Origin of the sequence: Massilia sp. DWR3-1-1, from assembly GCF_049898325.1 — a bacterium.
In the GTDB taxonomy this organism is placed as follows: Bacteria; Pseudomonadota; Gammaproteobacteria; order Burkholderiales; family Burkholderiaceae_D; genus JAFCUW01.
Window position 1 is genome coordinate 1 of sequence record NZ_JAFCXL010000029.1, and the last position, 44,862, is coordinate 44,862.

The window sequence follows — 44,862 nt, forward strand, 5'->3', positions numbered from 1 at the left end:
CGCCCCGCGCCGGGGCTGATTCATCACTCCGACCGCGGCAGCCAATATTGCGCTCACGACTATCAAAAACTGGTGAAGCAATTTGGCATGACAGCGTCCATGTCACGCCGAGGAAACTGCTTCGACAATGCGCCGATGGAGAGCTTCTGGGGTAGCCTGAAAAACGAGCTCGTCCATCATCAACGGTACGCCACCAGGGCCAATGCGCGAGCAGCCATACAGGAATATATCGAAAGCTTTTACAACCGCCAGCGGCGCCACTCGCGCCTCGGCAATATTGCGCCCGCGTTGTTCGCTGAAAAATTTAGAGAACAACGACAGGCGGCCTGAGACAAGAGTGTCCGCTATTGACAGTACACCTCAGGTATCGGCAACCGCGCCGCACGCGCTGCTGCTTACCGCAACTTCATCAACAGTTTGCTCGCCGACGACGGTTTCAGCACCATCGCAGTCGACTTACCGCGTGCCAACCTGGACTCCTGATGTATTGTAATAGTAATACGAAACAGCAACATCATTGGCACGGGCAGCACTGCTGCTCAGTACTGCGGTCGAGGCAAGGATTGAAATAACGGTCTTTTCATATGCATTCTTCTATTGTTTAAATCGATTGAACGCCGATAGTTCCGCGAGGCCAATCGGCAATGAATAGCCGACATCGACCACGCAAAGGCGGATGCGATGTAGTAGTTCGATGTTCGGCCAAATCCAGGTTAGCCGTGCGGGCCATTGAGCACTTCGGGATCCGTGTCGATCTGGTTCGGCTCTCCACGGTGCTGTGCCGTTTGGACGATGACGACGCTAAAGCTATTGGTTGAATCGCGCGGGCCGCCAGCATCGGCGATAGTAAACTGGATCGGGCTAATAATGACGAGGTCACTAAATGGCGGCGCGAAGGTGATCGCCCCGAATGTCCATTCGGGGGTGTCAAGCGTGAATTCAAGAATGCCCGATCCGGGAAGCACAGCCGGCGTCGGGTCGTAGTTCGCGCTGAAGACACCGTCTTGTTCAGTGATGGTGACCGTGACTGGAACAATGGTTGGATTGCTATTGCTCATGGTGTGCCTTTAATGTGAGGGTGATTCGCCAGGTAAGTGACGAAATGAGGTTCTTGGTACTTCATGCTTTCCAGCTGTTTCAGTTGCGTGGAAATCTGTGCGCCATATCCTGCGCAGATGCTGGCCTGTACCCAGGGCACCAATACCGTGTAATCTCCCGCGCGTGGATTGGCAGGTTCAAGTACATCTCGTGCTTTTCGGCACAGTTCACGTCCAGCGTTGACGTCGGAGATTAGTTCAGCCTTGATCAACAAAGCCTCAGCGTAGGCCTTCGCGATCGCTTGATCGGCAGGCATTTTTGCGTTGAGCGCTTCGAGTGTGTGTAATCCTGGTGCAAGGATTTGCGTAGCGCTGGCGAACTGGCCACTGCGCACTTTCATTTCTGCCTGGCGCACCCTGGCGGCCGCAGCGAGGCGTGCCAACTTTGGTTTGGCAGGTTCTCGCTCGGCCGATTTATCCAGTTGCTCCTGCAAGTCGGTCCAGCCGGCGGATGTTGCCCCGCTGTCGTCGGACACGCCAAAACGCATGACTTCGATTGTTTGCAAACGCGTGAGCAGATCGACATTGCTGGCATCGCGATTGACGATGGTGCGCAGTAACGTGGCTGCATGCGCGTAGTCGTCGCGCGCAAGCATGCGCAGTCCCAGTGCCTCGTTCATTTCTCCCTGGTGCGAGAGGGCGAATCCGTAGCGCTGCGTCCAGCCGGCATTCGCCGGCGACGCTTCATGCAGTTTGCGCATTATCCCGACCTCCCGCTGATACAGCTCCCTTGCCGCGTCCAGCTTGCCCAGCTTGGCCTGCGCGCTGGCTTGCCAGGAAAGGCTGTTGGCGAGGTCGGCCGCCAGCTTGTCGTTGTTCGGCGCTTGCGCCAGCAAGGTCGTCTTTAGGGCGACCGAGCGGGCGAATTCTTCGACGGCCAAGGCGGTCTGGCCGTCACCGAGGGCGGCGCTGCCGACGCTGCTGTGGGCATACGATTGCTCGATGACGCCGTCCATATCGTCAGGGGCGGCAGCGGCCTGGCGATCAGCGAATTGGCGGTATTGCGTAAAATAGCGCAGCGCCACCGTCCAGTCGCTGCGGTCGAAATGCAGCTGCCCCAGCCAGAAGGCATTGGCGCCGGCGCTCTTGAGCAGGGCGGCGTCGTGCGGCGATGCCGCCAGCTGGCGCTGGAGGATGTCGCGGCCCAGCAGCAGGGCCGATTCGGCGCCGGCGGCATCGCCGCGTGCCATTTTTACTTCCGACAGCACCTGCAGGGCCTTGGCGCGCTGGGCCAGGGCGGCGCCGCTCGCTTCGTGGCGGCCGTCGGCCAGGTAGACCAGCGCGCGGTTGCTGACGCTGTCGAGCAGGTCGAGCCGGCCCAGCGGGCGCAGGCGCTCGACGAAGTCGCCCAGCATGAAGCTCATCAGACCTTCGGCCTCGTTGCGGTGCTGCTCCGCTTCGCGCTGGGCGCTGCGGGCGAACACGCTCAGGGCCAGCGCCAGCAGCGCCAGCGCCGACATCACGGAAAAAATTACCACGCGCACCGTTTCGCCCCGGCGCACCCGGCGCAGCGAAGCGTCGATGTAGGCGCCGGTCAGCGGTTCCAGGCCCAGCGCGCTGTCCTGCCGCAACAGCTTGGCCTGGTTCGCCTGCAAGCCCCGCGGCAGCAGCAAATCGCGGCTGCGGCCGTGCTTGTCCCAGCGCGCCGCGCTGGCGGCGATGCGGGTGCGCACCTGCAGGCTCTGGCGATGGCTGTCGACCCAGGCCACCACCCGTGGCCAGCGCCGCAGCAAGGCCTCGTGGGCCAGGCCGAACACCGCCGTGCCCGCGTGCAGGCTGCTGGTGACCAGCCGGGCATCGACCAGCGCCTTGACCAGGTCTTCGGCGGGCGCGCTGGCCAGCGCCGACCAGGGCGCCGGCCGCGCCGTCACCGCCAGTTCGTCTTCCGCCACCTGCACCAGCAGCGACAAGACGTGGGGCAGGGCGGCGATCTGGCCGGCGCCCAGGCCCGTCAGCACCTGCTCGGCGCGGGCGCCGATAGCGCCGTCGATGCCGCCCAACTGCTGGTAGACGGCAAAGCTGAGGGTATTGTCGTCGGTGCGCTGGCGGTACAGCTCCTCCAGGCAATATTGCAAAAGAGGCAGGGCGTCGGGGCGGTCGCGCGCCGCCGCGCACAATTCGTCATCGAGGGCGGCGCCATCGATTGCCCTGGTGCCGAAGCGCAGGCCGGCCGCGCGTGCGGGCTGGCGCACCATCTGGGCGATTTCGGCGCCGCTGGGCGCGGCCACGTCGACGTGGCCGCCGTTGGCCTTGAGCGCCATCAGGGCGCCGATGCTGGCCAGGTGGGGATAAAAATCGTTGCGGCAGGCGAGCAGCACCAGCACCGCGCCACTGGCGGCCAGGCGATCGAGCATGTCGACGAAGCCGGCGCGCTCGCGCTCGCCGATGTCAGCGTCGCGCAGCAGCGCTTCGAAGCGGTCGATGAACAGGGCGGTGCGGGTGCCGCTGGCCTGGGCCACTTCCAGCAGGCGGGCGATCACGGCATCGACATCGGCCACCAGGCGCGCGCCGAGGCTGGCCGCGCTGTCGTGCTCGAACAGGGGCGCGCCGTCGGCGCCCTCGGCGTCGAGCAGGACGCTGCCCAGCGCACCGTAGAGGTCGGTCTCGGCCAGGTCGGCGCAATCGACATACAGGTTGTTGCCAATTCTCAGGTTGATCGGCGCCGTACCGTCGATCAGCCCGGCCAGCACGCCCGCGCGGATCAGCGAGGTCTTGCCGGAACCGGACGGGCCCAGCACCAGGACCATGGCCCGTCCGGCATGCATCTGTGCGTCAATCGCCCGCAGCACGGCATTGCTGGCATCGGCGCGGCCGAAAAACACGGCGCTGTGACGCTCCTCGAAAGCGGCCAGTCCGCGGAATGGAGTTTCATTAAGCCAACTTGCTTCGGGGGCATCATTGCTCCGTTGCAAGTCCGCCACGGTCCGATATCCCCGCTTGCGGATCGTTTCGATATAACGCGGCGCGCTGCTGGAGTCGCCCAGTACCTTGCGCAACTGGGCAATGGTTTTGTGGACGGGATTGTCGCCGCCAATGTTGCTGCCCCAGCAGGCCGTCAGCAGTTGCTCAGTAGTAACTACGGCGCCCGCGTGCGCCGTCAGCGTCACCAGTACATCCATCGCGCGCGGTTCCATCTGGCGCTGCTCGGCGCCATCGTGGATCGAATTGGTGGCGGGATCGACCAGCCAATCGCCGAAGCGGAAGGCGGAAATGCTCATGATCTCACTGTTCTCATCGCGTTATTCATTTCTTTATTTCAATGTTGCTCAGTGTAGCTGATGATATTTGCCCCACACAACTTTTATTTTTGGCATCTATTTGCAAATTTTCGAGAAAATTTATTTATTAAATTCAATGGCTTAGCGGCCGGAAGGTTTCCGGAAGGTCAGAATAGTCTTAAGTGCCTACAGTTCGACCCATTCCACAGAATGACGAGGGTCAATCGGCCCCCGGTTTTGTGTGCACTTGCGGAGCAGCCATGATGATGTCCACCGAACAACTCGCACCGACCACCGGCGCCAGCGAGGTGCGGGTTGCTTTGACGAAAGTTTTGCTCAGTGCGGACTTTGGCCGGGCCCAGAGAATGCGCGAACTGTTGCGCTTCCTGGTCGAGCAAAAATTGTCAGGATCACAACGCGAGACCCACGAATACGCGGTCGGCATCGAAGTCTTCAAGCGCAATCCGGCCACCTACAACACCTGCACCGACCCCATCGTCCGGGTCCAGGTGGGGCGCCTGCGCGAGCGTTTGCGCGTCTATTACAGCGGCGCCGGGTGCGAGGACCCGATCCGGTTTGCCATTCCGATTGGAAGTTACATGCCGGAGATCACCCTGATGGCCCCTCCCTCGCGCGCCGCCGTGCCGTCCCTGCCGCTCCCGCTGCCGCCGGTGAGCGGCATCGCCCGCCACTACCTGCTGGCCCATTGCGCGCTGATGTATTTCGACGGCGACGTCTACGGCGACGCGTTTGCCCGCGGCCTCAACGAGGAACTGGTGCACCAGTTGTACTGCGCCTTCGGCGCCACCATCGTGCCGCACACGGCGGCGCGCAGCGCGGCCAGCGTCAGCCATCGCCTGGAAGGCAGCGTGCGGATCGACGGCCAGATGGTCCGACTGGCCTTGCGCCTGGTCGACAATGCCGCCGGTACCGTGGTGTGGTCACAACAGTTCGACCTTGCCGGTCCCCTGTCGATCGACCTGCAGGAGCAGTTGGCGGCCGTGGCCTGCGCCGCGCTCAACCTGTATTTTGCCCACGGCTGAGCGGCCATGACGACCTCCGCGCCCCATGTCGCAGCACGCCCGCCAGCTGCGGCAGCCGTGCCCCCGGCCAGCACCACACTGGCGCAAACGCCCGTCGTACTGACCTTGCACCACCACGGCGACGCGGGTGCGGCCAGCCAGGTGGTGTTATTCAAGAAAAATTCCGCCGCCGGGGCGGACGACGCCGTGCTGGCGTGGAAGGTGATCCGGATTTGCGCCGGCCAGCACGCCCGCGTGGTGCTGCCGTTTTCCCAGCAAATCGGGGTGTTCGATCCGTGCGGCGCCCACGCCGGCCTGCACGATGCCTTCGCCGGCGACATGTTCGACGTGGCCGCCGGCGCCGGCACGCCCTTGCTGGCGCGCTCGGTGGTGGCGGCGGGGCCGAATATGGTGGGCGTGCGCAATGCCACCGCCGCCGGCCTGCTCGAGGTGGTGCTGTACAAGGATGGCCGTCCCCTGTGCCGGTGCGGCGCGGTGGCGCCGGCGACGACGGCGGTATTTGAGGTGTTGCCTTATTTGCATGTGGCAGTCTGCCCCGGCATCACCGAGGGCGCCATCGTCGATGCGCACGCCGTGGCGGGTGCAACACGGATCAGCCTGCTGGGCTTGAAAAGCGCCGACCTGGTGCTCACGGGCAACGCCGGCCACAGCCAGTTCCAGTTGTTCAATCAGCGCTTCAGCTAAGGACAGCAGCTACGACCTATATATATATACATATATGTCGTGACTGCGGCCCGCTTGCTCAGGCCGCGTCGCGGCGCGCCGTGCAGTTGCCGGCCGTCGCGGCGGGCTCTGCCAGCGTGGCACCCACCAGCGCCGCCTGCGGGGTCAGCGAAGCGAGCCACAGTTTGCCGCGGGCGGTGACGGTTTTATGGACGCCATGGAGGAAGCCGCTCGAGGTCAGCCAGCGCTCGACGCCGCTGGCCATCGGCGGCGCCAGGCCGTCGACGGCGTGCTCGAGGGCTGCGATGCATTCGGCCTGGAACAGCGCGCGCGCACCGGTCCTGGTCAGTTGCAAAGCCCCTGAACCTTGCCGACTGACCAGGTGAAGGTCGAACATCATTTTCGGTGCATCGGTGAGCACTTGCGGGACGAGTCCGCCTTCGTTATCGAGTTTGCGCAGCAGCGCCACGGTTTCCTGATTCAGTCTCATCGGTCTCATATAGAAGAGGCCAGCGTGCGGGTGGCTGGAATGGCCTTATTTTACTTGGCGCACTCGCTGGCGGGCGCCGCGATTCCAATTGTGCAGGCCGGCCCCACCCGGGCCAGCGCGATTAAATTTTTTGCATAAATTTTAAGTTTGCGTAACGATCATGTGGTTATAGGACTACACGCACTAAGCCGGTGCGCCGATTCAAGGGGGCAAGTTGGCGCGACATAATGGCGCATCGAATTTATTTACAGCGATCATCATGTCCACAACCTGCCTCGATGTGCCTTCCATGACCCTCCCTGCCAATGGCGGCGCGCTGCCGTCCGCGGCCGTGCCAGCGCTGCCGGTGCGTGACCTGTACGTGGCCTTGCGCGAGCGTCCCGCGTTGGCGCGGGCCGACGGTGCCGCCTGGCTGCACGGGCAGATCGCCGCCGCGCGCGCGCTGGGCGAGCATGTGCCCGCCGATCTGAGCGATCTCGACGAGACGATCGCGCAGCATACGCAGCAGGTGGGCCTGTCCTACCGGACCTATCTGGGCGAGCGCAAGGCCGGCGCGCCGCGGCGCTATTTCCCCACCCGTTCGCATGCCCTGCATTTCCTGAAGGCGGTCGGCCCGACCAAACTGGTCGACGGCGCCTGGTTGTACGGCATCCTGGCGCACTGGAACGATCCCCGTTTTCTGGGCCTGATCCGCACCTACCTGGAAGAACTGGGCGATGGCGTGCCGGCCAAGAATCATGTGGCGCTGTTCCAGAAGCTGCTCAAGACCCACGCGATCGACGACTGGCAGGGGCTCGACGACAGCCACTTTGTGCAAGGCGCCATCCAGCTGGCGCTGGCGCACAATGCGGAGGCGTTCTTGCCGGAAATTATCGGCTTCAATCTCGGTTACGAACAATTGCCGCTGCACCTGCTCATCTGTGCCTACGAGCTCAACGAGCTGGGCATCGACCCCATGTACTTTACCTTGCACGTCACCATCGACAACGCCGATTGCGGCCATGCACGCAAGGCGGCGCAAGCGGTGCGCGACTTGTTGCCGCAACTGGGTGACCGCGCCGATTTTCTTCGCCGCGTCGGCGATGGCTATCGTCTCAACGCGCTCGGCGCGAGCACCTTGTCCGTCATCGACGGTTTCGACCTCGACGACGAAGTGCTGGCCATCATGATGTCGAAGAGCAGGCACGGCCAGAACATGCATTCGGACTATTGCCGGGTGGCGGGACGCTCCATCAACGACTGGCTGGCGACGCCGGAGCAGATGCCGGCGCTGCTGGCTGCGCTGGTCAAGGCGGGCTGGATCGAGCGTGGCCAGGCGGCCGATCAGAGCCGTTTCTGGCGCCTGATCCAGGGCCCCAACGCCACCATGTTCGGGGTGTTTAGCGATTATGAGCAGCAAGTGCTGCGCGACTGGATCGAGAGCGAACAGGTGGTACCGCCGCGCAGGGTGTCGCACCGCTCGCAGGTGCGCGCGCTCGAGCAACTGGCCGGGCCGCAGGAACGGCCGGCGGCGCCGCGCGCCATCCTGCGCAGCGGTGGCAGCGGTGGCAGCGGTCCGGTCAGCGATTTGCACCTGCTCGAGCAGCGCATCGCCGACATGCCCAGCCGGGACGAGGCGATGGAAGCGCTGCGCACCCTGATGGCGCCCCAGTTGCATGCGGGACCGGTGGGGCTGATGGCCACGCGCCTTTTTGCGCGCCTGCTGGCGCTGTGAAGCGGGGCTGGTGCCGCACGGCGTGCAGACGAATGTTACGCCCAGACTAAACATGAAAAAACAACTAGATTCCTCCCCATGCGCGAAATTGATTAGAATGTGACATCGCGCCACGAAGCACCTAGGGAGATTGCATGACGAGTCAGGTACCACCACCGCCCATTTCCCTGTTACTGATTGACGACCACGAATTATTCCGCTTCGGCGTGAGGGCATTCATGCAGCCGCACCCGCACATCCGGGTGATCGGCGAGGCTGCCGATGGCGCCGCCGGCCTGGCGCTGGCGCGCTTGCACCAGCCGGCGGTGATCCTGCTCGACCTGCAGATGCCTGACATGAGCGGCCTGCAAATGCTGGCGCAACTGCGTCGCGACACACCGCGCTCGGCCATCCTGATGCTCACCAGTTCCGACGACGCCGCCGACCTGGCCGAAGCGTTGCGTGGTGGCGCCTGTGGCTACCTGCTCAAAAGTGCGGACGCCGATTTCCTGGTGCGCGCGGTGGGCCGCGCCGCCGCCGGCGAAGTGATCGTTGCCGAGGCGATGACGTCGAAACTGGTGCAGCAGTTACGGGTGCCGAACGCCGCCGCCGCCGACCTGGCCAGCCTGACCCCGCGCGAGAAGCAGATCCTGCGTCGCCTGGCCCACGGCGAGAGCAACAAGGTCATCGCCCGCACGCTGTCGCTGGCCGAAAACACCGTCAAGATCCACGTCCAGCACGTGCTGCGCAAGCTGTCCCTGAGCAGCCGGGTGCAGGCGGCGGTGTTTGCGGTGGAAAATGCGGCAGCGTTGGGGGAGTAGAGAATCAAACAAAAGTGAACCCCTACTTTTGTTTGGTTTGGTTAGATAAAAAAGCCACCCGGCGGAGCCGGGCGGCTTTTTCAGTATACGCAAACCCGATGCTGATCTGTCGTCGCCTCGGGGAACCGCGCTGTGGTTGGCATGTGCCGCGGTCTGACCCCGCGCCGTTGGCCGCGCTATGGTTGGCATGTGTTGCAGTCTGACCCTGCGCCGTTGGCCGCGCGGCCATCCTTCTCCGAGGCGAACCCTGCTCAGACTCGGGTTTGCGTCCACCCAAAAAAGGCCCGGCTCCGCCGGGAATTTTTACCTGACCAGCTCAAACAAAAGTAGGGGTTCACTTTTGTTTGATCTACTTTTGCGTCCACCCCAAAAAGGCCCGGCTCCGCCGGGAATTTTTGCCTGACTAAACCAAACAAAAGTAGGGGTTCACTTTTGTTTGATGGTCTGCTGTTCCAGGTCTTCAAGCAGGTCCGTGACATCGACATTCGGGTTGGCCAGCAGGGCGCGGTCGATGGCGGCGCTGGCGTGCATGGCGGGCAGGGCGAGACTGCTCGCGAGCAGCTGGGTCAGGCGGCGCGCCTGCTGCCGCACGGTGGCGACGTCGCCGCCACGCCAGGCCGCGCGCACGCCGGCCACCAGGGCGGGCACGCTGTCGCCACCAGCGGCCGATGGCGCCGGCGCCACGGCGGGCGCGGCCTCCACGCTGTAGCGGGCGATCAGGTCCTGGAAGGCCTGCGCGCGAAATGGCTTCGACAGGTAATCATCCATGCCGCCGGCGATGCATTTTTCGCGGTCGCCTTCAAAGGCGTTGGCGGTCATGGCGATGATGATCGAACGGGCCACCCCGGCCTGCTCGCGCCGGCGAATGTGCGCGGTGGCCTCGAAGCCGCCCATTTCCGGCATCTGCAGATCCATCAGGATGATGTCGAAACGCGCCTGCGCGTGCAGCGCCAGCGCTTCGATGCCGTTGCCGGCAATGGTGACGCGGTGGCCCCAGCGCGTTAGCAGGATCTGCGCCAGTTGCTGATTGAGTTCGTTGTCTTCGACCAGCAGCACCGCCAGGCTGCTCGTCACCGCCGGCGCCAGCGCCAGTTGCGGCAGGGTGCGGGTGGCGGCGCTGGCGGCGGGCACGGCGCGGCTCTGGCCCAGCAGGTCCTGCAGGGCGCCGCGGATGTCGTCGGCGCGCGCCGGCTTTTGCAGATAAGCGCCGATCCCCAGCTCGCGGCAGCGGGCGGCGTCGCCGGCCATGCAGGCCGACGACAGCATCAGCAGCGGCACGCTGGCCAGGCGCGTCGAGGCCAGCGCCAGCGCGGTGTCGAAGCCGTCCATCTGCGGCAGCGACAGGTCGAGCACGATGCAGTCGATCGCGCTGCTGGTATCGGCGGCGCACCATGCCAGCGCGGCCGCGCCCGAACGGTGTTCGATGACGCCGCATTGCCAGCGCTCGAACATGTGTTGCAGGATGTGGCCGCTGGCGCTGCCGTCGTCGATCAGCAGCAGGGTGCGCCCCGCCAGCGTGGCGTTGCGCGGCGACGCCTGCGTCACGCTGGCGCCGGCACAGCGGGCCAGCACCAGCGTGACGCAAAAACTGCTGCCGCGCCCAACTTCGCTCTCGAGAGTGATGGTGCCGCCCATCAGCGCCACCAGGCGACGGGTGATCGACAGTCCCAGCCCCGTGCCGCCAAAGCGGCGGGTGGTCGAGCCATCGGCCTGGCGGAAGGCGTCGAACACGGCCGCCTGCTGGTCGGCGGCGATGCCGATGCCGGTGTCGCTCACGGTGATGGAAAAGCACACCGGTGCGTCCTCGTCCCCGTCCACTGCGGCGGCGCCCTCGGGCCGCGCCAGCAGGCGCACGCTCACCGCCACCTGGCCGGCACGGGTGAATTTGACGGCATTGCCGGCCAGGTTGATGACGATCTGGCGCAGCCGCCCCGGGTCGCCCAGCAGGCAGCGCGGCAGCGCCGGATCGATCTCGAGCAGCAGTTCGATGTCGGCGCCGCGCGCGCGCGCCGATTGCGAGCGCACGCTGTCCTGGACCACGCGGGCCAGGTCGAACGGCACCGCCTCGAGGTCCATCATGCCCGCCTCGATCTTGGAAAAATCGAGGATGTCGTTGATGATGGCCAGCAGTGCGTCGGCCGAGGACTTGACGATGTCGAGATAGTTGCGCTGGACCGCGGTGAGGTCCGATTCGAGCACCAGGTCGGTCATCCCCATGATGCCGTTCATGGGGGTGCGGATTTCGTGGCTCATGTTGGCCAGGAATTCGCTCTTCGAGCGGCTGGCCGATTCGGCCGCCTCCTTGGCCGCCTGCATGGCCTGCTCGACCGCGTTGCGCTCGGTGACGTCGGCCAGGCTGCCCGTCACCCCCGTGCAGACGCCCGCCTCGTCGTACTCGGGGCGTGCATGCGCCTCCATGTGGCGCACCTGGCCGTCGCTGGTGATGTAGCGCATCAGGTGGCGCTCGCTGTCGCCGCCGCCGTTGACGATGCGATCGAAGGCGGCCGCCGCTTCCACGCGCGAACGGGGGTCGACGAAGTCGGTGAAATGACGGCCTACGCTGGCGCTCACTTCATGGCCCGTGATGGCGCTCCAGGCGGGATTGAGAAAGCTCCAGTAACCGCCCGTGTCGGCGCGAAATACCACCTCCGACAGACTGTTGACGACGTTGCGGTACTGGCGCTCGCTGATGGCGATTTTTTCGGCCAGCCGCTTGCTGGTGCTGATATCGGTGCGGATGGTGATGAACTGGTAGGGCGCGCCGGCTGCGTCGACAAACGGCACCACGGTGGCATCGACCCAGTAATGACGCGAGCTCTTGGTGACGTGGCAGATTTCACCGTGCCAGACGGCGCCGGCGCGCACCGTCGCCCACATGGCGTCGAAATAGCCGGGCGCATGCAGGTTCGAATCGATCAGCGACTGGGGGCGGCCCAGCAGTTCAGCGCGGGTGTAGCCGTTGATCAGGCAAAAGCGGTCGTTCACATGAATGAGGGTGCCGTCGATGTCGGCCACGCTGACAATGGCATGCTGGTCCATGGCGAAGCGCTGGTTGGCCAGGTCGATGCGGCGCTGCGCCTGCTGCGCCACCAGCTGCGGAATGAGCGCCGTCCACGCTTCGATGTCGCCTTCGGCCGGCACCTGCAGCAGCCGGTCGCCGTGCGCCAGCAGCGCACTGGCCGCAGTGCGCAGCGCGCGCACGACGTGATCGCGGCCGTTCGGCTCCGGCCGCGCCTGATCGTCGGCCTGCCGCAAACGGGCGTCGAGCTGCTCGAACAGGCCTGGCAGGCCGGCCAGCAGGGCGGCGCCGGCCGGTGCCGTCCCGGGCAGCGCGCCGGCGCCGGCCAGCGCCGCCTGCAGCGCGGCCGCCGAATCGACGCCGCAATGCTGGCGCAGAAGACTGGCAAGGGTAGGGTGCATGTGCGTCACAATCGAACGTGGCGGCTACAGTTGCTTGCCCTGGTCAAGCCGGACGTCGATGAGACGGTGCCACGCGAAACGGATCATGATGTGCTTTGGGTGGGGCGCAAACCCACATGAAGGCTGCGGCGTGGTTATCAACTGGCGTTAGATTGCCACAAATAAAGTGTCTTGCCTGTCATGAAACAGGACTAGTTACTTTGAGCATTATGTACCGTTCTCCAGCAGCGCTGCCTGCATTTCTGCCAGCACGCCCTCGATCAGGTCCTGGCAACGCGCGATTTGGGCTGCCGGCGCGGCGCCGTCGTCGAGCGCGTGTTCGAGGCTCGACAGTTCGGCGGCGAGCCGGGTGGCGCCGAAAATGACGACATTGCCGCGCATTTCGTGGGCCAGCCGGCGCGCCGTCGCGCGCTCATCGGCGGCGGCAGCGGCAAGCAGGGCGTCGCGGGTCTGCGGCGTCGAGCGCAGAAACATGCCGATCAGGTGGGCAAAGGTGGCGCGGTCGTTGCCGATGGCTTCGAGCAGTGAGCGGGGGTCGATGTGTTGAAATGAAATGGCCATGGTCGATCGGTAAACAGTCTGAAAAGCAGGTTTGAAAAATCCAGTGCGAGATGCAGGGGGAATGTCGATGTGCGATGGCATCGGTGCCGGCGCAGGTGTCGCGTGCATGCTCATTCGTGACACTGGGCCTGTCCAGGCGCATCGATCGATGGCGCCACGGGCGGGTCGCCATCGACGTCGCGCCCGGTCAGGCGGCGTATCAGTGCGATCGTCAAGGGGATGTCGAAGGGTTTGGTAATGAAGTGGCTCATGCCGGCGGCGCGCGCGGCGTCGTGGTGGGACTGGAAGGCGCCGGCGGTGAGGGCGACGATGGGCAGCGTGGCAAAGCACGGCATGGCGCGCAGCTGGCGGGTCGCCTCGATGCCGTCCATGACGGGCATTTGCACGTCCATCAACACCAGGTCGACCTGGTCGGGATGTTCGCCCAACCAGGCCAGCGCGGCGCTGCCGTCATCGGCCAGCGCCACACTGGCGCCCTGGTCGGACAGGATGCGGCGCGCCACCTCGCGGTTGATTTCGCTGTCGTCGACCACCAGCAGGCGCAGGCCTGCCAGTTGCTGCGTGCCCGATTTGACGGCGGGCGCGCCGCCATGCACGCTGGCGCGCCGGCGGCGCGCTTCGATCACGGCGTTGTACAAGGTCGATGCCGTCAGCGGCTTGGTCAGCACGGCATCGACGGCGCCGTGGCCGCCACCAGGTTCGTGCGCGGCGGCGGCATTGATGGCGCCGACGGCGAAGGTGCTCGTCAACACCACCACCGGGCAGTCCGCCGCGCCAACGACGGCGCGGATGGCGCGCGCGGTGGCCAGGGTGGCGCCGGCGTCGCCCTGGCAGTCGAGCAGCACCACGCCCGGCAGGCTGCCGGCGCGGCGGTGCCGGCGCAGCGCCTCGACCGCGGTCACCGCGGGCAGGCCGGCGCCGACGTACTCGCCGCCGGCGCTGGCGCTGTCGACCTGCCAGCCCAGCGAGCGCGCCATCAGCACACAATTGGCCAGCGCCGGCGCGCTGTCGGCGGCCGCCAGCACCTTGAGCTCGAGCATCTCGGGTGACGAATAGGCCAGCCTGGTCGTCACCGCCGGCAGGCACTGCACGGGGATCGAGAACCAGAACACGCTGCCGCTGCCGACCGTGCTGCGCACGCCGATCTGGCCGCCCATCAGGGCCACCAGTTGCTTGCAGATGGTCAGGCCCAGGCCGGAGCCGCCGAAGCGCCGGGTGGTCGAGCTGTCGGCCTGGGTGAAGGGCGAAAAAATCGCCTGTTGCTGCGACGGGTCGATGCCGATGCCGGTATCGCGCACCTCGAACGTCAGTTCCACCCGCTCGCCTTTTTGCGCGCCCGCCAGCACCGCCAGCTCGACGCGCCCGCTGGCGGTGAACTTGATGGCGTTGCTGGTCAGGTTCACCAGCAGCTGCTCGAGCCGCAGGGCGTCACCCATCACGCTGGCCACCTGGCACGGCAGCGGCTGCACCAGCAGCACGATGTCCTTGTCGCCCACCGCTACGCCCATGGTGGCGGCGACGTTGTCGATGACGTCCTGCAGGGCAAACCAGCTGCGGTCGATCGTCATGGCGCCCGCTTCGATCTTGGAAACGTCGAGCACGTCGTTGATGATGCCCAGCAGGGAGCGCCCCGATGCGCGGATCTTGAGCAGCATGGCCTGGGCGTCGACGCCCAGCTCGGACTGCTCGAGCAGGTAAGCCAGGCCGAGAATGGCGTTGAGCGGGGTGCGGATTTCGTGGCTCATGTTGGCGAGGAATTCGGCCTTGCTGCGGCTGGCCGCTTCGGCCGCATCGCGCGCTTCGAGCAAGAACGCCTCGGCCCGCTTTTGGGCCGAGATGTCCTGGGTGAAGATCAGGGTGGCCGGGCCATCGGCCAGCTCGACCCGGGTGGTGGCCTTGAAGACGGGGATGCAGGTGCGGTCGCTGCGCATGCCGACCGCTTCGAAATGCTGTTCGGTGGGCGAGTCGGCGGCGATCAGCGCTTCCTGCTCGCGCAGCACGGCCAGGGAGTCGGGCGCCAGCATGGTGCGCCATGGCATGCCGCTCATGCTGTCGGCGGGCGGATGGCCGTGCAGCAGCTTGTAGCGCCGGTTGGTGTAGACGAAGCGGCCGGCGCGCACGATCGCCACCGCCACCGGTGCTTCCTCGATCAGGATGCGAAACCGGGTTTCGCTGTCGCGCAGGGCCGCAGCCTGGCCCTTTTCCTGCAGCCGCACCGCTTCGAGCAGGCGCAGGTGGCGCCGGCGGCGCTGGCTCCAGCCCAGCAGTGCGGCACCGATGGCCGTGCCAACGGCGATCAGGGCGCTCAACATGCTGGCATGGCGGTCGAGCGGCGCCACCACCGCGTTGGCGTCGCGGCTGATCGACACCATCAGGAAGTTGTCCAGCCCGACGTTGGCCGGTTGAATCGTGCGCTGCACGGTGATCGGCGCCAGACTGGCGGCGAACAGCAGGGGCGGCCGCGCCACCGGCGCCGCCCTGGCGCCATTGACGCTGACGGTGCCGCTCACCTCGACAAACGGCGGACCGTCGGCGATGGCGATCGAGGCGCGCACATCGGGCGCGTGCATGACGCTGCGCAGCATGTTGGCAAAATAACGGGGCGACAGCACCGTCGAGACGACGCCGTGAAAGCGGCCGTCGCGCCCGGGAATCATGCGGCTGGCGCTGACGACGATGTCGTCGCGGATCGAGCGAAATGGCGGCGAGAGGTAAAATGTGGCGGGATCGGCCAGCCGGCGGGGGATGGTGAAATACGCACGTTTTGAAAAATCGCGGCCGATCAGGTCGGACGGCACGCCCGCCGTGACGATGCCATCGACGTCGATCACGGTCAGCGCGCGCACGCTGGGCATGGCCTCGGCCAGCGTGGTCAGCCGACGGTTGACGGCATCGACATCGAGATGGGCGGGATCGGGCAGGCGATCGCGGATGACCCCCGCCAGGGCCTGGTTGATCGCCACCAGGTTCACCGACACGTCATTGGCGACGATGTTGGCAAATACCTCGAGGCGTTCATGTTCGGTGACCAGCAGGCGGTCCGTTTCGCTGTGATGCCATGCGGCGGCGGCGGCGACCAGGGCGGATGCGACAAGGAGCAGCGCCGACCATTCGGCCAGTGGGCGCTTCCACGCGGGCGGTGCAGGAGACATTGACATGGCGGCGACAGTAAACCCTACTTTTTTAATTGTCGATTAGCGCTGATGCTTGCACTAGTGGTTACTCTCGGTGCTTAATGTGTTTCCTATAGGAAGTTAAATAGAAAGGTTGTTAATACGCCACAAAGCATGCGGCTTGTCGAATATCAGATGCAATATTCTTGCAAGCGATGGTGCGAAGTGGCGGAAGATGGACGTTTCACGAAGGCATCAATTGTCAATTCATTCTGCGCATCTGGCGCAATTAATGCAAGCAAATACTTCATCAGCATGTTACGTAAAGATACATTTTTTTCCATGAGGATTTCACAAAATATGGGGTGTAGCGTGCATGGCGATGATGGCGTGACGCCGCCTGCGGGGGCGTGCCCGTGAGCAGCGCCGGCCGTCCGGGCGGCGTCGGCCTGCGTGCCGGCCTTCGCGTCGCCTGCATTGCTACATCACAGTCTTCGGCGCCTGCCCATGCCAACACCCGAGTTCGCTGAAGTTCGCGCTGGCCTGGCGCACCTGGCGGCGCGCGTGCTGGTCGTCGACCATCCGGCCGAGGGCCTGCAGACTGCCGCGCTGCTCAGGCACATCGGCGTCGCCTGCGATGTGGTGGGCGACGGCGCGCTGGCGGTGCAAGTGGCGGCCAGCTGCCATTATGATGTCATCCTGATGGCGCTCGACTTGCCCGTCCTCGACGGCCTGACGGCGGCGACGGTGCTGCGCGCCACCGGGTTTGCCGGGCCGATCATCGCCCTGACGCCAACGCCCTGCCCGGACGGCACCACCGACGCGCGCCTGCGCCAGGCCGGCTGCAGCGCCAGCATCGGCATCCCGGTCAAAGCGGCCACGCTGGGCGCCACCCTTGCCGCCGTGCTGGCCGCGCCCGTCCCCCGCCAGCGCGTGCCCGTCTTGCCGCCGAGCGACACCGGCTTCGAGCACCTGCCCGCCTTTGCCGGCTTTCGCAACAGTTTCCTGGCCGCCCTGGGCGCGCGCATGGGCGACCTGGCCAGCGCCGTGGCGGGCGCCGACTGGCACGGCGTTGCCAGCCTGGCTCACACCCTGAAAGGGGCGGGCGGAACCTTCGGGTTTCCCCTGGTGAGCCAATACGCCACCGAGATCGAAACGGGGGCGCGCGCCGCCGACAGGGTGGTGGCGGCAGCGGCACTGCTGCGCCTGCAGGCCCACGTTGACTCGCTTATTTAGAGGCTGGCCCGGCAGGACGGGGGAACTCGGTAGCGACGTGCGCGTACGCGACGTGCGCGTAGGCGACATGCGCGTACGCGATGCATGGCAAGCGCGGACAAGGCGTGAGGCGGCGGCGTGACCGGCCATGCAACGACGAACAACGCAGCAACGGCTGGTCAGGCGCGCTAACGGCCACTCCGGTCTGCCGGGATAGTCTGTTGGCGACGCACGGCGACGCAATCGCTTATGATGGACCATCCCTGTACCTGGAGCTGGAATGACCGAAGCGCTGCCTGTCGATCCCTCGCGTCGTTTGATCCTGTTGGTCGATGATGATATTCACCTGCTCGCACTGCTGAGCAAAATGCTGCAAATGGCCAATTACGACGTGCGCATCGCCACCTCCGCGCCGATGGCGCTGGGCATGCTGGCCGATGGCGGCCGCGAACCCGACCTGGCCATTCTCGATATCCAGATGCCTGGCATGTCCGGCCTCGAACTGGCCGCCCACGTGCGGGCGAACTCGCCCGTGCCCTTCTTGTTTCTGTCGGCCAGCGACACCGACGCCTCGGTGCGCAGCGCCACCGAGCAGGGGGCGGTGGGCTACCTGGTCAAGCCCATCGAGTTGCACCAGCTCTTGCCCACCGTAATTGCCGGCCTTGCCCGCGGCGACGAGATCCGCAGCCTGCGCGACAACGAAGAGCGGCTCGGCCAGGCCCTGCAAACGGGGCGCGAAACGGGCATGGCCGTCGGCGTGCTGATGGAACGCTTCCGTCTCGACCGCGAGACGGCGTTTCGGATGTTGCGCGACCAGGCCAGATCGTCCCAGCGCAAACTCAACGATGTGGCCCGCGAACTGCTCGACGCGGGCGAGCTGCTCAACAGCTTCAACCGGCGCCTGCCGGAGCCGCGCAAATAAGCCAGGCGGCACGGGCCAGCCGTGCCATGGTCGCCGGATCGGGCCGTTCAGCCACGGCGCCGCAAGGCCATTTCAACGGTGTTCATGCAAATTGCGCAATGCAGTTAGACTGGCAATCGCGGATTTTCAGCCAGCCGAACGCGCCGCATCGGGGTCCTTGAAACGCACCAGACCTCCCTGCAAGGTGGTGTTTCCCTGGCCGGCCGTTTTACTTCATTCAAGCACACAGCAAGCACCCAGGAGGCACGCCCATGGACCAACTCAGTGATCTGAAACTCAGCCGGCGCGATCTGCTCATCGCCAGTGCCGTCACCGCCACCGCTTCGGCAGTGCCGTCGCTGGCCGTCGCCGCGGCGGCCGACCCGGCCCCGGCCCCGGCCGCGCCGGCGCCCGTGATCGCCGGCGTAACCATGCGCATCAACGGCAAGCAGCAGCAACTGCAGGTGGACACCCGCACGACCCTGCTCGACCTGCTGCGCGAAAACCTGCAGCTGACGGGCACCAAGAAGGGCTGCGACCATGGCCAGTGCGGCGCCTGCACGGTGATGGTCGATGGCCGCCGCATCAACGCCTGCCTGACGCTGGCGCTCATGCACGAAGGGGCCGAGGTCACCACCATCGAAGGCGTGGGCGCACCGGGCAAGCTGCACGCCATGCAGCAGGCCTTCATCAAGCACGACGGCTACCAGTGCGGCTACTGCACCCCCGGGCAGATCTGCTCGGCGCTGGCGGTGATCGAAGAAATCAAGCAGGGCCTGCCCAGCCACGTCAGCGCCAGCCTGACGGAAAAGCCCTTGCTCACGCCGACCGAACTGCGCGAGCGCATGAGCGGCAATATCTGCCGCTGCGGCGCCTATTCGAACATCATCGACGCCATCACCGAATACGCCAACGGCGCGGGAGCGAGCGCATGAAAGTATTTACCTATCAGCGCCCGACCGCCCCGGCCGATGCGGTCGCCGCCGCGCGCCTGCCCGACACCAGGTTCATCGCCGGCGGCACCAATCTGCTCGACCTGATGAAGCTGGAAATTGAAACCCCCGCCCACCTGGTCGACGTCAACCGCCTGGGGCCCGGCCTCGACAGGATCGAGGTCACCGCCAACGGCGGCCTGCGCATCGGCGCGCTGGTGCGCAATACCGACCTGGCGGCCGATGCGCGCGTGCGCAAGGATTACGGCGTGCTCGCGCGCGCGCTGCTGGCGGGCGCGTCGCAACAGTTGCGCAACAAGGCCACCACCGGCGGCAACCTGCTCCAGCGCACCCGCTGCCCGTATTTTTACGACACCAACATGCCGTGCAACAAGCGCCATCCCGGCAGTGGCTGCGCCGCCATCGGCGGCTTTACCCGCAACCTGGCCGTGCTGGGCGCCAGCGAGGCCTGCATCGCCACCCACCCCAGCGACATGGCGGTGGCGATGATGCTGCTCGACGCCTCGGTCGACACCTTGCAGCCGGGCGGACAGGTGCGCACGATTCCCATCGCCGCCCTGTATCGGGCGCCGGGCGACACGCCGCAGTTGGACACCAACCTGGCCCCTGGCGAACTGATCACGGCGGTCAGCCTGCCGCCGCCACTGGGCGGCACCCACCTGTACCGCAAGGTGCGCGACCGTTCCTCGTACGCCTTTGCCCTCATTTCGGTGGCGGCCGTGGTGCTGCCCGATGGCAGCGGCCGGATCGCCCTGGGCGGCGTGGCGCACAAGCCGTGGCGCCTGCCGGCGGCCGACGCCGCCATGCGCCAGGGCGCCAGCGCGGTGGCCGCGCAGTTGCTGGCCGGCGCCAGGCCGACGCCCGACAATGCATTCAAGCTGCCGCTGGTGCAGCGCACCATCGCGGCCGTCCTGAACGACGCCAAGAAAGGCTGACCGACATGAAATTCGATACCCCCGCAGGCACCAATCCCATCGATCAGTTAAAAGTCATCGGCAAACCGACTGACCGCATCGATGGCCCCCTGAAAACCAGCGGCACGGCGCCGTATGCCTACGAGCAGCACGAGGCGCCCGGGGCCGCTTATGGCGTGGTCGTCGGCGCCGCCATCGCCCGCGGCAGGATCGCCGCCATCGACCTGGCCGCCGCCGAAAAGGCGCCCGGTGTGCTGGCCATCGTCACCGCCGCCAACGCGGGCAAGCTTGGCAAGGGCAAGATGAACACCGCCAAACTGCTGGCCGGCCCCGAGGTCCAGCATTACCACCAGGCCGTCGCGGTGGTGGTGGCAGAGACGTTCGAGCAGGCCACCAGCGCGGCAGCCCTGGTCAAGGTGCGCTATGTGGCCGAAAAAGGGCGCTTCGACCTGGCCCTGGCGAAGGCGGCCAGGCCGGCCCTCAAGGCCGACAAGCAAAAGCCCGACAGCGGCGTGGGCGATTTCGCCGGCGCCTTCGCCGCCGCCCCCGTCACCCTCGACGCCAGTTACAGCACGCCCGACCAGTCGCACGCGATGATGGAACCGCATGCCTCGATCGCCCGCTGGGAAGGCGACAGGCTGACCTTGTGGACGTCGAACCAGATGATCGCCTGGGGGGTGGGCGACGTCGCCAGGACGCTCAATATACCGAAAGAAAACGTGCGCCTGATTTCGCCCTACATCGGCGGCGGCTTCGGCGGCAAGCTGTTCGTGCGCGCCGATGCCCTGATGGCGGCGCTGGGCGCGAAGGCGGCGGGGCGCCCCGTCAAGGTGGTGCTGCAGCGCCCGCTGATCATCAACAACACCACCCACCGCCCGGCCACCATCCAGCGCATCCGCATCGGCGCCACGCGCGATTGCAAGATCACCGCCATTGGCCACGAATCGTGGTCGGGCGACCTCGACGGCGGCTCGCCCGAGGAAGCCGTCGCCCAGACGCGCCTGTTGTACGCGGGCGCCCACCGCATGACGGCAATGCGCCTGGCCGTGCTCGATTTGCCCGAGGGTAACGCCATGCGCGCACCGGGCGAGGCGCCCGGGCTGATGGCGCTGGAAATCGCCATGGATGAAATGGCGGAAAAACTGAAGATCGATCCGGTCGAGTTCCGCGTCATCAACGACACCGGGGTCGATCCGGAAAAGCGCGAGCGCCGCTACTCGCAACGCCAGCTGATCGAATGCCTGCGCACGGGCGCCGACAAGTTCGGCTGGAGCGCCCGCAAGGCCACCCCCGGCCAGGTGCGCGACGGCCGCTGGCTGGTGGGCATCGGCGTGGCGGCCGCCTTCCGCAACAACATGACGATGAAATCGGCCGCCCGCGTCCGGCTCGGCAGCGACGGCGTGGTGACGGTGGAAACCGACATGACCGATATCGGCACCGGCAGCTACACCATCATCGCCCAGACGGCGGCCGAAATGATGGGCGTGACGCTCGAGCGCGTGCGGGTACGGCTGGGCGATTCGGCCTTTCCCGTCTCGGCCGGCTCGGGCGGCCAGTGGGGCGGCAACAGCGCCACCGCCGGCGTCTACGCCGCCTGCGTCAAGCTGCGCGAGCAGGTGGCGCACAAGCTGGGCATGCCGGCCGATGCCGCCTTCGCCGACGGCAACGTCACTGGCGGCGGCAAGAGCGCCACGCTGGGCGCGGCGGCGGCCGGCGGCGAACTGGTCGCCGAGGACTTCATGGAGTATGGCGATCTGGCCAAAAAATTCCAGCAATCGACCTTCGGCGCGCACTTTGTCGAAGTCGGTGTCGACATGGCCACCGGTGAAACCCGCATCCGCCGCATGCTGGCGGTGTGCGCGGCAGGCCGGATTCTTAACCCGAAGTCGGCGCGCAGCCAGGTGATCGGCGCCATGACCATGGGCGCCGGCGCCGCCCTGATGGAAGAACTGGCGGTCGACCATCGCCACGGATTTTTCGTCAACCACGATCTGGCCGGCTACGAGGTGCCCGTGCATGCCGACATTCCGCACCAGGACGTCATCTTCCTCGATGAAACCGACCCCATCTCCTCGCCCATGAAAGCGAAGGGCGTGGGCGAACTGGGCATCTGCGGGGTGGCGGCCGCCATCGCCAACGCCGTCTACAACGCCACCGGCGTGCGCGTGCGCGACTATCCGATCACGCTCGACAAGCTGCTCAAGGAGATGCCCGCTTACGTCTGAGTGGCGAAAAAAGCGCCGCGCGCCGCCGCCGCCGCCGCGGCAGGCGCTGTCACCGCGACCGTGCAAGCGCCTTTTTCAGGGCGGGCGCGGCGCCGGGTCGCAATGCCCGGCCCGGCCATGGTATCGTGCCCGCTCGCGCGCGCCCGACGGCGTGCCCTTATTGTTGCGCCTTCCAGGCAAAAGCAGGTGACCACGTTTGTTTGCGCTACCCATGCCAAGAACCAGTTTCATCGCCACCATCGTCGCGATCTTTCTCGTCCTCGCCGTCGCTGCCACGCTGGGCGGGGCGATCTGGATCGCGCGCAGCCAGGCCATCGAGGAATGGCAGCGGCAGATCGACAATCTGTCCCTGGTGCTGTCCGAACAGACGGCGCAGGAAGTCAAATCGGCCTACATGGTGCTCGACAGCATAGCCGAGAGCATGCAGGGCAACGATATTTTCACGGAAGCGCACATGCGCGCCCAGATGAGCAACGCCACCTGGTTCGCCAGCCTGCGCGACAAGATCCAGGGCCTGCCCCAGGTGGACGTGGCGACCATCGCCGCCGCCAACGGCGACATCATCAACCTCACCCGCGCCCACCCGGCGCCGGCGCCGCCGATCAACCTGTTCGACCGCGAGTATTTTCAAGCCCACCTGCAGCAGCCCGACCTGGGAATCTACATGAGTGCGCCCGTGCGCAACCGCAGCAATGGCCAGTGGACGTTCTACCTGAGCCGTCGCCTGAGCGGTCCGAACGGCGAATTTCTGGGGCTGGCGCTGGTGGGTTTTTCCAGCACCGTGCTGGCCGATTTCTACCAGAAGATCAACCTCGGCGATGGCGCCACCGTGGCGCTGTACCGGCGCGACGCCATGCTGATGGCGCGCTGGCCCCATGACGACGCGGTCATGGGCCGGCTCGCCGACAAGGCGCTGGGCACCGCCGGCGGCGCCGCCTTCCTCGCCGGCGCCAGCGCGCGCACGCTGCCACCGCTGGGCGCCTCGCGCCTGATCGACAACTTTCCGCTGGCAATCCATGTGACCGTCACCGACCGCCTGTACCTGGCGCAGTGGCGGCGTTTTTCCGCCGCCCTGGCGCTGGCCGGCGCGATCAGCGTGGTCGCCATCATGGCCGCCTTCGTGGTGCTGATCCGCTCGCTGCGGCGGCGCGAGCACGACATGGAAGAAATGCGCGCATTAAAATCGGCGGCCGAAGCGGCCAGCGGCGCCAAGTCGGCCTTCCTGGCCATGATGAGCCATGAGATCCGCACCCCGCTGACGTCCATCATCGGCTTTGCCGACATGATGGGCAAGAACGAGGTGGCGCTCGAGCGGGGCGAAGCGGCCGCCGTGATCGCCCGCAACGGCCACCATCTGCTCGACATCATCAACGACATCCTCGATATTTCCAAGATCGAGGCGGGCCGCCTGCAGTTCGAGCAGGTGCCGTTTGCGCCGCTGGACGTGGCCAACAGCGTGGCGGTGACGATGGCCGCCGAGGCCGCCGCCAGGCAACTCGACTTCACCGTCACCGTGGCGCCGCGCCTGCCGTCAGCGGTGCTGGGCGATGCCACCCGCTTCCGCCAGATCCTGTTCAATCTGTGTGGCAATGCCGTCAAATTTACCGAGCACGGCAGCGTGCAACTGGCGCTCGCCTACGATGAGGCCCAGGCCCACCTGATCTGCCGCGTCACCGACACGGGCATCGGCATGACCCCCGAGCAGCAAGCCGTGCTGTTCGAGCCGTTCAGCCAGGCCGGCAGCGCGGTGGCGCGCCAGTACGGCGGCACCGGCCTGGGCCTGCACCTGGTGCGGCAACTGAGCACCCGCATGGGCGGCGGCGTCACCGTCAGCAGCGCGGCCGGGCGCGGCGCCGTGTTCGAGGTGCACATCGTGGCGCCGCTGGCGGCGGGGGCGGTGTGGCTGGCGCCGGCGGCGGGCATCGCGCCGGCGCCGCTCGCCGCCGCGGCGGACGCGGGCCTGCGCCTGCACGGCCATGTGCTGGTGGCCGAAGACGGCATCGACAACCGCCGCCTGGTGGGCGTGTTTCTCGACAGCCTGGGCCTGACCCACGAGGCGGTCGACAACGGCGCGCTGGCGCTCGAGCGGGCCGCCAGCGGGCGCTTCGACCTGGTGCTGATGGACATTCGCATGCCCGTGCTGGACGGCGTCAGCGCCACCGAATCGCTGCGTGCGCAAGGCTTTGACAAGCCCATCATTGCCCTCACCGCCAACCTGATGCAGGAGGACCTGGCGCGTTACGCCGCCGCTGGTTTCAACCGCAGCGTCGGCAAGCCGATCGACTTTGCCGAGCTGGCGGCGACGCTGGCGATCCTGCTGGGGCAGACGGGGGGCGCCGGCGCTGGTACGGGGGCGGCGCTCGCGCTCGCTCCCGTGATCGACGCGCTGGCCGAGATCCGCGATGCCTTCAGCGCCTCGCTGGCGCCGCGCCTGGCCAGCCTGGCCGCGCTGGTCGATGGCGGGCAGTGGAGCGAGGCGGCGGAACTGGCCCACCAGTTGCGCGGCGCTGGCGGCTCGTTTGGCTATCCGGGCCTGTCGCGCTGCGCCCGCGTGCTGGAGATGGCGGCCGACCGCCGCGACGGCGCGGCCAGCGCGCAGGCGCTGGCCGCGCTGATGGCGCTCGATGAATTGCGCGATGTGGGCGGCGCGCCGCGCCGCGCGCTGCTTGCCTGAGAAGGGCCGGGGAACCGCGCCGACCGCAGCTTGTCCTAAACTTATTTTACGGGAGATCCCATGCCGACCGACCTGAGCATCGACCTGCTGGCCGACGCCGACCATCCGCACGAGGGCGCGGGCCCCGCCGTGGCCGATGGCGGCAACCGGCGCGAGCAGATTTTCCCCACCTTCGACGTCGACGAACTGGCGCGCATGGTGCGCTTTGGCAGGCGCCGCCAGTGGAACGACGGCGAGGCCGTGTTCGAAGCCGGCGGCCACTGTCCCGGCCTGGTGATGGTGCTCGAAGGGGCCATTGCCGTGTGCCGCTCGAACGGCATGGGCCACACGGCGCAGATCAACCGCGCCACACCGGGCCAGTTCACCGGCGAAGTGGCGCAGTTGTCGGGCCGGCCGCCGCTGGCCAGCGGCCGCGCCATCGGCGCCGTCGATGCCATCGTGTTCGATCCGGAGGCGCTGCGCGCGCTGCTGATCGGCGAAGCCGAACTGGGCGAGCGCATCATGCGCGCCCTGATCCTGCGCCGCGTCGGCCTGATCGACGACAGCGGCGGCGGTCCCGTGGTGATCGGCCCGCCCACCAATCGCGCCACCTTCCTCCTGCAAAATTTCTTGTCGAGTAACGCCCAGCCCTACCTGTATCTTGATCCGGGCGATCCGGCCAACGACGCCGCCTGCGCCGAACTGGTCCGCCTGCACTATCAGCAGGACGACGACTGGCCGCTGGTGGTGTGCGCCGACGGCAGCGTACGCGCCAATCCGGGCCTGACCGCCATCGGCGCCCGCCTGGGCATGCTGCCCCGGCTCGATGGCGACGCCGTGTTCGACGTGGTGGTGGTGGGGGCCGGACCGGCCGGCCTGGCCACCGCCGTGTATGCGGCCTCCGAGGGTTTGTCGGTGCTGGTGCTGGAACAGCGCGCCTACGGCGGCCAGGCCGGCGCCAGCGCCCGCATCGAGAACTACCTGGGCTTTCCCACCGGTGTGTCGGGGCGCGCGCTGGCCGGGCGCGCTTACGTGCAGGCGCTCAAATTCGGCGCCCAGCTGGCGATCCCGGCGCCGGCCACGGGCCTGCGCTGCGGCGGCCCGCTGCTGCAAGTGGGCTTCGGCGATCCGGCCGATGGCGCCGGCAGCGTGCAGGCACGCGCGGTGGTGCTCGCCTGCGGCGCCCGCTACCGGCGACCGCCCATCGACAAGCTGGCCCAGTTCGAGGGGCGCGGGGTGTACTACTGGGCCTCGCCGATCGAAGCGCGGCTGTGCCGCCAGCAGGACGTGATCCTGGTCGGCGGCGGCAATTCGGCCGGCCAGGCGGCGGTGTTCCTGTCGCGCCACGCCAGCCGGGTACACATGCTGATCCGCTCGGCAGGGCTGGCGGCCACCATGTCACGCTACCTGGTCGAGCGCATCGGTGCCACCGCCAACATCGAACTGCACCCGCACAGCGAAGTCGCCGGACTCGACGGCGACGACGAAGGGCTGCAGACAGTATCGGTCAGGCAGCGCGACGGTAGCCTGCATCGCTACCACGCCCGCTGCCTGTTCATTTTCATCGGCGCCGATCCGAATACGCAGTGGCTCGACGAGTGCGGCGTGCGGCTCGACGCCGGCGGCTTCGTCTGCACCGGCGCCGACGCCGGCGCCGGGCAGGCCGCGCTGGCCACCAGCGTGGCGGGCGTGTTCGCCATCGGCGACGTGCGCGCCAACTCGACCAAGCGGGTGGCGGCGGCGGTCGGTGAGGGCGCCGCCGTGGTGGCGCAGTTGCACGGTTACCTGGCGCGGTTGGCGCCGGTCGCCTGAGGCGGCAGTCGGCGCGGCAGGCGCAGTTGCGCCAGCAATCCGGGCCGGGCGTCGCCCAGGCACAACTGGCCGTCGTGGGCGGTGGCGATCGCCTGCACGATCGACAGCCCCAGCCCGTTGCCGGGCACGGCACGGCTCTGGTCGAGCCGGTAGAAGCGCTCGACCACCCGGGCGCGCTGATCGGGCGGCACCCCGGGCCCATTGTCGCGCACCGTGATGACCGCGTCGTCGCCGTCGACGGCGCTGCTCACCGTCACCACGGCGCCGCTGCCGGCGTGCTTGATGGCGTTGTCGATCAGGCTCGCCAGCGCGGTCGCCACCAGGTTGCGGTCGGCCTGCAGCGCCACCGGCGCGCCGTCGGCGCAGCGCAGGCTGACCCCGTGCAGTTCGGCGGCGGCGTCGTGCATGTCGACCATGTCGGCGGCGATCACCTGCAGGTCGACGGTGACGCGTTGGTCCGCGCGCAAGCCCGACTCGGCCTGGGCGATCTGCAGCAGGCGCTCGAACAAGCCGATCAGATCGTCGATGTCGCCGATGGCGACGGCGGCGGCGGCGCCCAGCAGGCCTGCGTCGGACGGCTGGCGCAGCGCCTCGTCGAGCCGGCTGCGCACCCGCATCAGGGGCGTGCGCAGGTCATGGGCGATGGCGTTCGAGACGTTGCGGATGCCGTCCATCAGGTGCTCGATGCGGTCGAGCATGCGGTTGATGTCGGCATTGAGCAGGCCGAACTCATGGTCGCCGGTGACGACGATGCGGCGTCGCATATCGCCGGCGGCGACATCGGCGGCGGCGCGCCGTACATCGCCGATGCGCCGTTCGACCAGGCGCCGGAACAGCAGCGCGCCGGCCACCGCCAGTGCCGCCGCCAGTAACGCGCCCTTGATCAGCGCATCGATCATCAGGGGACGGATCGAATCGCGTTCTTCCGCTTCGTAGCCGAAGGCCAGCACGCCGCCGGCGGAAATCGCGCGCACCATCAGGCGGGCGCGGATCGGCTCGCCGCGGCGCTGCACGCTGCGCGTGAGGAGAACGTCGGGCGATGGCTTGATGCCGTCCCAGCCGGCGATATTGCCGCCCAGCGTGCGCCCGGCGCTGTCCTGCACCAGGTACAGTTCCCCATCGGTGTCGCCGTCGATGCCGTTGGCCAGCGCCTCGCCGATCTCGTCGGCGATCTGTTGCGGCGAGCGGGTGGCGATGCGCGTGGCCATGCGGCTGGCCTGGGCCAGGATCTTGGCGTCGGTATCGGCGTCGATCATGTGGACCAGGCCGAAGTAGAACACCGCCGACACCGCCAGCATCGACGCCATCGACAGCGCGCCGCAGGTGACGACCAGGCGCACGGCGATCGAGCCGCCCTGGGTGCGCCCCCCGTCAGGCGGGCGCACTGCTGGCCGCGGCGTGGTCGGCCTCGGCCGGCGCGAGGGCGGCGAGGCGGTAGCCGATGCCGCGCACGGTATGGATCAGGGGCTGGGCGAAGTCGCGGTCGACCTTGGTGCGCAGGCGGCTGATCTGCACGTCGATCACATTGGTCTGCGGGTCGAACTGGTAATCCCACACGCCTTCGAGCAGCATGGTGCGGGTGACGACCTGGCTTTCGTGACGCATCAAGAATTCGAGCAGGCGAAATTCGCGCAATTGCAGGGTGATCGCCTTGTCGCCGCGCGTTACGCGCATGGTGCTGACATCGAGCGTCAGGTCGGCCACTTGCAGCTGCAGCGCGTGGCGACCGACGCCCGAGCGGCGCCACACGGCCTCGATGCGCGCCAGCAGTTCGGCCATGGCGAACGGCTTGGGCAGGTAATCGTCGGCGCCGCCCTGCAGGCCGCGCACCCGTTCCTCGGTGCTCGAGAGGGCGCTGACGACGATGATCGGGGTGGTGTGGCCCAGTTCGCGCAGGCGGGCGATCAGCGCCAGTCCGTCGATCGCGCCGGGCAGCATGCGATCGACGATGATCAGTTCCCAGCGTCCGCCCAGCGCCTGCGCCAGGCCGGCGTCGCCGGTGAACGCGGCGCTGGGCGCATAGCCGGCCTCGCGCAGGCCATTGCAGATGTAGCGGGAGGTGTCAACTTCGTCTTCAATTACCAGGCAGCGCACGATGGTCTCCAGGAGGTGGGCGGGAGGGGCCGGCAATCACAACGATCACCGGCGCCGTTCACCAGGCAATGCGATTCAGCGTGGCTTGATCGCATGCATCCAGCCATGCGTATCGGCCGCGGTACCGTGCTGGATGCCCAGCAGGGCGTCGCGCAGCGCCATCGTGACGGCGCCGTTTTCGCCGTTGTTGATGGTCATGTCGAAACCGTTCGCCTTGACATGGCCCACCGGGGTGATGACGGCAGCCGTGCCGCAGGCGAACACTTCGGTCAGGGCGCCGCTGGCGATATCGGCGCGCCACTGCGACACCGACAGGCGCCGCTCTTCCGAGGCGTAGCCCAGGTCGCGGGCGATCTGCAGCAGGCTGTCGCGGGTGATCCCGGGCAGCAGGGTGCCGGTCAGTGCGGGCGTGACGAGCGTGACTTTTTCGCCGTCGCGGTAGACGAAGAACAGGTTCATGCCGCCCATCTCTTCGACGAACTGGCGTTCGACCGCGTCCAGCCAGACGACCTGGTCGCAGCCTTTTTGTTCGGCCTGGGCCTGGGCCACCAGGCTGGCGGCGTAGTTGCCCGCGCACTTGGCTTCGCCAGTGCCGCCGGGCGCGGCGCGCACGTAGTCTTCGCTGATCCACACGGTGACGGGCTTGACGCCTTTCGGGAAGTAGGCGCCGGCGGGCGAGGCGAACAGCACGAACAGGTACTCACTGGCCGGACGCACGCCCAGGAAGGGATCGGTGGCGATCATCAGGGGACGCAGGTACAGGCTCTCGCCCACGTTTTTCGGCACCCAGTTGCGTTCGAGGTCGATCAGGGCGTCGGCCGCTTCAAGGAACAGGTCGGGCGGCAGGTCCGGCATGGCCAGGCGGGCGGCGCTGCGATTGAAGCGGGCCGCGTTCGCTTCGGGGCGGAACGTGGCGACGCCGCCGTCGGGCTGGGCGAAGGCCTTGAAGCCTTCGAAAATCGACTGGCCATAATGCAGCGACGAGCAGGCCGGGTCCAGCATGAGCGGACCGTAGGCCTTGATGTCACCCTGCTGCCAGGCGCCGTCGCGGTAAGGGATCAGCGCCATGTGGTCGGTGAAGGCGCGGCCGAAACTGAGTTTGCTCATGCGCTCGGCGCGGGCGCTGTCGGACAGGATCGTGGCGGATGGCGTGATGACGAGGCGGGACGGGGACGATTGCATGATTCTCTCTGGTGGAATTTGGTCGGGACATGTTGGCGTGGCGTTGGCGCGCGGATCATCCGCGGCGGCGCCGGCCTGAGACGCGATTGTAGCGCAGCCGCTGGGCCCGGGCCACGGCGCCGCGCGGCGCCGCCCGGTGTTATGACGACGCTAATTTTTTGCGCTTCATTCCTGCTAGCTCGTTGTGACTAGGCGCGGCTGGCGCCGGCACTGGCGCCAGCCGCTGTCCCCCCGGCGCGGGCGCCGCGCGCCGTTCCGACGGAAGAGTTGGTAAGCTGTGGACGAACAATTGGTGGCCGCGCCGGAGTATATTAGCGGCACGGCGTCGACGCCGCGGCGCAGGCTGTGCGCAGTGCGCCCGCAGTGCCATCCGCCCCGATTGTTTACTCTTGCCGCCGCAGCCATGTTTCGATCCATCTCCCTGACCTTGCGTCAACTGCTGTTTCTGTTGACCCTACTGGGCTTGCTGCCGGTCGCCGTCATCGGCGCCTGGGGCATCCACGCGGCGGTGGCGCGCCAGCAGGCCGACCTGTCGTCCTCGATCCAGGCGCTGGCGCGGGCGCTGGCCGGCGCCGTCGACGCCGAACTCGACACCACCTTGCAAACCGTGCGCGTGCTCTCGGCCAGTCCGGCGCTCGCCGCGCACGACTTGGCCGCCTTCTACGACGTCGCCGCGGCGGCGGTCAAGGCGCAATCGGACTGGCGCGGTGTGATCCTCACGGACAGGGCCGGCAAGGTGCTGTTCAAGACCAGCGAACCCTACGGCACGCCGGACCAGGTCATCAACGATCAGGCCAGCCTGCGCACGGCGATGACGACCCTGCGCCCGGTGGTGGGCGGGGTATCGAAAAACCGGGCCGGCCTGGCCGCCGTGCCGATCCGGGTGCCGGTGCTCGAGGCCGGCCGCCTGCAGTATGTGGTCACGGTGGCGCTGGCGCCTGACCGCCTGCTGCGCATCCTGCACAACCAGAAGGTACCGCCGGCGTGGCTGGTGTCGGTCTCCGACACCCAGGGCATGCGGGTGGCGCGCACGCCCGACCAGGCCGGCACAGTGGCCACGCGGGTCTCCGACACCCTGGCGCAGCTGATGCGGCGTGGCGCGCTCGAGGCCAGCGGGGTGGCGATCGGCGCCAACGGCACCGAGATGCTCTCGACTTACAGCACCGTGCCCGGCCACGGCTGGACGGTGGCGATCGGCGCGCCCACCGCGCGCTTTACCGAGGTGCTGAGGCAGACCCTGGGCGCCTACGCCGCCGCCATCGCGGTGGCGCTGGCGCTGTACCTGGCGCTGGTGGTGGCCATTTCGCGCCGGCTGGTGGTATCGATCGACCATCTGAAGGAGCAGACCGGGCGGCTTGGTCGCAAGCTGCCCGTGCAGATGTTGCCGAGCCGGGTGCGCGAAGTGAACGAGATCGGCGAGAGCCTGCACAAGGCCTGCGCCGAACTGGCTGCGGGCGAGCGCGAACGCGAGGCGCTGGTGGTGTCGCTGACGGCGACGCTGGCGCGCGCCGAAAAGGCCGCCGCTACCAAGGATAATTTTCTGGCCGTGCTGGGCCACGAACTGCGCAACCCGCTCGCGCCGATCGTGATGGCGCTCGACCTGATGGATGCGCGCGCCGGCAATGAATATCGGCGCGAGCGCGACACCATGCGACGCCAGGTCCAGCACATGCGCCGCCTGGTCGATGACCTGCTCGACGTGTCGCGCATCACCCAGGGCAAGCTGACCATGGCGCACGAGCCGGTCTGCCTGTCGCAGGCGCTGCGCCAGGCGATCGACTCGGTGCGCCCGGCGATGGACAGCGCCAACCGCAATTTTATCGAGCACATCGACGAGGTGTGGGTGATCGGCGACGAGACGCGCCTGGTGCAGGTGGCCATCAACCTGCTGGTGAACGCCCTGCGCTACGGCGGTAACGGCAACGTCGAGGTCGAACTGCGGCGCCAGGACGGCAAGGCGGTGCTGGTCATCGGCGACAGCGGCGTCGGCATGGAGACGGGCACCGCGGCGCTGATCTTCCAGCCGTTCTACCAGGCGCCGCAGCCGCTGGCGCGCGCCTCGGGCGGACTGGGACTGGGCCTGACCATCGTGCTCTCGCTGGTCGAACTGATGAACGGCACGGTGCGCGCCTCCAGCGCCGGACTGGGGCAGGGCAGCCGCTTCGAGGTGGCGTTGCCGGCGGTCGAGCCGGCCGTCGCGGCCGTCGCGCCGGCGTTCGCGCCGGCGCCGCTGCTGGCGCGGCGCATCATGATCGTCGACGACAATCTCGACGCCGCCCACACCACCGCGGAAGTGCTCGCGCTGATGGGCCACCAGGTGCGCGCGGCGCACGACGGCAAGGGCGCCCTGGCGCTGCTGCTGAAAATGCAGCCGGACGTCGCCATCCTCGACATCGGCCTGCCCGACATCGACGGCTTCGAACTGGGCCGCGCGGTGCGCCGCCAGGGCTTCAGGGGGATCATGCTGGCGCTGACCGGTTACGGCCAGGAGCGCGACCGCCAGTCGGCGCTCGCAGCCGGTTTCGATCAGCACCTGACCAAGCCGGTCGACGTCGTCGAACTGCAGCGGGCGATGGATGCCGCCGACCAGCGCCGCCGGGCCGCCGAATCCACCGAGCCGGCCGAACCCCGGCCATAAGGGGCGATCGGCCCCTTTCTGGTATCCTGCAATTCTGTTCAGTTGGAGGATATGGTCGATGAAAGTCGCATTGGTGGGATCCCGTTTTTTTGCCGCATCCGTGCTGGCTGCCCTGAGCGAAGAGGTGGGCATTGAATTCGTCGGCGTCGTCGCGCCCGCCGGGGACGACCGCCTGGCCATCGCCGGCCGCGCCGCCGGTCTGCCCGTGCACGTGCTGGCCGATCCGCGCAATGTGCCGGCCGAGGCGATCCCCGAAGGCACCGACCTGATCATCGCCGCCCACACCCACGCGCGCGTGAGCGACGGCGCGCTGGCGCGCGCCCGGCTGGGTGGGGTCGGCTACCATCCATCGCTGCTGCCGCGCCACCGCGGCATCGCCGCCGTCGAATGGACCATCCTCGAGGGCGATCCGATCGCCGGCGGCTCGGTCTACCACCTGGCCGACGGCTGGGACGCGGGCGCCATCGCCGCGCAGGACTGGTGTTTCGTGCTCAAGGGCGAGAACGCACGCCAGTTGTGGGAGCGCGCGCTGGCGCCAATGGGCATCGCCCTGCTGGCCAAGGTGGCGCACCAGGCCCGCGTTGACGGCGTGCTGCCGGCGTTCCCGCAGGACCAGCGCTTTGCCACCCAGGCCAAAATGATCCGCCGCGCCGTCGTGCTGACCGAGGAAAGCGCATCGGCCACGGTGGCGCTGGTGGTCACCGTGGCGGGGCCGGACCGCCACGGCATCGTCAGCATGCTCGCCGAGCGCGCCCAGCGCTACGGCGCCAACTGGGCGGCCAGCCGCATGACGCGCCTGTCCGGCGAATTTTCCGGCACCGTCCACTTCGACGTGCCGCGCGAGCATGCCGACGCGCTGGCGGCGTCGCTCAAGCAGCTCTCGTCGTCGGGCCTGGAGGTGCTCATCGCCAGCCGCGGCAGCGCGGTGGTGCCGGCCACGCTGCGCGCTTTCGAACTTGAACTGGTGGGCGAAGACCGGGGCGGCATCGTCAGCCGCCTCACTGGCATGCTGGCCGAACGGGGCGTCAGTATCGAGAGCATCCACACCAGCATCGTGCGCAATGGCGTGACGGGCAAGCAGACCTTTAAAATCGGCGCCCACCTGCTGGCGCCGGCGGCGCTGGCGGTCGATGCGCTGCGCACGGAACTTGGCAGCCTGGCCAGCGATCTGATGGTCGATATCGCGCTCGACGAGCGCCCTGACAGTGCTGGCGCGCCCGCCAACTAACCCCTACTTCACCGGAGACATCCCATGCCAGGCTTGCTGCCCGACGTCGACCCCGACGGACTGGTCGAATTTTCCGTCGTCTATTCCGACCGCGCCCTCAACCACATGTCGCAGCAGTTCCAGGGCGTCATGCGCGACATTTCGTCGACCCTGAAAACCGTGTATCACGCCCATTCGGCCATCGTGGTGCCGGGCAGCGGCACCTTCGGCATGGAAGCGGTGGCGCGCCAGTTCGCCACCAACCGCGATTGCCTGGTGATCCGCAATGGCTGGTTCAGTTACCGCTGGACCCAGATCTTCGACATGGGCGCGATCGCCTCCACCTCGACGGTGCTGAAGGCCCGCGTCACCGGGCCCGAACCCCAGGCGCCGTTCGCGCCGTGCCCCATCGACGAGGTGGTGGCGGCGATTGCCGAGAAGCGCCCGGCGCTGGTGTTTGCCCCGCACGTGGAAACGGCCTCCGGCATCGTGCTGCCGGACGAGTATCTGCGCCGGGTGGGCGAGGCGGTGCACGCCGTCGGCGGCCTGTTCGTGCTCGACTGCATCGCCTCGGGCGCCATCTGGGTCGACATGCAGGCCTGCGGCGTGGACATCCTGATCAGCGCCCCGCAAAAGGGCTGGAGCGGCTCGCCCTGCTGCGCGCTGGTGATGCTGAGCGAACTGGCGCGCACGCGCATCGACGCCACCACCAGCACCAGTTTTGCCTGCGACCTGAAAAAATGGCTGCAGATCATGGAGGCCTACGAGGGCGGCGGCTTTGCCTACCACGCCACCTTGCCCACCGACGCCCTGACCAGGCTGCGCGCGGTGATGCGCGAGACGGCCGCCTACGGCTTCGACAAGGTCAAGGCCGAGCAGCAGGCGCTGGGCGACGGCGTGCGCGCGCTGCTCGCCGCGCGCGGCTTCAAGAGCGTCGCCGCGCCCGGCTTCACCGCGCCCGGCGTGGTGGTGAGCTACACCGACGACGACGCCATCGCTTCGACCAGGAAATTCGCCGAGGCGGGCGTGCAGATCGGCGCCGGCGTGCCCTTGCAGTGCGACGAACCGGCCGATTTCAAATCCTTCCGGATCGGCCTGTTCGGTCTCGACAAGCTGCAGAACCGCGAGCGCACCTTGCAGACATTTGCTGCCGCGCTGGAACAGGTGCGCTAGCCTGTATCATCGTGGCTGGGGAGAAATTGCTCAGGGCGCGACCCCGAACGCTTCGATCTTGAGCCCGTTGATACCGCCCAGGACGTGAATTGCGAGCTTCTGCACCTTGAGCATGTCCTCGTACAGCGTGCCCTTGTTCTCTATTAGAAAGTAGTAGGTGCTGGGCCGTACCGGCACCTCGGGCGGCACCTGCGCCATGTGGACCAGGTTCAGGCCGGGCAAGGACATGGCGATCATTTTTTCAAGGTCGTCGGGTGCAGCCACTTTTATCAGGCGCGGCACAGCGGCGACCAGTTCGAGCGCTGGCATGTCGGCGTTGATGGCGAGATAGAGTGCTGTTTTGCTGTTGTCCATGGATGGATCGAGCTGCGCCCTGTGGATGGATTTGCCCTCTTCGGGGGGAATCAAGGCAATCTTGAAATAGCGCGATGAGATCAATGTATCGATGAGGTCACGGATGATGGCGTCGAGCCGAGCGAAACCCGCGGCAGGATCTTCGTGCTGGTAGGTCGGCAGGTCGCCAAGCGCGTACTTCGTCGAGAAGGTCATCAGTCCGCCGGCAAAGCTCATCAAGCGGTCGAACAGGTTTTCGGGATGGTGGCGGGCATAGTTGGCGCAGTGGGTAAGAGAAGCGCTGACGGTGCTGATGGTGTTGAGCAGCCAGAACGAGGACAGGTCGCCGCCATGCACTTCGACGGTGTCCCTGTTGGTCTGCCAGTGGCGGCTGTATAGTTCGCGCATCTTCGATTCGAGCGTCCCCAGCAGACTCTTCAATTGGATATGCAACGTTGAACTTTCCCTCAGATAGACGCGTGGCGGAATGAATGTCTTGTCTTCTTCGAAGCCGCCGCCAACCAGTCGGCGCAGCCGGATGACAGGAAAGCTGTAATAGCCGTCTCGTGCCTCGTTGCGCTCCATCAGTCGCACCGTATTATTGAGGTAGAACACATCGGTTTGTCCGGCATCGGTGAACAAGTCACGCGTTACTTGTTCGTTGGCGGCGTAGCGCGCGCCGTTGTGCGCACCTGACATATTGGCCAAGTTGCCGCCGTGCTTATTTAGCGTGGGCAGCGCGGCGTAGAACGTGAACACCTGCACGGTGAGCGGCAGGTTCGACAGGTTCACGACGGGCGGCAAGGGGTCGGCGTTCGGTGCTTCGTAGAAAGTGCCGTCCTGAAAAATGCAGGACATTGATTGCGCACTCAGCAGGTTGTTGAGCAATTGCTCCGTGTTCCAGCGCACTTCGTCGTTCACGCCCCACAGGTGGGGCCGCACCGCTGCGACGGCGCGTTGAAGTCGGTCTTCATGATAGTGGTCCTGTTGCTGGAACTGATGGTGCGCGACGAGTTGACCCTCGCCCCACAGGATTTTAGATGGCAGACTCATCGCGTTCCTCCGGATCGATTGAGAATATTCGACTGCCCAGCATGGACGTTTCCCCTTGGGAAGTGATTGATCAGGCGCAAGCAAGCAGTGATACCGGCATCGCTGGACGCTGGACGCTGGCAGTGGCGCCGCCATTGCGGCCTCGCTTTCTGATTTGCGCTCACTCAATTTCCTTGCGCAGCTGAGCTCGGATACTAGGCGCTCACTGCAGCGACTTGGGGGGCGATTCAAATGACACAGCGATATATGCCAGGCTTGTTCGACCGTCTCATGGCAGGCAAGGCGCGCACCACGCGTCAGCGCGGCGCTGGCTGGACAGTGGAGGAGTTGAAGGATTCGGTCGCGCTTGCGCTCGAAAACCTGTTCAATACCCGGGCGGCCTTGCCGGAACAAGTATTGGCGGGGTTTCCCGAGGTGCGCGCTTCGGTCATGAACTACGGCCTGATCGACTTCGCGGGAATGTGTTTAAGCAGCGACGATGATCGTAAGAAAATCTGCGCCGCGATGGAGCGGGCAATCGCCGATCATGAGCCGCGCCTCGTTGATGTCAGCGCGACCTTGCGCATCGATGAAAAGCAAGTCAACCGCGTCGATTTTGTGGTGAGCGGGCGGCTCAAGGCCGATGCCGTCGGCGGTGCGGTACGCTTTGATGGCGTGCTGCGCCCGACGACGCAGCAGTATGCGGTATCGAAGTCACGCCTGGCTGGCGATGCTTAGCGACCCCCCGGACGGGAGCGGCGCGAGCGCTTGCACCACGAAGCGCATCCCGACCCGGTCCTCCTTGCCTGGTCGCGTGCGCAGGACGATGCCATGGCCGATGGTCTGCCGCCGCCTACCTGGCGCGGCGAAGGCGAGGCTTTCAAGGTCCTGCCCGCGCAGCATGAGCGCGATTTCATACGACAGTGTCAGCTTGCCGAACACGGCCAACAGCTGCGTGAGTGCCTTGATCCGCGCCGTTTTTGGGCTGAAGCTTTCGAACTGCGCGCGCGTGAGGGGGCCGATGGTCAGGCAGATGCGCAGGTCGGGTCGCCACATGCGCGTACCGAGCACGGTGCGCTCGCCCATTACCATGCCGGGCGCACCATGGCGCCACATTTCGTCGGGCGCCAGATCGTCCCAGTAGCCCACTGTTTCTCGCGCCGCGATGGGGACCCGAAAATAGTCAGTCAGTACGCGCGCGAGCGTGGCGGCCGATACGGGCCGCTGCCGCAACAGGCCGGCGTGGTGCGCAAACACGGCTGTGTCGATGCTGCCATCGCCATCGCCATTGCCAGCACTGCCCGCGGCGAGGCCGCCCCTGCTTTCAGGCGCTTGTGCGGCTACGCCCGCGCGTAGACCCGGGAGGGAGAGCAGCATCGGCAGGAATTCGTCGCCGTCGCAGCCGATTGTGGTCTCGACGCGATATTTGCGCCACGCCTCGTAGAACAGGGCGACGATCCGGGTCTGGAAGATGTCGAGGAAGGCGCGTACGCCTTCGTCGCCGGTCGCGTGCTGCAGGTCGGCAACGCACTGCGTGTAGTGGTTTGGCAGCGCGCCGTGCAGGCCAAGAAAGCCCATGAAGGTGGGCGTCATCGCGATGCCGCGCAGGCTCCCGTTAGCGGGGGCCTGCGCGGCGGCGTCGGCGGCGTCGGCGGCGTCAAGGGCTGTCTCGAGTTCGGTGCGCAGCGCTTCGATGTCGCTGGAAGGGAAACCCAGCGACAGGCTGTTCTCGAAACGCAGGTGAGCGATCAGTGCTTTGTCCGGCGCGACGCCCTGTTCCTTCATATGTAGCAGCAGCAGGCTGACCGCCTGGAAGAAGTTGAAGCGCTGCGGACGCGTCAGCAAGCGCTCGATGATGGACGGAGCGGCTCTGCGGTATGTGGTGGACATAGGATCAATGGCTCCCCGGTCTGCATTGAAATTAGTTCGAGCTCGGTGTAGCAGTTTTGCTGCGCGTTGAGGCTGAAATACTGGTCCATCACCTGCGCAAACAGGTAGATGCTGCGGCCGGCGAATGCATCTTCGTCGATCGTCATGCGGATGCGGATGCCTGGCATCAGCGTCGAGTGCGGGATCGTGCGCAGCCAGCTGCGTACCAGGCCGTGCTCGAGGCCGACGATGCCCTCGATGAAGCGATGCGCCGTCGTCGAACCGGGTGGCTGGTACAGCGTGAGCATCTTGTGAAAATCTTCGAGGCCGGCGTGGGTGAGGGCGTTGTAATCGAGCGTGAGGTGAGCGATCAGGCGCCACAGCGCGTCACCGGCGGTGGCGAAGCGAAAGCTGGCCGAGGGCTTGCGCAACACGCGCACGCGGGCCTCGTGCGCGAAGCCCATGCAGGTGAAGTCGGTCGGCTTCTGCCCGTAGCCAAGGGCGGCGGGCAGGTCGCGGTTGGTACAGTGCAGATCGGTGGCGAGTGTCGGCGAATCGCTGTCGGCGGTGGTCAAGGCCGGGTCGATGAGGGCGATGCGCAGTTCGTGACCGGGGCTGACCGCATCGAGTATTTCACTGCGGCGCGTGAGGTAGTAGTTGCCCTTGTCGGCGGCCAGGCCATCGAAGCTGCGCGCGTACAGGGGAAAAAATGCCGTCGAAGCCAGTTTTCCCTGCGCGGTGCGTATCACGCGCACGGCATCGATGGTGTGTACTTCGTAGCCCGCCGCGTGGGTTGTGTCGGCCAGAACCGGATAGTCTGGCGTGGTGTGATCGAGTTGTATGGCCACGCCTGGCCGCTTGAACAAGTTGATGACGGGCGTGCAATTAAGTAGCAGATGTTTGCTGGTCAGCTCGCCGAGCAGGCGTGCCGCATCGGCGTCTTTGCTCAAACTGGCCACGGCCAGGTGCAGCGTGCAGCGTTTGCAGTCGGCCGGCAGCGAGGCGACGAGGGCCGCCAGGTCGATGTCGATGAAGTTGAATTTGTCGGGATAGGCGAAGTATTCGGTCAACACGCGAAAGGCCTGGCGCGAGCGCGCGCAGAACGGCAGCATGGCGTCGTCGTCCGCAAAGCCCACATGGCCGATCGGCGTGCCGCGCAGCCGATGCCAGTGTGGCGCGTCGTCGCCCTGCACGAAGGCGTCGCGCGTGCGCATGAACAAGGTGTCGAACAAGGTCGCGCGCAGGGACGGCTCGCCGTCGACAAACACGCGCAAGGTCGGCAGTTTCAGTTCGCCCAGGCTGAGCGTTTTGCCGGCGCTCTCGATGACAATGCTGATCGCGGCGTTCACGCCGGGCGAAAGCGCCGTGCCGGTCGGCGCCAGGATATGCGGACTGAATTTGACCGCCCCGATGGCGATCGGCGCAAGTTCAACCTTGTAGGCGCTGACGAATTCGCATTTGACGCCTGCCAGCGGCGGCGCGGTCAGGGCGATGCCACGCGCCAGCGAGCTGCGCGCTTCGCTGTGCTGCGTGCCACCGGCGTCAAATTGCACGATCGTGGACGCAGGGATGGGGCGCAGGTAGTGTGGGTACAGCGCTTCGAGCATGGGTGCGGTAAATTGGGGGAAATTGCTGTCGATGAGGCGCTTGATACGTGCCGTGAGCAAGGCCGTTGACTGGATCACCGACGCCGCTTGCGGGTCAGAACAACTTTCTCCCGCGATGTGCAGGGCACCGGCCGTCTCAGGGTAGCGCTGGGCGAATTGGCGGGTGTAGCCGTTGAAGATGTTCAATTCCTCGGCGTAGTGCCTCAGCAATTCTTTCATGTGCGGTTCCCTTTCAGTTAATCCGCGGGGCGTCCCAACGAATGCGAGGAGGGCCGGAGCTGCGCCGCAGGCATGTAGGCGGCGCCGCGAGTGCGGCGGTCTCGGACGCGGTCGCGCTTGGGGCCATCGACATTATTGTTCAGGGAGAACGAGCACCGTTGCGGGTGGTCAACTTCGGCACAAATGGTAGTTTGGGCGGAGGGGTGCGCCCGACGGTTTGTTTGGGGTGATAGGATGGGTGTTCGCTAGTCAGCGCGCGATAACTCTGGCACCGTTGCTCAAAGGAACTGAGAAACGATTTGCGATGTGCAAAGTGCGGCTTGCTGATCTGCCTGCAGCGGTCGCTGGCCCAGTGCATCATGACGCTACTGAAGGCACGCTCTCTCGGTCCCGCTTCCCCTGCCGATCACCGTTAAATTTCTGCATAGTAAATGCGTGTTTCGATACTTGAAATGACATCTGCGTAGCGCTCAGTCTGCGTCCAGTACGTTCCGCAAGTGTTGCAGTGGTGTAAGTATGTGCACCGAAGGATATTTATCGAAATACGAGGTGGTTGATTGCCAGTTTTCCACATCCGTCCGCAAACCGTACACCCCTTATCTTTTCACTGAATCATCACAATTTTCTTAACTATATCCATTCACCGTAAGACCAGAATAAACAAATGCTACGAAATTCGATTAACGCTCAACAGAATTTAGAGAAGATATTTCAATAGAAAAAACTGATTGCGTGTCTGGTCTTTGAAATCAACTGGTAACGTGTCGATGCAAGATGAATTATCCTTGGGGGAATCGATTTTCTTTCTGGGGCGCGAAGAAGAAGCGTTGCATCCCGAACCGCCAAGACTGCGGGCCAGCGTGGCATCAGCAAGCACTCGGTCGCGGCCAAGCTGCTGCGCGGCTTCCCCCTTCACGCCGTCGCAGTCCTGCGCTTCATCAGTGACCCGGCCGTGCCGTTCACCGACAACGCTGGCGAGCGCGCCGTGCGCGTGCCGAAGATCAAACAGAAAATATCTAGCTGCTTCCGCATGCTTGCCGGTGCCCAGTATCTCTGCGTCATCCGCTCCTGCCTCGACATCCTGCGTGAGTAAGACCACAGTATGCTCCTCGTCCTGCAACGCGCCTTTGCCGGCAATCCAATCTCGGTATCTGCTTAGCTGCTGAACATTCACGTTATTTTTATTTTTAATCTCAGAGGGCAAATTTCTTTAGCACCTCAATTTCTATATTTCTGCATTTTGTTTTAACCGACGAGCTCGGCTCCGTCAATTCATTAATGTGGTTTGAAATAAAATAAAAAATTTGCGAAACGAAAGCTTCGATATACGCAAATATTCCATTTTTCTGGTCTGGATTATTATATTCACTGAGGTGAAAGGCAAGTTCAATAGATTTTAATGTTTTAAGGTTATTTCCATATTGGAATAAATTATAAATAATCATAAGTGATCTAATTATATATTTTATTCCGTTTTTGTCGTAAAATACGGCCATTAGAGATGGATGGCAATATTTTTCTGTTGAAAATTCTAACCTGCATTGACCGTTTGTTAAAGTTATGGCGAAGTCGGAATCCTCACACTCGGAAGATCTTGGTTTTTTAAATTGTATCGCAGTAGACCTAATTATTTCCCCCGATAGTTCGATCACCATTAATCTCCTTGCAACTTTATAAGTTTAATTATATTATCGCGGTAAAAAATCCCCGCTCACGCCGATTTACTAACCCTAATATTCTGGAATTCTCGTTCATGTAAATTTTTCTATTGTGATAGTATATTCGCCAGACCCTTTCCAATGGATCACCCGATAGGGGGTAGTGATCAGTCTTTGCTCTCGGTAGAGCTCCAGGAGTTGCGCCGGACTCCAGCCATTTCCAGATGAAAATAAGGAATTCATGTTAACTAGGGCGCGACAAATATCTGTCCTTTCCAATTTGTTATTGACTTTTTTTAAAAAATTTATTTTATCTTGAGTAAACCCAAGGGCGACCAACTCCATTTGCTTTGTCCGATTTTCGCAAATAACTACTGCGCGATTTCCTGCAATGTCAATGACAACTATTTCATCAGTCAATGATTTCATCGTTTCGCCACGATCGAATTAAGTATTGAATTAATGTAGGTATTTTTTTTGGTGTTGAGATTGAATTTTTTAATTTAAGGGGGGTATGTGCCAGGATAGATACTTGCACGACGAAAAATACTTTCCTCCCCCCCTCAAACGGAATGGGTTGAGATAGTGCCGAAGCGACTGCGAGTCCAGTCCGTCATCACGGGGGGAGCGGGCTGAACTCACGCAGTCGCGCTTTGCCTATCGGTCCCACTACGATTGAAGCTTTACTGGGCGTAGTGTTTGGCTTAGAATTCCTCCGCTGGCGAAACGAATACGATGTATGCCTTTAACTCATATCACTTAAAATGTTAATAATACCTTCAGGCGACAGTTCAATGCCAATATTATGGCCGGGATTTATAACAGGCCATATCAAGCCGGAATTCGGCGCAATACACGAAGCCCATTCATCACCACGCAGTACTCGGCAATAATACTTAATTGCCTAATTCGACTTTTATCGGTGAATGCGCCCAACATTTTGATGCCATTTTTTCATATATAATTGGTCGAAACCCACTGCCATCGTCCGACACTCGTCCGGCAGATGGAAGAGGTAATGATGAGTTAATAAGATTCTGTATAAATATTTCAATTTGAATTGCATTTTCTCGTGCGCGGAGCAAATTTATTTCCAAATCATTCGTTGGGGTAAATGTTTCCAAGATATGACTCCTTCTAAAAAACTCGCGGCAAATGCCAAGTCCATTCATTGAAGCAGGCTGTTAATTCGGGATGCACTGATTTACTCGGCGGCCTCCTGTCAATCGACGTGATGATCTGATCAATAGCGCCATATTCTCTGCCCGCCATTGATCATGCACTAAGTGCCTATTCCCGTAGGTTGGAGTCGCTGCTTGAGCGCCTGGCAGCCGATCGCGGGCCGTCATATATGACTTGCCTCGTCTTAGCCTGGCTAGCCATGCGTCATCCTCTCGCCTTGCCCTCGGCTGCCATGCATCGCCTACGCGCACGTCGCAATCCGCTTCCTCCCCCTACGAGAATAAGCACTAAGGCTTCTACGACCTCGATTGCGCGGCCAAGATAGAGCTCATGCGGCGCAACAGATTTCTCGCTGAAATTGACAAGGTGACGCCGTGGGGCAATCTGCACATACTGATCGAGCCGCTCTATCGGAAAGTCGAAGGTGCAGGGCCTCCGCCCATCGAGATTGAAGCGCTCGGCGACGCCGGCTGCCACGGCTTGGAGAAACGGCCCGAAAACGTCGGCAAGGCGTTGCCCGGCAAAAAAGTGGCGCACGGCGGAAAAGCTGGGACATGTGAAAACCAGCATGCGGGCGAAGTTGAGCTTTCATTCCATGTCATCAATAACCTGTTCCGTCACCGCAAGACGCGCTAATGCGGTCTGGTAAAGAATGCCGCACAGTTGTTTACACTGTTCGCCTTCGCCAAATTTTTGCTGACCCGCAGGCGCTTTACAGTCACTGAAACCCGAAGAGCGTCTTGATCGCCGCAAGGCAATCACGATTGCCACGGTATGACATATTATTCGTAGCAATCTCGGCATATTCAGGATTGGCAGCGGCCAATTAAATTGTTATACAATAATAAGATTGACCACTCCATCCTTCGAATGACTTATTTCTTCCATGCAATAGTGCGGATCATTGAGGAGTCGCCATTTTATAAATGGCAGTGTTATCCTGGAATTAATATGGAACCGATTTTTTAGTTTTACCACTACACTTTGATGGTCTGGCCACCCAGGTTTTGCGATGCTTATAATCTGATTTCCATTTTTCATTTCAAGTAAAACTATTTTTTTCAAACCTAGCGGAAGCAGGTTAAAAATTTCTAACCATTTTTCCTGCGAAGTAGGGTTTTTATTTGCAATTGAAGATTGTATTTTTTTTTCTATTGATGCAATTTCAGCATTTAATCTTTCAAGGTTCCATATTTTTTCCTCGATGAAGTCGTAGTGTGGATTTAATTCATTGCCGTTATTTTTCCAAGGACTTTTATGCTTCATACTTACCTACCTATATTGGTCTAATTTTTCCTGGTGTCAATTTTGAAATATCACTCGGCGAAACGTAGTATTGGACAGCACCGCCAGCACCGAATTGGCTATTCCGTTTTGCGATTGATTTCGCAACGCATATATCTTGATTTACGCGAAATGCTTGTACCAGTGTGCGCATTTTGCGAGGGTTTCCTGCGGAATCATTCCCGGGCGTAACTTGTGTAAGTTCGTGATATTTTATAACGTCGCCTTTTGATTTTATCAACGTGTGATTAGTTACTCCAAACCCAGGTGCACTCCCTGGCGATAAAGAGTATAGTATTGCTCCAGCTTTAAGCGGTTTGTCCTCATAGCTATCTACTCCGATATATGGGTTATTTGGGTTTGTTGCGGTACCTTGGGTTAGCATAGCTTCTGCCGAAGGATTCTTTCCAAAGCACGGATCACAGGCAAGATTTATATTACATTTTTTTGCCAACCCGAGTGGATCAACCCCCCAATCCACCGAACTTAAGCGGACGGCCCATTTTTTCTCCGTCGACATCATTTAATTCTTGACAGGAGTGCCGCTTCGCGCGGCCGCCGCCCTGATTGCGAGGGGTGTTCGCGAGCAGGG

34 protein-coding genes and 1 pseudogene are annotated in these 44,862 nt (G+C 64.6%); 17 read left to right on the forward strand and 18 right to left on the reverse strand.

The features are described 5' to 3' along the window. Positions 1-330, forward strand: a 330-nt coding sequence (locus ACP7EY_RS21770) for an IS3 family transposase (RefSeq protein ID WP_426197354.1), incomplete at its 5' end; no start/stop codon positions are given. Positions 331-713: 383 nt separating this feature from the next. On the opposite strand, the gene ACP7EY_RS21775 is transcribed toward ACP7EY_RS21770, so the two are convergent. Both ACP7EY_RS21775 and ACP7EY_RS21780 read right to left on the reverse strand, forming a co-directional pair. Then, complete coding sequence (locus ACP7EY_RS21775; protein ID WP_426197356.1) at positions 714-1,058, reverse strand: hypothetical protein; 345 nt, start codon at positions 1,056-1,058, stop codon at positions 714-716. Next, positions 1,055-4,315: a winged helix-turn-helix domain-containing protein gene (locus ACP7EY_RS21780; RefSeq protein ID WP_426197358.1), complete on the reverse strand. Its 3,261-nt coding sequence runs from the start codon at positions 4,313-4,315 to the stop codon at positions 1,055-1,057. The genes ACP7EY_RS21775 and ACP7EY_RS21780 overlap by 4 nt, the downstream gene beginning before the upstream one ends. A 260-nt stretch (positions 4,316-4,575) precedes the next feature. Here ACP7EY_RS21780 and ACP7EY_RS21785 point away from each other — a divergent pair, with 260 nt between their 5' ends. Continuing rightward, positions 4,576-5,358: a hypothetical protein gene (locus ACP7EY_RS21785; protein WP_426197360.1), complete on the forward strand. Its 783-nt coding sequence runs from the start codon at positions 4,576-4,578 to the stop codon at positions 5,356-5,358. A 6-nt stretch (positions 5,359-5,364) separates the two neighbouring features. Beyond that, on the forward strand, positions 5,365-6,042 hold the full coding sequence (locus tag ACP7EY_RS21790; RefSeq protein WP_426197362.1) for a hypothetical protein: 678 nt from the start codon (positions 5,365-5,367) through the stop codon (positions 6,040-6,042). Between the two features lie 58 nt (positions 6,043-6,100). Here the strand turns inward: ACP7EY_RS21790 and ACP7EY_RS21795 are convergent, their stop codons facing one another. Further along, positions 6,101-6,511, reverse strand: a complete 411-nt coding sequence (locus ACP7EY_RS21795) for a hypothetical protein (protein ID WP_426197363.1) — start codon at positions 6,509-6,511, stop codon at positions 6,101-6,103. 259 nt (positions 6,512-6,770) lie between these two features. Here ACP7EY_RS21795 and ACP7EY_RS21800 point away from each other — a divergent pair, with 259 nt between their 5' ends. Together ACP7EY_RS21800 and ACP7EY_RS21805 are read left to right on the forward strand one after the other, a co-directional pair. Continuing rightward, positions 6,771-8,225, forward strand: coding sequence for an iron-containing redox enzyme family protein (locus ACP7EY_RS21800; protein ID WP_426197365.1), 1,455 nt, complete (start codon positions 6,771-6,773; stop codon positions 8,223-8,225). A gap of 134 nt (positions 8,226-8,359) precedes the next feature. After that, positions 8,360-9,025: a response regulator gene (locus tag ACP7EY_RS21805; RefSeq protein ID WP_426197367.1), complete on the forward strand. Its 666-nt coding sequence runs from the start codon at positions 8,360-8,362 to the stop codon at positions 9,023-9,025. Between the two features lie 426 nt (positions 9,026-9,451). Here ACP7EY_RS21805 and ACP7EY_RS21810 read toward each other — a convergent pair whose 3' ends face one another. From ACP7EY_RS21810 to ACP7EY_RS21825, 4 genes are all read right to left on the reverse strand, one after another. Beyond that, entirely contained in the window at positions 9,452-12,445 is a 2,994-nt protein-coding gene (locus ACP7EY_RS21810; protein ID WP_426197369.1) for a response regulator, read from the reverse strand. A 207-nt stretch (positions 12,446-12,652) separates the two neighbouring features. Then, complete coding sequence (locus ACP7EY_RS21815; RefSeq protein WP_426197371.1) at positions 12,653-13,006, reverse strand: Hpt domain-containing protein; 354 nt, start codon at positions 13,004-13,006, stop codon at positions 12,653-12,655. A 110-nt stretch (positions 13,007-13,116) separates the two neighbouring features. Continuing rightward, on the reverse strand, positions 13,117-16,164 hold the full coding sequence (locus tag ACP7EY_RS21820) for an ATP-binding protein (protein WP_426197373.1): 3,048 nt from the start codon (positions 16,162-16,164) through the stop codon (positions 13,117-13,119). A 146-nt stretch (positions 16,165-16,310) separates the two neighbouring features. Next, positions 16,311-16,463: a hypothetical protein gene (locus ACP7EY_RS21825; protein WP_426197375.1), complete on the reverse strand. Its 153-nt coding sequence runs from the start codon at positions 16,461-16,463 to the stop codon at positions 16,311-16,313. Between the two features lie 163 nt (positions 16,464-16,626). Between ACP7EY_RS21825 and ACP7EY_RS21830 the strand changes: the two genes are divergently transcribed. The 7 genes from ACP7EY_RS21830 to ACP7EY_RS21860 all read left to right on the forward strand — a co-directional run bounded on the left by ACP7EY_RS21830 (position 16,627) and on the right by ACP7EY_RS21860 (position 26,792). After that, positions 16,627-17,355, forward strand: a complete 729-nt coding sequence (locus ACP7EY_RS21830; RefSeq protein WP_426197377.1) for an Hpt domain-containing protein — start codon at positions 16,627-16,629, stop codon at positions 17,353-17,355. Between the two features lie 259 nt (positions 17,356-17,614). Beyond that, positions 17,615-18,256, forward strand: coding sequence for an ANTAR domain-containing response regulator (locus ACP7EY_RS21835; RefSeq protein ID WP_426197379.1), 642 nt, complete (start codon positions 17,615-17,617; stop codon positions 18,254-18,256). Positions 18,257-18,507: 251 nt separating this feature from the next. Further along, entirely contained in the window at positions 18,508-19,170 is a 663-nt protein-coding gene (paoA, locus tag ACP7EY_RS21840; protein WP_426197381.1) for an aldehyde dehydrogenase iron-sulfur subunit PaoA, read from the forward strand. Beyond that, complete coding sequence (locus ACP7EY_RS21845) at positions 19,167-20,123, forward strand: FAD binding domain-containing protein (protein WP_426197383.1); 957 nt, start codon at positions 19,167-19,169, stop codon at positions 20,121-20,123. Before paoA ends, ACP7EY_RS21845 begins: the two co-directional genes overlap by 4 nt. Positions 20,124-20,128: 5 nt before the next feature. Beyond that, the gene (paoC, locus tag ACP7EY_RS21850; protein ID WP_426197384.1) at positions 20,129-22,327 is read left to right on the forward strand and encodes an aldehyde oxidoreductase molybdenum-binding subunit PaoC; all 2,199 of its coding nucleotides are present in this window, start codon (positions 20,129-20,131) and stop codon (positions 22,325-22,327) included. A 211-nt stretch (positions 22,328-22,538) separates the two neighbouring features. After that, entirely contained in the window at positions 22,539-25,001 is a 2,463-nt protein-coding gene (locus tag ACP7EY_RS21855) for an ATP-binding protein (protein WP_426197386.1), read from the forward strand. Between the two features lie 60 nt (positions 25,002-25,061). Continuing rightward, on the forward strand, positions 25,062-26,792 hold the full coding sequence (locus ACP7EY_RS21860; RefSeq protein ID WP_426197388.1) for an FAD-dependent oxidoreductase: 1,731 nt from the start codon (positions 25,062-25,064) through the stop codon (positions 26,790-26,792). On the opposite strand, the gene ACP7EY_RS21865 is transcribed toward ACP7EY_RS21860, so the two are convergent. The 3 genes from ACP7EY_RS21865 to ACP7EY_RS21875 all read right to left on the reverse strand — a co-directional run bounded on the left by ACP7EY_RS21865 (position 26,762) and on the right by ACP7EY_RS21875 (position 30,068). Then, positions 26,762-28,177: a sensor histidine kinase gene (locus ACP7EY_RS21865; protein ID WP_426197390.1), complete on the reverse strand. Its 1,416-nt coding sequence runs from the start codon at positions 28,175-28,177 to the stop codon at positions 26,762-26,764. The two genes, ACP7EY_RS21860 and ACP7EY_RS21865, sit on opposite strands and share 31 nt — an antisense overlap. Continuing rightward, on the reverse strand, positions 28,164-28,889 hold the full coding sequence (locus tag ACP7EY_RS21870; RefSeq protein ID WP_426197406.1) for a winged helix-turn-helix domain-containing protein: 726 nt from the start codon (positions 28,887-28,889) through the stop codon (positions 28,164-28,166). Before ACP7EY_RS21870 ends, ACP7EY_RS21865 begins: the two co-directional genes overlap by 14 nt. A 72-nt stretch (positions 28,890-28,961) precedes the next feature. After that, positions 28,962-30,068 carry a branched-chain amino acid aminotransferase gene (locus ACP7EY_RS21875; protein ID WP_426197392.1) on the reverse strand — a complete coding sequence of 369 codons (1,107 nt, stop codon included), beginning with the start codon at positions 30,066-30,068 and terminating at the stop codon, positions 28,962-28,964. Positions 30,069-30,471: 403 nt separating this feature from the next. Between ACP7EY_RS21875 and ACP7EY_RS21880 the strand changes: the two genes are divergently transcribed. From ACP7EY_RS21880 to ACP7EY_RS21890, 3 genes are read left to right on the forward strand one after another with little or no spacing between them, the layout of a single operon-like run. Next, entirely contained in the window at positions 30,472-32,706 is a 2,235-nt protein-coding gene (locus ACP7EY_RS21880) for a hybrid sensor histidine kinase/response regulator (RefSeq protein ID WP_426197393.1), read from the forward strand. A 58-nt stretch (positions 32,707-32,764) separates the two neighbouring features. Continuing rightward, positions 32,765-33,934, forward strand: a complete 1,170-nt coding sequence (locus ACP7EY_RS21885; protein ID WP_426197395.1) for an ACT domain-containing protein — start codon at positions 32,765-32,767, stop codon at positions 33,932-33,934. Positions 33,935-33,958: 24 nt separating this feature from the next. Next, positions 33,959-35,086 carry an aminotransferase class V-fold PLP-dependent enzyme gene (locus ACP7EY_RS21890; protein WP_426197397.1) on the forward strand — a complete coding sequence of 376 codons (1,128 nt, stop codon included), beginning with the start codon at positions 33,959-33,961 and terminating at the stop codon, positions 35,084-35,086. Positions 35,087-35,116: 30 nt separating this feature from the next. On the opposite strand, the gene tssK is transcribed toward ACP7EY_RS21890, so the two are convergent. Continuing rightward, positions 35,117-36,472, reverse strand: coding sequence for a type VI secretion system baseplate subunit TssK (gene tssK, locus ACP7EY_RS21895; protein ID WP_426197398.1), 1,356 nt, complete (start codon positions 36,470-36,472; stop codon positions 35,117-35,119). A 246-nt stretch (positions 36,473-36,718) separates the two neighbouring features. Here tssK and tssE point away from each other — a divergent pair, with 246 nt between their 5' ends. Then, positions 36,719-37,189, forward strand: a complete 471-nt coding sequence (tssE, locus tag ACP7EY_RS21900; RefSeq protein ID WP_426197407.1) for a type VI secretion system baseplate subunit TssE — start codon at positions 36,719-36,721, stop codon at positions 37,187-37,189. Here tssE and tssG read toward each other — a convergent pair. From tssG to ACP7EY_RS21930, 6 genes are all read right to left on the reverse strand, one after another. After that, on the reverse strand, positions 37,166-38,341 hold the full coding sequence (gene tssG, locus ACP7EY_RS21905; RefSeq protein WP_426197399.1) for a type VI secretion system baseplate subunit TssG: 1,176 nt from the start codon (positions 38,339-38,341) through the stop codon (positions 37,166-37,168). The two genes, tssE and tssG, sit on opposite strands and share 24 nt — an antisense overlap. Then, a complete protein-coding gene (gene tssF / locus ACP7EY_RS21910; protein ID WP_426197400.1) occupies positions 38,290-40,146 on the reverse strand; it encodes a type VI secretion system baseplate subunit TssF in 1,857 nt (618 codons plus the stop codon). Before tssF ends, tssG begins: the two co-directional genes overlap by 52 nt. Positions 40,147-40,843: 697 nt before the next feature. After that, on the reverse strand, positions 40,844-41,320 hold the full coding sequence (locus tag ACP7EY_RS21915) for a hypothetical protein (RefSeq protein ID WP_426197401.1): 477 nt from the start codon (positions 41,318-41,320) through the stop codon (positions 40,844-40,846). A 19-nt stretch (positions 41,321-41,339) separates the two neighbouring features. Beyond that, complete coding sequence (locus tag ACP7EY_RS21920) at positions 41,340-41,801, reverse strand: hypothetical protein (RefSeq protein WP_426197402.1); 462 nt, start codon at positions 41,799-41,801, stop codon at positions 41,340-41,342. 96 nt (positions 41,802-41,897) lie between these two features. Further along, positions 41,898-42,233 carry a hypothetical protein gene (locus tag ACP7EY_RS21925; protein ID WP_426197403.1) on the reverse strand — a complete coding sequence of 112 codons (336 nt, stop codon included), beginning with the start codon at positions 42,231-42,233 and terminating at the stop codon, positions 41,898-41,900. 467 nt (positions 42,234-42,700) lie between these two features. Next, positions 42,701-42,928: a hypothetical protein gene (locus ACP7EY_RS21930; RefSeq protein WP_426197404.1), complete on the reverse strand. Its 228-nt coding sequence runs from the start codon at positions 42,926-42,928 to the stop codon at positions 42,701-42,703. Positions 42,929-43,430: 502 nt separating this feature from the next. Here ACP7EY_RS21930 and ACP7EY_RS21935 point away from each other — a divergent pair. Then, positions 43,431-43,730, forward strand: a pseudogene (locus ACP7EY_RS21935) (IS5/IS1182 family transposase); the annotation flags it as partial. Between the two features lie 90 nt (positions 43,731-43,820). On the opposite strand, the gene ACP7EY_RS21940 reads toward ACP7EY_RS21935, so the two are convergent. Beyond that, positions 43,821-44,252: a hypothetical protein gene (locus tag ACP7EY_RS21940; RefSeq protein WP_426197405.1), complete on the reverse strand. Its 432-nt coding sequence runs from the start codon at positions 44,250-44,252 to the stop codon at positions 43,821-43,823. Positions 44,253-44,862 lie beyond the last annotated feature (610 nt).

What these genes read in the sequence shown, in the direction of transcription:
- ACP7EY_RS21775 (WP_426197356.1), bottom strand. Translation starts at nt 1,058, where the DNA reads ATGAGCAATAGCAATCCAACCATTGTTCCAGTCACGGTCACCATCACT.
- ACP7EY_RS21780 (WP_426197358.1), bottom strand. Translation starts at nt 4,315, where the DNA reads ATGAGCATTTCCGCCTTCCGCTTCGGCGATTGGCTGGTCGATCCCGCC.
- ACP7EY_RS21785 (WP_426197360.1), top strand. Translation starts at nt 4,576, where the DNA reads ATGATGATGTCCACCGAACAACTCGCACCGACCACCGGCGCCAGCGAG.
- ACP7EY_RS21790 (WP_426197362.1), top strand. Translation starts at nt 5,365, where the DNA reads ATGACGACCTCCGCGCCCCATGTCGCAGCACGCCCGCCAGCTGCGGCA.
- ACP7EY_RS21795 (WP_426197363.1), bottom strand. Translation starts at nt 6,511, where the DNA reads ATGAGACTGAATCAGGAAACCGTGGCGCTGCTGCGCAAACTCGATAAC.
- ACP7EY_RS21800 (WP_426197365.1), top strand. Translation starts at nt 6,771, where the DNA reads ATGTCCACAACCTGCCTCGATGTGCCTTCCATGACCCTCCCTGCCAAT.
- ACP7EY_RS21805 (WP_426197367.1), top strand. Translation starts at nt 8,360, where the DNA reads ATGACGAGTCAGGTACCACCACCGCCCATTTCCCTGTTACTGATTGAC.
- ACP7EY_RS21810 (WP_426197369.1), bottom strand. Translation starts at nt 12,445, where the DNA reads ATGCACCCTACCCTTGCCAGTCTTCTGCGCCAGCATTGCGGCGTCGAT.
- ACP7EY_RS21815 (WP_426197371.1), bottom strand. Translation starts at nt 13,006, where the DNA reads ATGGCCATTTCATTTCAACACATCGACCCCCGCTCACTGCTCGAAGCC.
- ACP7EY_RS21820 (WP_426197373.1), bottom strand. Translation starts at nt 16,164, where the DNA reads ATGTCAATGTCTCCTGCACCGCCCGCGTGGAAGCGCCCACTGGCCGAA.
- ACP7EY_RS21825 (WP_426197375.1), bottom strand. Translation starts at nt 16,463, where the DNA reads ATGGAAAAAAATGTATCTTTACGTAACATGCTGATGAAGTATTTGCTT.
- ACP7EY_RS21830 (WP_426197377.1), top strand. Translation starts at nt 16,627, where the DNA reads ATGCCAACACCCGAGTTCGCTGAAGTTCGCGCTGGCCTGGCGCACCTG.
- ACP7EY_RS21835 (WP_426197379.1), top strand. Translation starts at nt 17,615, where the DNA reads ATGACCGAAGCGCTGCCTGTCGATCCCTCGCGTCGTTTGATCCTGTTG.
- paoA (WP_426197381.1), top strand. Translation starts at nt 18,508, where the DNA reads ATGGACCAACTCAGTGATCTGAAACTCAGCCGGCGCGATCTGCTCATC.
- ACP7EY_RS21845 (WP_426197383.1), top strand. Translation starts at nt 19,167, where the DNA reads ATGAAAGTATTTACCTATCAGCGCCCGACCGCCCCGGCCGATGCGGTC.
- paoC (WP_426197384.1), top strand. Translation starts at nt 20,129, where the DNA reads ATGAAATTCGATACCCCCGCAGGCACCAATCCCATCGATCAGTTAAAA.
- ACP7EY_RS21855 (WP_426197386.1), top strand. Translation starts at nt 22,539, where the DNA reads ATGCCAAGAACCAGTTTCATCGCCACCATCGTCGCGATCTTTCTCGTC.
- ACP7EY_RS21860 (WP_426197388.1), top strand. Translation starts at nt 25,062, where the DNA reads ATGCCGACCGACCTGAGCATCGACCTGCTGGCCGACGCCGACCATCCG.
- ACP7EY_RS21875 (WP_426197392.1), bottom strand. Translation starts at nt 30,068, where the DNA reads ATGCAATCGTCCCCGTCCCGCCTCGTCATCACGCCATCCGCCACGATC.
- ACP7EY_RS21880 (WP_426197393.1), top strand. Translation starts at nt 30,472, where the DNA reads ATGTTTCGATCCATCTCCCTGACCTTGCGTCAACTGCTGTTTCTGTTG.
- ACP7EY_RS21885 (WP_426197395.1), top strand. Translation starts at nt 32,765, where the DNA reads ATGAAAGTCGCATTGGTGGGATCCCGTTTTTTTGCCGCATCCGTGCTG.
- ACP7EY_RS21890 (WP_426197397.1), top strand. Translation starts at nt 33,959, where the DNA reads ATGCCAGGCTTGCTGCCCGACGTCGACCCCGACGGACTGGTCGAATTT.
- tssK (WP_426197398.1), bottom strand. Translation starts at nt 36,472, where the DNA reads ATGAGTCTGCCATCTAAAATCCTGTGGGGCGAGGGTCAACTCGTCGCG.
- tssE (WP_426197407.1), top strand. Translation starts at nt 36,719, where the DNA reads ATGCCAGGCTTGTTCGACCGTCTCATGGCAGGCAAGGCGCGCACCACG.
- tssG (WP_426197399.1), bottom strand. Translation starts at nt 38,341, where the DNA reads ATGTCCACCACATACCGCAGAGCCGCTCCGTCCATCATCGAGCGCTTG.
- tssF (WP_426197400.1), bottom strand. Translation starts at nt 40,146, where the DNA reads ATGAAAGAATTGCTGAGGCACTACGCCGAGGAATTGAACATCTTCAAC.
- ACP7EY_RS21920 (WP_426197402.1), bottom strand. Translation starts at nt 41,801, where the DNA reads ATGGTGATCGAACTATCGGGGGAAATAATTAGGTCTACTGCGATACAA.
- ACP7EY_RS21925 (WP_426197403.1), bottom strand. Translation starts at nt 42,233, where the DNA reads ATGAAATCATTGACTGATGAAATAGTTGTCATTGACATTGCAGGAAAT.
- ACP7EY_RS21940 (WP_426197405.1), bottom strand. Translation starts at nt 44,252, where the DNA reads ATGAAGCATAAAAGTCCTTGGAAAAATAACGGCAATGAATTAAATCCA.